Below are 57,671 nucleotides of genomic sequence, written 5' to 3' on the forward strand. Positions count from 1 at the left end.
AACATTGTTGTGACCAAGAGCACGAATGCGGATGGTTCAGACAACTATGTTGTTGCAACAGCCAAAGACGTGAAGTTCGACAAGACCACGGTAGGGAATGTTGTTACAGATAGTAAGACGAACAAGATTACGGGAGTAGAAGCAGGTACGGTAGCGGCTGATTCTAAAGATGTAATTAATGGTGGTCAGCTATTTGCTCAAGGTGAAGGTGTAAGAAATATTATTGGTGGGACAACGGTTTATAATCCTGTCACAGGTACATATACCAATAGTAATATTGGTGGTACTGGTAAAAATAATATTAATGATGCTATTGGCGCTGTTAATACGGCTGCAACCCAAGCAAAATCTACAGTTACTCAAGGTAGTAATATTGTTGTAACGCAAACTAAGAATGCGGATGGCTCTAACAATTATCAAGTGGCTACAGCTAAAGATGTGAACTTTGATAAGGTGAGCGTAGGTAATGTGGTTATTGATAGCAAAACTAATAAAATTACAGGAGTAGAGGCAGGTAAAGTAGCTGCTAATTCTAAAGATGTAATAAATGGTGGGCAGTTATATGCTCAAGGTGTAGGTGTAAAAGATATTATTGGAGGTAATACCACTTATGATCCAGCTACGGGTAAATACATCAATAATGATATTGGAGGCACCGGAGAAAATAACATTAATGATGCTATCGGGTCAGTTCGCTCTGCCGCAACGCAAGCGAAAACGACAGTAACTCAAGGTAGTAACATTGTTGTATCTCAAACTAAAAATGCGGATGGTTCTAACAATTATCAAGTGGCTACAGCTAAAGATGTGAACTTCGACAAAGTGAGCGTAGGTAATGTAGTGGTTGATAGTAAGGCTAATAAAATTACAGGTTTAGAGGCAGGTAAAGTGACTGCTACTTCTAAAGATGCTGTTAATGGTAGCCAATTACATACGACCAATAAAAAATTCACCGATGCTTTGGGTGGTGGCAGCCGCGTTGATGATCTGGGCAATATAACTGGACCATCTTATGAAATTGGAGGTAATTCATATAATAACGTTGGAGATGCACTTGGAGCGCTTCAAGACGCTTCTACCAGTAATTATAATACTTTAAATAATAAGATGGATCAGGGCTTTTATGAAGCGAATAAACGTATTGACGATGTGCAAAAACGTGCCAATGCAGGTATTGCTTCAGTATTAGCTTTAGAAAATGCTCCATTTGTTGCTGGTAAATATACTTATGGTGTAGGTACAGGGTTCTACGGTGGAGAGCAAGCCATTGGTGCGACTCTTCGCAAGACTGCTGATAATGGCCGTTGGAGTTTATCAGGCGGCGTTGCTGGGGGTACAACAGGTGGCGCTAGCATCCGTGTTGGTTTAAGTGGTGTAATCGATTAAGTCTAAATAGGGAGGAGTAGCCCTATAAGGACTACTCTTTCTTTAATATTAAATTAGGAGTAAAGAGATTTGAAAGCCTCAAAAATTATTATTGGATGCATGTTAGCTGTTTCAACCTCTGTAATGGCTGATTCATTGGTAGCCAATGCGACAAATATTAGCGTAGCTACAGAAAGTGAAGCCTCGCAATTCCCTGAACCAACAGCAACATATGTTAAAGCTGTACAACGTTATGATCTTAATCAAATAAAGAAATTAGATATAGGGTTAAATAAAAACCAAGTACGTTTCTTAATGGGTAATCCACACTTTTCAGAAGGTTTATGGGGAGTGCGTACGTGGGATTATTTAGTTGGTTTACAGAAAAAAAATAGTAATGAATATCAATTATGTCAACTACGAGTTGGTTTTGATAAAAATTACTTTGTAGATAGTTTGAAGTGGCGTGATCAAAGTTGCCAAGATTTGATTACACAAGAAGATATGAAAGCTGTAGCAGAACCCGCAGCGATGCAGCGTACTTATGCAACTAATGCAATTTTATTTAATTTTGATAAATCTTCAATTCATGATGTAGTAGGAGGTAATGAAGCCCTTGATCAAGTTAAAAATGATATCAAGAGTAATATACATAATATAAATCGTATAACAGTAACGGGTTATGCTGATGAAATGGGGAAAAATGATTATAACCAAAGATTATCTTATGCAAGAGCAGTAACTATTGCCAATGATTTGGTACAAAGCGGCTTAGCTCAAAGAGAAAATATTAATATTGACTCTAGAGGGGAGACAAAAGATTTTAAAAGTTGCCTTGGGATAGGAAAAAGAAATCAAGTTATTCAATGTTTAGAGCCAAATCGTCGTGTAGTTATTACTGCAAATGGAAGTTAATTAAATATTAATTAACTTTTAATTTAAAGACAGTCCTTATTTATTAAGTAAGGGCTGTTTTTTTATTTGTTTTTCTTTATTTGTATTAGCGATTGTTTTCTTATTTTTTATAATATTTATTTTGAAAATATATTTTTTAATTGTTTGGTGTTGTTGTATAATTAAAGAGCAAGCTTAAAATAAGTTAAGTTTGTATTTCAGGATTAAAGCTATTTTTGGCTTAAGAGCTCTATTGTTATTCACTAGAGCTTTTTTATTATTTGTTGTTTTAAATTTAAAGTCGTCTTATTAATTTTTAAAATTTAATTTATTAATTTGGAGTGTTGGTTTATGAGTTATCATGAGTTTTTTAAAAAAAAAGTTGTTTTCAAATTTCCTTATCGGAATAAAAACTGTTTTACTTTTTTTAGAGCTTTTGAGCTAATAGATATGGTACGCTTAGCTACAGCAGAAGAAATAAAAAGAGGAGAACGAATTGATGAAAATATTTATAAGAATGGTGAGTTAGTTTTAGATAAAGAAACAAAAAAAATGATTGATAGTGATATAAATTTTAAAAAAGAAGTTGAAGATATTTTAGAGTTAATAAAAAAACAAGAAGACGATTTGAAAGTTGTTAAAGAAAATTTGACCTCTATGATTATTGATTTTTTTGAAACAAGAGGTTTTAAGTAAAAAACTTTATAAGCAATATTGAAGACTTGTTGAAATTTGACAAATCTTCATATTGTTATAATTAAGTTGGATTTATTATATAAAAATAAATTATTATTAATAGTAATGTAGAGGTTGAGATAAATAGGTAGGTATTTAGTGTGTTGAAGCTTTTAATGAATTTTAGAAGGTTCATAAACTTAAATTTAGTTGGTTAAGTTGCGCATATTGTAATTTATTTGGAAATGTTTTTTCTTCAAAAAATCTCATGTTTTTATTTTTTGAGTTAAATTTTGTTTAATTTTTTTTAGATGTTGAATTTTAATTAATAAACAAAAGAATATTTAACTTAAATTAGCTCTTGGAGGGATATATTGTAGGTAAACATAAATTATTGATTTTTCCTAATTATATCTTGGAGTGCCATATAGTAGATTAAAATTGAGCTAAATTAATTTTAATAATAGATTTTATGATTGCTTTAAAAAAGTAAGACCTAAAGTTATACCGCGGGAGATAGATAGAGGCAATGTCATTAAGTTATTAGCAACTACAAGATCAACTGAACATAATTGTCTACAGACTGCTATAATAATGATCACCACAAAATTTAAACTAAGCTTGCCCCAAAGGCAGGCTTTTTGTATGTGCAAACAGATCTGCTAGGAAATATGAAACGTTATCTTAAACAAGTCCCAACAACCACTTCTCATTGGACGACAGAGCAAGATTGCTTCTTGATAGAAAATAATTCTCTTTCAATTTACGAACTTACAGTGCATCTCCCTTTTTCCGAAGATGAAATAAGAGTACGTAGAGCTGTTCTTGGTTTAGTCCGACGTGATAAGCAGATGAAAACATATTAATTTTACCAAATGGTAAAAATCAATATGAAAGAAAATATTTCAAAGTATCTCTATTCAAGCGTTTATTTTGTGGAGGAGTTATCAAAACCATAATTTTTTTCGGTGTTTTTTTGGTGCACTTTACATAAAGCTCTAACTACTTACAAACCAAGCTAATAAGGTTACCTTTACTTACATATCTTTAAGCATAATCAAAGTCATAAAACATTCATAGATCAGCACTTTATAACAATAGTACGGAGAGAGGTTAATGCCAAAGTATCTAGCTGTAGCCGAAAAGGTTTATAAAAATATAAAAAAAGATAGCTTATTCACTGATGACATTACTCAGAACCTTAACTGTTTAATTAGTCAGATTCGAAAAGCTATTAAAGGAACAGAGTTTAAGCTCAAATTCAACTATATAGACTTTGAAGAAAACTTAACCAAGCCGTTAAGTGAGTGCAAGGTTCAAATTGATCTGAGTGTTATGCCAAAGTTCGCAAATGAAGGGGAATATCTTCTTTGGTTAGCTGGTTTTATTGAGCGAATCACAGAAGGTGGAAAACCTAAATTACCGCCAATTTCACACTTTTTACCACCAGGTTTTAAGATGTCGAAAGATGCGTTTCCTATGACTGTTACTCCTCCAAAAGAAGAGCATGCAGACATGATTATCAATTATTTTAAATCTGAGGATTTTATTAAAAACAATAAAACTCCTTCATAAAGAATATAGAAGTGAATGTCCACCTTACTTCTATATACTGCTGGTTTTAACTCAGCGACCGCCTTCTGGGGCGGTTTTTTTTGCTTGTAAATAGCTATAACACAATTTATTACTTTCCCTAAAGCTATCTTTAAGTAAATGTTAAATGTATACAAATGTGCACATACTGATTAATTGTTTTTAAATTTCAAAATCTTAGTTATATCTTTTGGTAAAGAAAAATATACATTTTTCACATAAGCTATGTGCCAAGTAACGCAATGAAACATTTAGCTGTTCATAATCTTTAAAAAAGAGAGCATGAACGATATGAATGAAAACGCAGAGCTTATAAAATATATAGACGTTGCTGAGAACGTCTATGAACGTGTTTATGAGAATAATCAAGTTTCAAATAATTTGATTGTTAATCTCAACCGTATTATGGCGGAAATCAAAAAACAGGCTGAAGAAAAAGATCTGAAGTTAAAATATAATTCTATCGACTTTGAATATTGTCTGAGTTTGCCTGTAGCCGATAGAGATATAAAAATTGACCTCAGTTTAATTCCTCATTTTGAATACCGTGACGAATGCATTTTATGGCTAACCAATTTTATTGGGAAAATTAGTGTGCCTAAAAAGATGACGAGGCAGAAATTAAGTTTTCACTAAAAAATTAGAGTTTATAGAGATATATGAGTCATCACTAAAAGACTAACAGCTTTTACGCTTAAACAGTTATGCTTTATTGCAGATCGACATTTCATAATTAGAAAATGATATAGAGCACTTTAAAATGAAAAAGTTTGCAATAACCTTTGCTGTTTTGGTTCAGTTATCAACCTATGGTTTAGCCAATGATTCTACGGGTTACGTAGGTACAGGTGGGATTCAATATCTCAAAAATTCGCAGATTGCCATGCACAGCGAAGATCTATTTATCAGTAAAAAACTGGTTAAGGTCGAATACGCCTATAAAAATTTAAGCAATAAGGACGTAACAGAAACGATCTTATTTCCGCTACCGCGTATTGATAATTTCTTTGAGTCTGATTTTGCCCATACAGAACATCTTTTGAAAAGTTTTAAGATTGTGGTGGATGGTAAAATATAAAACCAGAGATACATGTGCGAACGTTTATTCAAAAAGATGAAAAATCACCTCTGATTGATACCACAGAAGAGTTTAAGCAGTGTGGGTTTAGTGAAAAAGATATGTTAAACCCATGGCTACGTAATACCTATGATTATGAATATTATGTAGATAAGTTAAAACAATGTAATAAGCCACAGATACAGAAAGTTTTAGCCAATTTTAAAAAGGATGATGTAATTCCTTGGTCATCTCAAGTGGTCTATAGCTGGAAACAAACCTTTAAAGCCAATAGTTTGACTAAAATTCACCATGAATATAAACCTTTGGTGGGCGGTTCTGTTGCTCTCTATCCAGATGAATATAACCAGCAATTTTGTATGGATAAACAATTTAAGCAAGGCTTAAAAAAAGCCAGTGCAGAAAATTCGCCGTTTAGTGCTTTGGGCTATATTTTGACGACGGGTGCAAATTGGGCAAAGCCAATTGAGAACTTTAAGCTCACCATTGAGCGAGATAAAGATGAACTTGTGTCATTTTGTTGGGATGGACCAGTCAAAAAGATTAGCCCAACTCAATTTCAAATGATCAAAACCAAGTTTGTGCCTAAAAAAGATTTGGATATTATTTTTGTGAGAGTGAAATAGGCCAAACTCAAATAAAACTGCATAAATGGGTAGCCTAATCACGCTAACAACTCCCATACTATAAAAGTAGGGAAGTTTTTTAAGACAGGATGACACGTGAATTTAAAGAATCTGGAAGCATTTTATTGGGTTGTGACTTTAAATAGCTTCAATAAAGCGGCGACTAAATTGCAAACCACCCAGCCTGCGGTCTCTCAAAAAATCACAGCTCTTGAAAATGAATTAGGTTTTAAAGTTTTAGATCGAAACTATCGGCAGTTTAAGCCTACTCATAAAGGCTTAACTTTATTTAAGTACGCCGAAAAATTTATGCGCCTAGAAACAGATCTGGTCGCAGAACTGACCGAAAACCAGCACCTGACGGGCACCATTCGTTTGGGAGTTTCCGAAACTATAGTTTATACATGGTTGGTCGAATATATCGAAAAGGTTCAACAAGAGTTCCCAAAAATTTCAGTCGAGATTGTGGTGGACCTTACACCTAACTTACAAGAAGGCGTTCGGACAGGCGACTTAGACATGGCATTCTTGCTTGGGCCAACTTTAGCTTTTGAATGTATTGAACAGACTTTGTGTGACTTTGAACTAAGTTTCTTGGCTTCACCGTCATTTAAAGGCGGAGTTGCTCAAATGTCTTTTAAAACTCTTATGTCACATACCATTTTAACTTATCCAAAAATTACCTATCCCTATAAAGAATTAAAAGCCCGAATGAAAGAACAAGGAATTGATGAACCACTTTCGATTACCAGTTATTCATTGGCGACTCTATTGCGTTTAGCCGAGCAGGGCTTAGGTATTGCTGTGGTGCCGACCTTAACGGCGTTAAAAGAAATTACCGATGGGCGACTAGAAATATTAAATACGCCTATTCAATTAAAAACCTTCCATTTCACCTCGATCTACATTCAAGGAAATGATGTGGCTTTAAAAGAGAAACTGACCGAAGTTGCAGTTAAGGTATCTGAATGTGCTATGAAAAGACTCAATGAGCAAATAAAAAAATAAGCTGTTTTATATGTAAAACAATAAAGGCAGCTTATTAACTTCAATAAGTAGAGCTTATCTTGATTTTTTAATAAGGACTAAACTATTTAAAATCAATAATTTAAATTTTTAACTTAATGTAAAAAGCCTTATTGTCCGTAAGGATGAGCTATGTTTTTATTTTAGCTACAAGATTTGATCGCCGATTGTGTCGATTGGGGAACAGGGAATCTTTGTCATTTTAAAGGATTAAAGAATATCGTTTAGGACAAAAATGGTGTTCTTAATTCAACTTGAAAATAGCGTTGTTAAGCTCAAATGGATGAGGAACGCATTAATATGTCTTTACTGAAATCTTCTTTTTTATCAGATCGCCAATGGGCCATTGTAGCCTCTATCTTTATGATGGCGACCTCTGCAATGGGGCCCGGATTTTTAACCCAAACTGCTGTATTTACAGTCAAGTTAGGGGCGGCATTTGGCTTTGCCATTTTAGTTTCCATTCTGATTGATTATGTGGTTCAACAAAATATTTGGCGAGTGGTCACACTGACCCAAATGCGTGCATCAGATATTGCCAATAAAGCATTACCAGGTAGTGGATATTTACTGGCGTTTTTGGTGATTTTAGGTGGTTTTTTCTTTAGTGTCGGTAACATTGCAGGTGCAGCTTTAGGCTTAAATGCACTTTTTGGTCTAGACACAAAGTGGGGCGGTATTTTAAGTGGTGCATTAGCCATTTTGATTTTTGCATCAAGAAAAGCAACGCTTGCCATGGATAAAAGCATGATTGTGTTGGGATTACTTAAAATCCTACTAATTATTATTGTGGCCGTTATTGTAATGCCTCCTGTGGGGCAAGCTGTACATCAAACCTTCGCTCCAGATCAAATCGACTTTGCCATTATTACTACCATTGTCGGCGGTACAGTGGGTGGCTATATCTGCTACGCGGGTGCACACCGTTTACTCGATAAAGGCGCGGTTGGCCCTGAAAATATTGATGAAGTTGCTAGAGCTGCGACCAAGGGTATTGTTGTGGTCGGCATCATGCGCTATGTGTTGTTCTTGGCTTTTCTAGGTGTGGTGGTGAGCGGTGCAACGATTGACTTAGCCAGCCATGATGCCAATCCGGCAGCTCAAGCATTCCAATATGCAGCGGGTACATTTGGCTTTAAATTATTTGGTTTAATTTTCTGGGCAGCAGGGATTAGTAGCACCATTGGCGCAGCATATACTTCAGTGTCATTCTTTACCGCGTTTAAAAAGAACCTAACCCCAAAGCAAACCAACTATACGACCATTACCTTTATTGCATTGGCTTTATTGCTGTATGTGGTATTGGGCGCGACTCCAGCAGGTCTACTCATTTTTGTAGGTGGTTTTAACGGTTTGGTGTTGCCAATTGGCCTTACAATTTTTGTGTATGTTGCTGCATGCCGTAAAGATTTAATGGGTAATTATAACTATCCAAAATGGTTGCTTATTTTGGGTGGATTAACATGTCTGTTGACGTGGTGGATGGGCTATATGTCGTTTACGACAGTGTTTAACTATTTGACCAAGCTTTAAGCCAGACTGCGTGAAGTGATAAAGGAATAATGCCATGTTTGTAGATTTAAATAGTGATTTGGGTGAAAGCTTTGGCTCATGGAAAATGGGTAATGATGACCAGATCTTACCTGTCGTGACCAGTGCCAATATTGCTTGTGGCTTCCATGCTGGCGACCCGCTCGGCATTTTAAAAACGGTTCGTAAAGCTGTTGAGTTGGGTGTGACTATTGGCGCTCACGTGTCTTATCCAGACCTTGTTGGTTTTGGCCGCCGTAATATGGATTTGTCGCGTGATGAACTCATTGCCGATGTGCTTTATCAAATTTCTGCACTCGATGGCTTGGCTAAAGTAGCAGGCTCAAAAGTGCAATACGTTAAACCGCATGGCGCACTTTATAACACCATTGCTCATGATCAAGCTCAGGCGGCAGCAGTAATTGATGCCATTAAAATGTATAACCCTGAACTGGTTTTAGTGGCTTTAGCTGGGTCGAACTTAGTCGAACAGGCACGTGCAGCTGGTTTAAAAGTTGTGTCAGAAGCTTTTGCAGACCGTGCTTATAACAGTGATGGTTCACTGGTGTCTCGTCGTCTCGAAGGTGCGGTTTTACATGACTCGGCATTTGTTGCGAGCCGTGTGGTTTCAATGCTTAAAAATGGTGGGGTTGAGTCAATTGAAGGTGTCTTTACCCCAATTCAAGCCGACACGATTTGCTTACATGGCGACACCGACGGTGCGCTAGAGATGTCGGCAGCCATTAAAGCCGAGCTTGTAAAAAACAATATTGAAATCCGCCCGTTTGTAAACAAAGCATAAGGATAAGCACCATGTATAAGGATATTAAAGTCGACCCAGCTCAGCTTAAAGCCGCATTAGATGCGCGTTTAAAAATCCGTGCAGGTTTTGATAAACCGACAGCAGGCATGGCGGCGGGTATGACGCAGGTCAACATGATTTCGGTGCCAAAAGAGTGGGCATATGACTTTTTACTATACGCACACCGTAACCCGCAAAGCTGTCCAGTACTTGATGTGCTTGAAGAAGGCATCTACGCAACTAAGCTTGCGGCAGATTCAGACATCCGAACTGACTTCCCGCGCTATCGCATTTGGAAAGATGGCGAAATGGTCGATGAAGTGACCGATGCAAGCGAGATTTATAACGCTCATCCTGATTTGGTGACTTTCTTAATTGGTTGCAGTTTTTCATTTGAAACCGCTTTGCAAGAAGCGGGGATTGAAGTTCGCCATATTCATGACGATACCAATGTGCCGATGTATTTAAGTAATATCAAGTGCCAACCAGCAGGGCGTATTTCAGGAAACATGGTGGTTTCTATGAGACCAATTCCATCGCATCAAATTAGTGAAGCGGTAAAAATTACCTCACGTATGCCAAGTGTGCATGGTGCACCTGTACATATTGGGCACCCTGAAAGCTTAGGCATTAAGGATGTAAATAAGCCTGACTTTGGTGATGCTTCTCGCATTGAAGCAGATGAAATTCCGGTATTTTGGGCATGCGGAGTAACACCGCAAGCAGCCGTCATGAACTCGAAAATTCCTTTTGCGATTAGTCATGCACCGGGTCACATGTTTATTACCGACATTCCTGACCGTGCTTGGATTGGCTAACTGGACTAAAGAAGAATTAAAAAGGATAAGCAAATGCGTTTTTTATCGGTAAACGCCGACTGTTTTCTGATTGAGCTTGCGAGCTTAGAGGAAACTTTGGCGTTGTACAATAAATTGCAAAATACGCAATTGAATGGAATTAAAGACTTAGTCCCCGCTGCAAAAACAATTTTGGTTTTTTTTAACGAGATCGAAACTAACTTTAAAACGCTGGTTGCTTCAATTCAGAGCCTCAAAGTTGATTCTGGATTTGAGCGTAGCAGCCAAGAAGTGATTGTGCCGATTCGTTATGATGGCGAAGACCTTGCGCAAGTTGCCGAGTTACAAGGTTTGTCTGTGGCTGATGTGATTAGAAAGCATCACCAAAGCGTGTGGAATGTGGCTTTTATTGGTTTTGCGCCGGGCTTTGCTTATATGAGCAGTCCCGATAAGCCTTTTACCGATATTCCACGCTTAACGGTTCCGCGTAAAAAAATACCGTCAGGCTCTCTGGGTTTGGCTGGAAAATACTCTGGTATTTACCCAAAAGACAGTCCAGGTGGTTGGCAGCTGATTGGGACTACATCGGAAAAAATGTGGGATTTAGAGCGTAAAAATCCAGCACTACTTTTACCGGGCATGACTGTACATTTTGAAGATGTCACGCATCGTCCAACTACGGTGACTGTACCACAGCAAATCACGCGTACAGTTGAGCCGAAACAATCTGTGCCGTTATTTACGATCACTGCACCAAGTCTACAGATGCTTATTCAAGATGAAGGGCGCCTAAACCAGACCAATATTGGGGTTGGTGTGGCAGGTGCAATGGATTTATCCGCCATGCACAGTGCTAACCGTATTGTGGGTAATCCAAGCGATACACCAGTCATTGAAGTTTTAAATGGTGGCTTAAAAGCCAAAATGCAGCATGCGGGTGTTATTGCGGTGGCTGGGGCTATTTCAAACATTCGTGTGAAATTTGCCGACGGGCAAACCGCAGACTTTGCAAGTTATCAACCGATTGATTTGGATGAAGGCGATGAATTTCAAATTCAACCACCAACAGCAGGCTTAAGAAACTATTTGGCCGTTCGTGGTGGTATAGACGTTGAACCTGTACTCGATAGTGCTTCGTTTGACAGCTTGGCAGTGCTAGGCCCAGAGCCTTTAAAGCTTGGAGATACTATTTATCAAGGGCAGGTCAAAGCAGCCAACATTAGCGTAAATGAAGTGGGCAAATGCGACTTGCCAAAAGCTGGCGAAGTCGTTGAGCTAGATATTGTGATGGGGCCGCGTACAGACTGGTTTGAACAAGACAGTATTGAACTACTGTGTCAGCAAGAGTGGCTGGTAACAAATGAAAGCAATCGCGTCGGGCTAAGACTTTCAGGTGCACAGCCTTTGACTCGCAAAATAACCCATGAACTAGAAAGTGAAGGTACATGCATTGGTGCTTTACAGATTCCACCGAGCGGCCAACCCGTTTTGTTTATGAATGATCACCCTTTAACGGGCGGATATCCGGTCATTGCTTCTGTTGCTAAACACCATTGGGACTTGGTGGCACAGATTCCGGCAGGTTGCCGCATCAAATTTAAAAAAATTGCCGAATTTACAGATTTTGAGAATGAATGATGAATACAGAAAAATTATTGATTGCTAACCGTGGTGAAATTGCCGTCCGTATTATTCATGCTTGCCGTGATATGGGCATTTCATCAGTCGCGTTATATGCAGATGATGACATCGGCAGCATGCATGTCGAACTTGCAGATGAAGCATGGGGCTTAGCTGGTGCGACTGCCAGTGAAACCTACCTAAATATTCCTGCCATTATCGAAATTGCAAAAAAATCGAAAGCAACCATGGTTCATCCGGGTTATGGCTTTTTATCTGAACGGGCTGAGTTTGCTCAAGCTGTGATTGATGCGGGCTTAAAATGGGTCGGGCCATCACCAAGTGCGATTGAAAAGCTAGGTGATAAAATCGAAGCACGTAAAATTGCCGCTTCTGTGGGTGCGCCGTTAGTTCAAGGTACGCAAGACCCACTCAACAATGCAGATGAAGCTTTAGCGTTTGCCAAACAGTTTGGTTTACCAATTGCCATTAAAGCTGCATTTGGTGGTGGTGGGCGTGGTTTAAAAGTCGCGTGGAAACTCGAAGAAGTTCAAGAGCTTTATGAGTCGGCAGTACGAGAGGCAAAAGCTGCCTTTGGTCGAGGTGAATGTTTTGTCGAGCAATATCTCGATAAACCGCGCCATGTAGAAGCGCAAGTGATTGCCGATCAGCATGGAAACATTGTGGTACTGGGTACACGTGATTGCTCGTTGCAACGCCGTAACCAAAAATTAGTCGAAGAAGCACCAGCGCCATTTATTAGCGATGAGATTTACCAGCAAATTTTAACCTCGGCAAAAAACATTTGTCAGGCCGCAAACTATGTGGGAGCGGGTACAGTTGAATATTTACTGAGTCGTGATGGCAAGCTTTCATTCTTAGAAGTAAATACCCGTTTGCAAGTTGAACACCCAGTGACCGAAGAAACCTCAAAAGTCGATTTGGTGGTGGAGCAAATTCGTGTTGCACAAGGTGAAGTGCTTTCTATTAAAGAAACACCAAAAGCACAAGGTCATGCCATTGAGTTTCGTATTAATGCCGAAGACCCAGCACGTGGTTTTATTCCGGCCTTTGGTGTGTTGAGTTTATTTGAAGCGCCGTTTGGTCATGGTGTACGGGTTGATACAGGTGTTCGGACTGGCTCTTTAGTGTCTAGCCACTTTGACTCACTCATGGCAAAAATGATTGTGACTGGTCCAACCCGTGAAGTTGCAATTGCTCGCGCCAAACGTGCATTAAAGCAATTTAAAATTGAAGGTGTGGCATCTGTTCTAGATTTCCACCGTGCAGTACTTAATGAACCTGACTTTACCGATGAATTTAATGTCCATACACGCTGGATCGAAAACGACTTTAAACAAGAGTTAAAGCCAACTAAACGGGGCATTCCAAACCATCAACAACCAATGCTACTCAGTTATATTGAAATTGATGGCAAGTTACACCGTTTAGGTTTACCTGCGGGTATGTTTGCACAAGGCCCAGCAACCGCAGTTCAAGCCCAAACAGCCGAGCCAGAAGTCAGTGCCGAACATTTACTTGCCCCAATTAATGGTGTGATTAGCAGTTGGAAAGTTGAAAATGGTGAGCAAGTCACCGAAGGGCAAGTGGTTGCCATTATGGAAGCCATGAAAATGGAAGTGCAGGTACTGGCGCACCGTAGTGGCGTTATTCAGATTAGTGCAGAGAAGGGCGCGACTTGTCATGCAGAAACTGTGATTGCTAGCATTAATTGAGATTTAAATAAGAGATTTGGCCTAATTGAGCGCGACTTTAATGTGGTCAAATCCAATGCTTATTTATTCACTTAGTTAATTGTTTTTCACAGTACTCGTTAACTATTTTCAACTTGAAAAATAGCGCCAATTATGAGATATTTGTCACAGTTTAGTGATACCAAAAATTAATCACTGTATTGAAAGCTCGCATATGCGGGCTTTAATTTTTAGCCCAGTTTAAGCATTTCTCACTTAATGAACTGGCAGCATAAAAATAATTTGAGAATTTGGCATCCACTCAAAGGCGAATTGAAGAAAGCGAATGAAAATTCTACCTTCATCTGAATATGATCAAATTCTAAAATACAGTGTCTATTGGCTCGTCATTTCGATTGTGATTGGAGTCGTAGCAGGGCTAGCCTCGACCTTAATTTTTGTTGCCTTTGATATTTCAAACAAAGTCAGAAGCCTACATCACTGGCTTATCTACTTTTTGCCTTTTGTGGGTTTTGGTATTGGTTACCTCATTAAAAAATATGGATCGCCGATTGAACGGGGAACTCATTTACTGATTGATGAAATTCACCAGCCTAAGTCGTTTATTCCAAAACGAATGAGTCCTATCATTTTTATCACCTCAATTTTAACGCAGTTGTTTGGTGGCTCAGCAGGACGTGAGGCGCCAGCAGTTCAGCTTTCGGGTGCATTAATTGACCACCTTAGTCATATATTAAAAATCTCGGAAGATAACCGAAAAATCTGCTTAATCGCCAGTATTGGCGCTGGTTTTGCAGGGGTGTTTGGCTTGCCTTTGGCGGGTGCGATCTATGGTTTAGAAATTACAGCTTTAGGTAATTTAAGATATTCAGCTATTTTTCCATGTTTTGTGTCAGCGCTTATTGCTTCGACCATTCCTGAACTATTCGATATTGTTCATCCGCATATTTTTTATGTGATTAGTGAGTTTCCAGCCATTCATTTTGGCACGCTCACGAACTTAATTGTGGCAGGTCTGATCTTTGGTTTAGCTGCACGTTTCTTTATTGCCGCCATTCATTTTGCCAGTGACGTCTTTTATAAATATATTCGCTATTTGCCATTAAGAACCATGGTCGGCGGTATTGTCATTATGCTACTTACTTTGTTCACTGCGCATCAGCAATACAATGGTTTGGGTACAGATAAAATTATTTCATCTTTTTATGTACCAATTGAGTTTTACGACTTTTTTAACAAGACCGTTTTTACCGCCATCACTTTAGGTTCAGGCTTTAAAGGTGGTGAAATTACGCCGTTGTTTTATGTGGGTGCGACATTAGGGAATGCTTTAGGGGCAGTTTTAAACCTACCAATTTCATTGCTTGCAGGCTTAGGTTTGGTGAGTCTGTTTTCAGGGGCGAGTAAGGCACCGTTAACGTCTATTATTTTAGCGATTGAACTATTTGGAATGAATGTTGCCACTTATGCCATTATTACTTGTTTATTGGCAGCGCTATTTTCTGGAAATTGTGGGTTGTATCGCCGTAAAAAGTTGATGGATTAGAAAATTTTTTTTATAAAAATAGCTTAAAAAATTAATTTAGTATGTAATTAAAAACTAAAATTTTATATTCTTAATTTGTAATCAATAATTGAAAAATTAATAAGTTTAAATAAATAGTTGGGAGTTATTATGAATTTTGATTTAAATATAAAGGATACTTTTGGTAAAGAGCTTCAATTTAATAATAGACAAGAAATAAGAAGTTTTCTTAATTTAGAAAAAGAATATTGGTTAGCTAAACGGAAAGAAATCGGTAAAAGTTTATCAGGAAATTTTCCTGCATTTCCTGAGCAAGCTGAACAATTTCTTGCACATTTTGATTTGTATGAAAAAGCAGTTCTTCTAGAGCCTCAGCCGGACAATTTAGCTCAGTTAAAGCACAATTATGAAGGTGCTAAGACGCAATTTATTCAATGGTGCGTCCAATATTGGATATATCGTGGAAATGCTCATACAGAGGCTTTATTGGATGCCTATAAATATTCTAATGAGTCAGGGGTTGCTTTTTGGAATGCAATTAAAAATCATCGTGTTGAAAATAACAGTCAACGATTTGATTCTTTTGCTGGAATAATGATGGCCTATGAGTTTCTATTCCAAAATGAGAGTTTTTTAAATAAAAGAAGATATACTGAAAAGCGTACATTTATAACTTTAAGGAATGAACTGGAAGATGAAAGAAATAAACAAATCTCAAATTTTGCGGAGTTTAATGAAGAATATTCTAAATGGTATGAGAATCTACAGGGAAATATAAATGACTGGTTTAAAGATTGCCGAGAGCGCTCAGATAATACAATCAATAATCATTCAACTTTTTTTAATCAGATGACTGAACATGCAATTGGACGCCATGAAGAACTTGAAAACTTATATGCTGAGAAATTGAGGTTGGAAAAACCTGCGAAATACTGGGAGGTACGAGCAAAGCAGCTTAAGATTCAAGGAGTTATTTGGTCAGTTTTATTAGTAGTAGTTTTATTAATTGGAATTGGTTATTTCACTTTATTATTTAAATATTGGCTTACGGGACAGCAAATCAGTATTTCATTACATAGTTTACAGGGAGCCGTATTACTTACAGTAATAATTTCAACTTTTATTTTTTCAATACGCGTTCTTTCTAGATTAGTATTTAGTTCATTTCACTTACAACGAGATGCAGAAGAAAGACAGCAATTAGCTTATGTATATTTAGCATTAAGTAACGAAACAAAGGTTGATGAAGAATCTAGAAAAATTATTTTACAGTCTTTATTTAGTCGCGCTGAAACTGGATTACTTGCTTCTGAGTCAGGCCCTACAATGCCAGCGATTGATGGTATTACAGGATTAGTTTCAAAAATAAATAAATAATAATTTTCTATGGTTTATTAAGTTGTTGTATTTTAAATATTTTTAGAGTTTGGCTAATGTTATCAAATAGTTTTTTTTCTCCATTAATTTCTATTTTTAAGATTCTTGTAAAATTTTTTTTTGGCAAAGATAAATCTCTAAATAAGCAATTAGAAGCTCGTTTAATAATGAGAGGTATTGTTGCAGAAATACCATTAGATTTGCCGTTGCATATAACTTATAAGAATGACGAGGAGCTTAAAGGTGTATATGTTATAGGTCTTTTAATCTGGAATAAAGGTAAACAAGCAATTGTTACTAATGACTTTCTTACGCCCTTACAAATTAAAGTTGCATCTGATGCTGATATTATTGATGTTAAGATATTATCTATTGAAGATCAGATGAAATATTCAAGAAATATAACTGATAAAAATACTATAAATATACAATTTGATTGTATGAATCCAAAAGAATATCTCATAGTGCCAATATTTATAACAGGAAACCCTATGGCTGAAGTGGAAATTTCTGGAAGAATTATTGGGCAAGAGATACCAATTGATCATACTGCGGAAGAGGTTAAAGCCTCTATTGGTGAAAGAATTTCTGCCTTATTGTTACTATTATTTATTATAAATATAGTTCCTGGATTTTTCATAGGTGGATGGTTAATTTGGAGAGACTATGGACTAAAAACTTTATTAAATAGTTGTAATGATATACCACAATATTTAAGTACACCTTTTATACTTGGTTTATTTGGAATAGGACTTTTTATTGTTTCAAGAATTAAAAATTGGAATGAGCGTAAAAAATATCCAGAGGGATATCCTTTGGACGCTGATTTGGAGCCGCCTTTTTTAAAAAATATTATAGGAATATTCAATACTGTTTTTATGGGTAAAAAGCAAAGAATTTCGGTTTCTATATTTAACTGGGGGAAACCTATTTTACTTACCAATAAAAAAGTTAGAAAACGTACAATTGATGATTGGATTTACTAATAATTTTATTGTAAGACAGATAGAATAATACGTATTCTATTAATAGAAGTGAGAGATTACTTGAATATATTTATTAATTATTATGAGATTTTACATGTATCTCAAGATGCTCCTGTTGAAATTATTAGATTGGCTTATAAAGGTTTAGCACAAAAATATCATCCTGATCGTTACCAAGGGAATGATGCAAATGGAAAAATGCAATTAATTAATGAAGCACTTGAAGTGTTAACTAATGAAAATAAACGTAAAGAGTTTGATTTGAAATTAAATTCTTTTAATCAACGAAAACAAAAAGAGAGAGATTTTCAAGAATATCAAAAAAGAAAGAAGTATGAAGATTTTCAGCAGCAAGAGAAAAATACTAGAAATTTTTCAAAAAATGATGATAAAGATCAGAAAGAAGCTAAAGATTTTAATGTCAATATCAATATAAATATTTCAAAAGGGCTTCATATTTTTAAGCCATTTTTAAATCTTTATAATATGATAAAAAGAAATAGCAAAAAAATTATTATATCTTTATCCATCTTAGGCGTAGCCATAATTTTAATTAGTACTATTCTATCAATATATGAGAATACAAGATACTCAGAAAATATTGTTACTGAAGGCCCTTTACAAGCTGATGAGACTGTGAATACTTTATATGCATCTACTTCTGAATCTGTCAGTACACCAGAATTAGTTAATACTACTAATGAACAGCCTAAAGTAATTCCATATCGACCAGATCTAATGAATAAAGCTGTCCAAAGTATTATTAATATTCAAGAAGAGAGTGGCATCATAGGTGTGGTCAAAGAAATTCATGACTGCTATATAGATAAAAAAGAGGAGAGGCTTTATTGTCTATTCTTAGACTTGACAGCTAGGATGCTTGATTTAGGTGCTTCTCAGACAATGGGTATTATTCGTGATGATTACTTAATGGATGAACGAGTATTAACTAGAATAAATAATAATTACTATATACCAAATAGTATTGACTCAAATACAGCAACTGAACATGTGCAAAGAATGAATGCCGAACTAGCAGAAATATTTAAAGAAAAATATCAAGAAAAAATAAAAAATATGCACTCTTCTGATAATCTTAATAAATCTGTTGAAGAGGAATTGTCAGATGTAAATAATGATGAAATGAAAGCAGATCAACCATCTAGTAATTTAATCTAAATTTATTAAATCTTTTGAGATAATAGATAAAATTCGCTTTTATTACTTGGAGACTTTAAATCTGATTTGTATAAGTTATTTTATTATTAATGTAAAAATTCAATATTTAAAAAACAATTGTTCTAATTTGATACGAATAGAATTCTATATTCTTGACGACAAGAAAAGTGAATAATATCCTTTCTTTCTGGTAGAACGGAAAGAGGACATCTCAGGATGTGCTGGTCTCTTTGGCACCAGTCTGCTAACTCTTTTTCGTTCTACTACCATAATTATTCCGCAGAGATTGATAGAATTATATTCATTTCTGAGCTTGTATTTAATTGTTATAACTAAACAAACAGATCCTACATATCAATATTCAATTAGTTTTTAAAATCTTCAAAACTTGAAAATAATTTAGAACCCAACCGCTCTACTTTAATACGATTGTTATTTTCTACGCTTGACGACAACACAACCGAATACTATCCTTTGCGGGCTAGCCTACATTGCTAGCGGGTTTTAGCAGACCCTATTTAACAAAGACGATATTCGAAACCTAGTTTTGTGTATCGTGAACTCGTTCGCCCCCTTTTTCTCTACGGTAGGGCGGAAGGGGGACACCTTCGGGTGTGCTGGTTTCTTTGTTGCCAGTCTGCTAACCCTCTTTCGTCCTGCCACCATCATTTAGCAGTGATCGGTAGGATTTCTTTTGTTAACAAAGGAGTCCGCTATGCGTACTAATTCTTCTAAATTTTTGGCCTTTGCCAAACTCTCTCTGCCCATAACGTCAAACTGGTCTTTAAAACGGTTTAATCGACTCTAGGTTTTCTACGACCTTAAATCGTTACGACTAAAAAATCATAGCAACAATAAAACCGAGATAGGTAAGCACAACTTTATTGTGTCGTTTTTGCATGCCTGTTTTTAGCACTCATTTTAAGAGTGACGGCATTTCTATCTCTTTTAGATACAACAAAAAATTATTTTAAGCGGTATATATGAACAATTTAGAATCTTCATTTAGAGCACTACGAGTGCTGCACACGGCAAAAGATTTATTTACTCAAGATGGGTTTAACACGGTGGGGGTTGACCGAATTATTGCTGAGGCCAAAATTCCCAAAGCGACTTTCTATAACATCTTTCATTCAAAAGCACGACTCATCGAGATGTGTTTAACCTTTCAAACGGATGCGCTCAAAGTAAAAGTCCTTTCAATTATCAATTCATACAGCGAACTTATGGTGTTCGATAAACTCAAGCAAATTTACTTTTTACATGCCAATTTAGAAGGGTTTTACCGTTTGCCATTTAAAGCAATTTTTGAAATTGAAAAATGCTATGCAACGGCTTATCGGGTGGTTGTTGATTATAGAAACTGGTTTATCAATGAGATTTATAAGCTACTTCTTACTGTCAAAACTAGCGCTTCAATAAAAGACGCACACATGTTTCTATTTGCAATTGATGGAGCAATGGTTCAGCTGTTAAGTGCTAATAGCGTAGATGAACGCGATAAATTACTAGATTACTTTTTATTTATGCTATCTGAGCATTCAACTTAAATCTTAAAAAAAGCCCGTAACTGGGCTTTTTGTTTTAGATGCAGTGATTAAAACTTAAGTTTCTTAAGCCCACGGCTCACGCCATTTTCTAAAGCTTTTTTAATAATAAGACCAATGAAGGGTACGCGGCCTTTAAAGCTAATGGTGTAATCTAAACGACTTCGATTATTTCCCAAGTCAGTAAATTTCATGACACCACGGTGAGCTTTAATTGGGCTAATGCCGCTCGTAATTGCATATTCGATCAGTTCATTTTCTTTATAGACTAAATTTGTTTCTACAAACGAAGGGGTCAATGGAATAGACATTTTGCGCGCAGAGCCAACACCATTGCGCGCATCCTTTCCGTTGCTAATACGAGTCACTTTAGCCGGCGCAAAAAGTTTACTTAGGTTTTCATGCTCACTTAAGGTTGCAAAGACTTTGTCTACAGGTGCATCAAATTCTTGTACGATGTTGATTTTTTGAGTTTTTAACATCTTATTTCCTCTAGAAATTATTTTGACATTGGTAATTGTCAGAATTTGGATGTTAGCACGCTTTGGGTAAAGGGGGAATTCTAATTCGTCGGAGTTATCTTAAGTCCGAAAAAAGCATTGCGATAAATCTACAATGCTTTTTGGCCTTTTCTTAATTTTTTAAAGTAAGGTTGAATCACAGACCAGTTTGTTGAAACCCAGCAAATAAATGAACCAGCCGTAACCATTGCCGTTCCTTGCCAAAAGCTCATTGAAAGTTGAGTTTGTAAAACAAACATTGCCAAAATAGACGAAATAATCGGGGTGAAATAAGAAGCCACCACAAGTATGGTAATGTTTCCATGAATGATGCCAATGTTCCAAGCAGCATAACCAAAACCCATGGCAGCAGATGCCACTAAAAGGGTGAGGAGAGCTGCAATATCCATTGAAGGAATGGCAAATTGCCCAGAGACGAGCAGCTTGAGCCATAGGGTGAGTGCGACACCAACAAAGAAAATGGAAATGGGATTTTGCCCATTGCTCATTTTTTTGGTGATTACACAGTAAAAAGCCCAGATGATGGCACCTGTAAATGCCAAAATATAGCTCAGTGGGTTGCTATGAAAATTATCGACAAGACTATTTAGACTAAAATCGCCATTTCCGGTCTGAATAAAAATAATGCCTGAGATTGAGATGAGTAAGCCGAGAATAATAAGAAAATTAAACTTTAATTCCTTAAAAATAACAAAAGCTAAAACCGTTAAACTCGGCCACAGATAGTTAACAATACTAATTTCAATTGCTTGTCGCGCTGTCTGAGAATAAGCAATCGCGAATGAAAAGCACACCTCATAAGCCACGAACAGAATGGTGCCAAATATTAAGTATTTTTTTGAGATCTGCTTAAAATCTGGAACCTTAAAAATGGCAAGCAACAGTAGCGCACTTAAAGAATAAATAAGCGTAACACCTAGCTCAGGACCAATGGCGGCACTGACTTGCTTCATCAGACCGACCAGAGATGCCCACATGAGAATGGCGCTTAAACCAATCAATGTTGCTAGATTTTTTGACATAAAATTCAGTAAATAACGGTTAAAAAAAGGTAAAAGATTAAGTTGTACTAATGAAAGGAATCAATTTTCAAGCTAAGGAATATAGGACAAATTATATAAAATATAAACAATTAAATTTATTGATTGGTTGAATCTGCTATGTTTATTTAAGCATTCATTTGAGTAAAGAAATTTCTTAATAAAACAACATTTTTACGAGGAAAATATGGAAGTCATTAAAACGGTTGGTGTTGTTGGAGCTGGTGTAATAGGTGCGAGTTGGACGGCCTTATTTTTACATAAAGGATTTAAAGTTAAGGTTTATGACCCATATCCGATCGATGAAGCGGTCTTTAAAAAAAGAATATCTGCAAATTTAAACGATTTATTGGCTTTAGACCAAAACGCTGAACACAGTTATTCTCCGCAAGGTGTGCTGCTTCATCTGGAAATTTTTAATCACTTAAAAGATGCGGTTTCAGATGTAGATTTTATTCAAGAAAATGCCCCTGAACGTCTCGATGTAAAACAACAGTTATATCAAGAAATCACAGCATATTGCCCTGAACATACCATTATTGCCTCAAGTTCATCGGGCTTAAAAGTGTCTGATTTTCAAAAAGAGGCGCGGCATCCTGAACGTGTTTTATTAGGTCATCCTTTTAATCCGCCTCATCTCTTACCCTTGGTCGAGATCGTTGGTGGTAATTTGACAAATCCTCAAATTTTGAAACAGGCTTCTGAGTTCTATAAACAACTGGGCAAAAATCCAATTGTTTTAAATAAAGAAGTAAAAGGGCATGTCGCAAACCGTTTACAGGCTGCACTATGGCGAGAAGCTTTTTCATTGGTTGAACAAGGCGTGTGCTCTGCCGATGATGTTGATGTCGCGATTACCAGTGGGCCGGGTTTAAGATGGGCGCTCTTTGGACCCTATATTAATATGCAGCTTGCAAACCAAAAAGGGTTTAAAGAGGCAATTCATCATTTAGGCCCACCAATGACAGAATGGTGGAATGATATGCACGCATTTCAACATTCAGACGAGACAACAGAGTTATTGGAAGCTGAAACCAACCAGCTTTTAAACCAATATAAAGATGTCGATTTATACCAAACCAGAGACAAAGGTCTGGTTGATATTTTAAAGCTCAGACAGCAACTTAAAATTGATTAATTCAAATTTTTAAGACAAAGCCAATCATTTTAGTGCATAGATGATTGGCTTTTTGCTGGGTCAAATAACAAAACACGCCTAATTGAAACAATCCTACATTCATTAAATGTTACTGAAATCTCTGTCGCGTTGCATTTGCACTATATGCCTTACGTGAAAGGTAAGAAACGTTGCAAACCGTAAAGAAAGCCTCCTCATAATCAAATGACATGATAGAAAATAGAGGAATAACAATATGCGCGCTCTTACTTACCACGGTGCAGAAGATGTTCGAGTAGAAACTGTAGCAGACCCTATTATTCAAGAACCAGATGACATTATTTTGCGAGTGACCGCCACAGCCATTTGTGGTTCAGACTTACATTTATATCGAGGCAAAATCCCTAGAACCGAGCAGGGCGATATCTTTGGGCACGAGTTTATGGGCGTGGTTGAAGAGGTCGGTCCCGCCGTCACCGCAGTGAAAAAGGGTGATCGAGTCATTGTTCCTTTTGTGATTGCCTGTGGTGAATGTTTCTTTTGCCAACTTGACCTGACCGCTGCATGTGAAACCACTAATACAGGGCGCGGCGCAATTATTAATAAAAAACAAATTCCACCAGGTGCAGCTTTATTTGGCTATAGTCATCTTTACGGCGGTATACCAGGTGGGCAAGCGGAATATGTGCGTGTACCAAAAGCCAATAAAGGCCCTTTTAAAGTGCCAACTTCATTATCAGATGAAAAAGTACTTTTCTTGACTGATATTCTACCGACTGCTTGGCAAGCCGTGACTAATGCCCAAGTGAAACGTGGCTCAACTGTTGCAATTTATGGTGCTGGTCCAGTCGGACTATTAAGTGCTGCTTGTGCCAAGATGCTTGGTGCAGAAAAAATATTTATGGTCGATCACAATGACTATCGATTGAACTATGCAGCGGCAACATACGGTGCTATTCCTGTTAATTTTGATGAAGTCGATGCGGCCGAATTTATTATTCAACATACCGATAATTACCGCGGTGTCGATGCTGTGATTGATGCGATTGGCTTCGAGGCAAAAGGCAGTGTGATTGAGACAGTACTCACCAATTTAAAACTAGAAGGTTCAAGTGGTGCAGCACTGCGTCAATGCATTGCTGCGGTTCGTCGTGGTGGAGTGGTGAGTGTACCGGGTGTATATGCAGGCCCGATTCATGGTTTCTTGTTTGGCGATGCTTTTGATAAAGGCTTAACTTTTAAAATGGGACAAACCCATGTGCATCAATATTTACCACAACTTTTAGAACTGATTGAGCGTGGTGATTTATCACCTGAAACCATCATTACCCACCGAATGAAATTAGAAGATGCCGCAGAGGGATATCGTATTTTTAATGAAAGAGAAGAGGACTGCCGTAAGGTGATTCTGCTTCCTTAAAATTCTTAGTCTTATCATTCCATTTCTAATCATCCAAAAGCCTCTTACTGTGAAGAGGCTTTTGAAAATTTGGTATCGATTTTTAATTGCCGAGTGGAACTAAAGTTTCATGTAAATAAACCCAATAACATTTTCCGCCTTCTACTTTAATGCAGGCTGTCGAGGTGCGTAATGTTTCAGTTTCACTCGTTTGCTGATGTTCTTGATATTGCACCCAACAATAATTTTCAAATTCGTATAAAGCTGCACTTTTAAGAATGCTAATTTTTAAAGAAGGTTTCTTGCCCATATTTTGGTTGAATAAACTCTTCACTTCAGTTAAACCAATGCTCTGACCTTGAACCGTTACCATCTTAAAATTTTGATCAAAGCTATCTAAAAGCGGGCTCAGATTTTGTTCTGCATTTTGGCCTGTAAATACATTTTCGATCAACACATGCAAGTCAATTACACTTTGAATGGCTTGATCCATTGGGTTAGACATGATTTTTCTCCTTTAAAATGGGAATTAATGAAATGATGCAGAGTAGAGCTGCAATTAAAAATGTATGTTGATAACCGATTATGCCGTTTGAAGAAGACATCAAGTTATATATTGAAATAAGAACAACCGTGCCGACACTAAATGAAACTTGCCGATTAATATTCCAGAGCACACTTCCTTGTAATAAATCTTTTCCAGTGAAATCAATCAATGAACTAATTTGGGCAATGTTGGCACTTAGTCCGCCTCCCATTCCCATCAATAAATAAGCGAAAATTAAGAGGCTGAATTGATTGCTATTGGAAATATAAACTAAAAAGAAAATACCAAGACTATGCAATATAATTCCAATGATAAGTAAATATTTTTTACCCAGTTTTTGGTAGAGCAGTCCGCCGTTGACCATCGCCGCCAATGCACCGGCTGCATAGAGCAACATAAATAAGCCGGTTTGTTTTGCATTAAAGCCAAAGTTGATCTGTAAATTAAAAATATTGAGTAAATTAACGCCTGTAAAAACACCGGGAACAGCGTAATAAATAATAAATGCATTGCGTAAATTTTTATTTTTTAATAATTGTAGGTTGAGAACTGGATGATCGGTTTTCTTTGCATGATGAAGATAAAAAGTAAGCATTCCGACCGAAATTAGAAAACTGCCTATAGCCAACGTGGCATTATGATAATCCCCATAAAACGAAAAGGAGAGTAATAAACATAAAAGGCTTATATTAAAAATAAGTAAGCCCCGAATATCAGTTTTTACGCTAGGTACATTCTCTGTTTTTTTAATCCATAACCATGCTAAAGCCGCAGCAATTAAAGAAAAGGGAAGATTTGAAAAAAATACCCATCGCCAGTTTAATGAATCAATAATCGCTCCACCAATCGCTGGTGAAAATGCAGGGGCAATAAGCGCAATTGCCATAATCATTGTAGAAATGCGTTGGCGTTCTTGGTTTGGGAATAAGGCATATACCAGTGCTTGACCGACTGGAATTAATAAACCACCTGCTATGCCTTGAATAAATCGCCAAAAAATTAAGCTATAAATCGATTCACTTGAGCCAATAAGCCAGATGCTTAAAGAAAATAGAAGCATTGAATAAGACAATAACTTTTGATTTCCTAACTTGCTGGCTAACCATAAGCTCATTGGCATGATTAGTATCAGACCTAGAATATAGGCATTTGTTACCCAAGCGACCATACTCTGGCTGATTGAAAATGACGCTGAAATATTGGGTAATGCGATTGCTGACATAAAAATATTAATGCAATCAATAAAGAACCCAAGTAAAAACACCGTTGCTATTTTATATCGATAAGACATACCTACCTCCGAGCAGGCAGGGTAAGATCCAGCACTTTTATTGTCGATGCAGGCGAAGTAAAATCATTGTTTAATAATTTCAAACAATCGGCTAAATTGTGCAAAAAAATCTTAAGCAAATTACCAGTTTTTTACAGGTCGTTGATTCTGGATCATTTACTAAGGCTGCTAAAATTTTAGGCTTAAGCCGATCAATGGTAAGTATTGATATAAAACAATTAGAAAAGCAGTTAAATACAAGCCTTTTAATTCGTAACACCCGCAACATTGCCTTGACAGAAATAGGTCAACAGTTTTATGAAGATTTTAAGCAAATTCAACTTCATATTGCTGAGGCTTTGGAACGTAGTCAGCATTTAGGAACAAGTATTACAGGCACTTTACGGTTTTCGTCAACTAATGAGTTTGGACAGCGTTTTATTCTCCCATTGCTTCCTGAGTTTTGTCGGCTTTATCCACATTTACGTTTACAGTACTCGTTTAATTCATCTCTCGATGATTTAGTGACTGAAAAATTAGACCTGGTTATTCGGCTAGGGAATTTAAAAAACTCCTCTCTAAAAACTCGAAAAATCGGAGAATATCCAATTTATCTTGTGGCTACTCCGCAGTTTATAAAAGACCATCCTATAGAAAATATATCCGATTTAGCGGCTGTTCCTTGGATTGGTCATACATTATTAAATTGGCAAGATTCACAATATATTTTGCAAAACAGTTTAGGGGAGCAATATTCATTACCATTTATTCGAAGTCAGTATGAATCAAACTCGGTTACTGCAATTCACCAAATGGTTCTATCTTCTTTAGGAGTTGCTATTTGTCCAGCATGGTTAGTTGATGAAGATATTCAACAAAATCGCTTAATTCGATTATTACCAGATTTTTCTTTACCATTACAAAATATTCAATTGCTTTACCCGAATACTTCTAACTTATCAGCCAAAACTCGTGCTTTTATAGATTTTTTAGTAAGCCATCTTTCTTTTTAGATAAACTAAAAAATATGTAAGTTATGGAAGCTAAACTATTTTATATAAATAGACAATTCTGTCTGTTTTTTATAAAATAACGGCGATTATGACTCAGTTTTTATAATAATGATGTCCCATAAAATATTTCAAATTTTAGATAGTTTAGGTTTAGTTGCACAGAACCGCGCTCTTCATGTGCAATTCTCCAACGCATCATTAAATAACCAAGTTTTCTTACAGCGCATTGAGGGCGAACATACGCTCAACCAAGGTAGCGTTGCTGAGTTACTGTGTCTGTCGACGAACGCACATATTGCATTAAAACAATTTATTGGCTGTCAGGTTGCTGTTGATCAGGTCACAGACACAGGCCAGTTTTTTAGAACCACGGGCATTATTACCGAAGCGAGCCAAGGCCAAAGTGACGGCTCACTCACTATTTATAATTTAAGCTTAAAAGACCCAACTGCACTTTGGCATAAACGTCGTAATAGCCGCGTGTTTATGAACAAAAGCGTGCGCGATATTAGCGAAATTCTGTTTAAAGAATGGCAGGGTAAAAGCCCGTTATTTGCCTCAAGTTTAACGCTCGACACGGCAGGGTTAAGCAAAGACTACGATGTGCGTCCATTTGTGATGCAATCAAACGAAAGCGATTATGACTTTTTAACCCGTTTATGGCGTAGCGAAGGCATTAACTGGTTGGTCGATGAATCACAACTTTTTGTCGCTGACCCAAATGCGTCTATTCAGCCACAAGTCTTGCGCTTAATTGACGATAACCAGCACTATCAAGCCCTTGACCGTCGTAGCCTACGCTACCAACGCAGCAGTGCCACAGAACAGTTCGATACCATTACTCAAGTTAAAGCTGAGCGCCGCTTACAGCCGACGTCTGTACATGTGCAACGCTGGCAAGCCGATGCCCTACAACAAGAAGAGGGTAGTGGCAGCGTACAAGGCACGCAGAAACACAGCGAACACTATGACAATGCTAGTCTAAACCTTGAAGATGCATGGCATGTTAGCCCAGCGTGGATGCAGGACTTAAATGGTGAAGATCAAGCTACAGCTTCAGGCAATAGCCAGATTGAACAGCTTAACCAGCATATTAATGCTTATCATCACTTGAGTTCGAAACAGTTTACGGTTTCAGGTAACGTCCGTGATGCACAGGTGGGTTACTGGTTTGAACTCAATGACCATCCAGAACTTGACCAACACGACAGTGCTGATAAAGAGTTCTTAATCTTAAGCAAGCATTACTATAACCAGAATAATTTACCAAAAGAATTACAACAGCAACTTGAGCGCCTATTACCCAAAGACAAGCTTAAGGCTGCCCAACTCGACACGCAAAATCCTGAGCAGCGCCACTTTGCTGAGCTCAATGTCGTTCGACGCAACATTAAAACTGTCCCTGAATATAACCCACTAGAGCACCGTCCAGCGGCTTACCCGCAGCGCGCTAGAGTGGTGGGGCTGGAAGGTGAAAGTATTCATGTCGACCAGTGGGGGCGCATTAAAGTCCGTTTCCTGTTTACCCGAGCTGACGACCATAGCCATGACGGTGGCGCAGGTAGTAACGACAATGACACTGACTCGGCTTGGGTTGATGTACTCACCCCGTGGGCAGGTGCAGGTTATGGCGCACGCTTCTTACCACGTGTTGGTGAGATCGTGGTGATCGACTTTTTTGACGGCAATATTGACCGCCCATTTGTGGTGGGACGTATTCACGAAGCTGAACGCCACCCAACCCAGTTTGACCAGAAAGGCCAATTACCTGACACTAAAAAACTCAGTGGCATCCGCTCCGAAGAAGTCGATGGTAAAGGCTTTAACCAGCTCCGTTTTGACGACACCACAGGCCAAATCAGTGCCCAGCTACAAAGTAGTCATGCGGCAAGTCAGCTCAACTTGGGTAACTTAAGCCATCCAAAAGATAAGGCGGAAAGTGACGGTCGAGGTGAAGGTTTCGAACTCAGAACAGACCAGTGGGGTGCAGTAAGAGCTGGCAGTGGCTTACTCCTTAGTACTCATAAACAAGACCAAGCCCAAGGTGTACACCTAGAGGCAGCTGAGGCCAAACAACAAATTGAAGGAGGCCTTAGCAATGCCAAGGCACTCAGTGAAGTTGCTAAAAATCAGCAAACTGATCCATTGGAAGTGCTTGAGAACTTAAAAACCTTCATAGAGCAAATTGAAGAAAAAGATCAAGACAAAGCTGCTGCTTTTAAGCAAGCCTTGATGATATTGACCGCACCTAACAGTATTGCTCTAGCCAGTAATGAAGACATTCACCTCAGCGCAGATGCTGAGTTAAGTCAAACTGCTGGTGATAGCATTAACCTGACCACTCAAAAGAACCTGATTGCGCATGCCCAAAATAAAATCAGCCTTTTTGCAGCTCAAGAAGGGGCAAGACTCTATGCAGGCAAAGGCAAAGTCGAGATACAAGCGCAAGGAGATGGAGCAGACTTAATTGCCCGTAAAGCTGTTCAAATTATTTCAACAGAAGACAAAATTGAAATTAGTGCTTCTAAAGAAATCGTTATCACGGCAGGTGGGTCTCAAATCAAGATTAATGGCTCGGGAATTTTCCCTGTCACTGGCGGTAAGTTTGAGGTGAAAGCTGGGCAGCATGTGTTTATGGGAGGAGGTAGTGCGTCTGCTACCTTGCCTGCTTTACCTAATTTGAATATGCCAGCTAAGGAGCTTGAACTGAAATATGTGTATGGCGATTTAAAGCCAGTCGCTCAAGCACCCTATAAGCTGATATTTCAGGATGGCACAACACAAGAAGGTATTCTGGATGGCAATGGTTTTGCTAAAGTTCAGATTCCTGCTGATAAAATCCAGCCAAAGGTCTATTACGGTTTTAGCAATATGGAGGCTAAACCTGATCAGTCCAAACAGCAGAATAGCTTTAAAGATAAAAAAGTAATAAGCGTCATGGCAGCAGAACAATTGATCGAGCAATATAACAAGCAAGAGCTAGATCACTTATTAGATGAATATTTCCCTGATGAAATACAAGCCATGATCGATGGGCAGGGTGTTGAGTACGATGACCATATCAATGATTACGTGGAAAAAGATTTAGAGCAACAAAATAATCCAGATGATGCTATTGCTGACCATGCAGAGGAAATTCCATTGAATGAACAATCAACTCCACATTTTGATCTTGGGGAGGGTTTATGAGTACAGCCGTTGCAAAATCATCTGCTAAAACCATTCGAGTCACCAAAAAAGGGGAGCAATCGGCAGCCGACTGGATAAAAGGTGTATTAGACGGGAGTGGATCAAGCCCGGCACAAATTATCGTAGCGGTTGTGATTGGCTGTATTCCTTTCGTGGGGCAAGGGGTTGATGTCGGAAATGTTATTGTTTCAATTGTCAAAATTGCAGAAAACCCAAATAACAAAGATAACTGGTTTGATCTAGTCTTTAATTTAATTGCATTTGTTCCTGTTGCTGGAGATGGTCTTAAAATTGTATTTAAGCAATTGCGCTCGGGCAAAGCGATGGGAGCAATATTAGATGCAATTCCCAGTAAAACCATGCGTGGCAACGTTGAAAAATGGTTTCGTAACTTAAACTGGAATGCTTATACCAAAGAGTTGCAAACAACCAGTAATAAAATAATTGATAGTCTAATTGATGTTTTTGATAGCTGGATGACACGAGCTGTCTTGGGACAAGCCCGGTTAAAAACTCTTGTGGTACAACTCAGACAAATGAAAAAAGTTGCGAACAAGCAAATTGAAATGGTGATGAAAGACCTGCAACTAGTTCATAAAAAAGCTTTGGCAACACCTTATCCAAATACCACAGCGAAAGCCCCAATCCATACGTCAGGTTCAAAGAAACCTAATTCTACGTCTGCCCCTCGTACACAGCAAAATGGTCAGGTTCTTAAAAATACCAGTGGTAATTCAGCGACGACAGGAAGCAAGAATACATCGACTAAAAGAGAAGCAAAAAAGCGTAGTAATCAGGAACTAGGTTCGGGTGGTGAACACATCACGGATTATTATTTTGTGAAACGGAAAAAGAACCGCAGCAAAATCAATAATAATGGTGTGCTATATGAGTATCATGATACTGGGCACAATGGTATTGACCATGTCTGGCATAGCAATAGTATTGGACATGGATACCGAATTACAGACAGTAAATCGACGAATTTAGCCAGCCATAAAAAACTGATGACCCCTAAAGCTGCAATGGCTGCTTTAAGAATGGGTTTAGATGTTTACATGAAATCTGATCAGGAAAGTAAAGCAAAACGGTCAGTAGGTACAACGGTGGCTGATGGTGTGCAAATGTCACATCTTTGGATTGCGAATAAAATTGATGAGGCAAAGCTTACTCTTGAACATAGACGAAATTTAATTACGCAGATAGAGGCTTGGCGTAGGGTTAAGTTTAAAGCAAGCGCTGAAAAAAGAATGGGTAAAACAGTAGCGGTGCGTTGTCCTTATGATCGGAGCTTAGTTACGATTACGGGAAATCTATTTGATCATCATAGTCAATGTAAAGGACTGGATAAACCGAAATGTACCCGTACAGTAACTGCACATGCGATTACTTTAGAATTTGTAATGCCAAATGAAATGCTGGAGCGTTAAGAATGTCGATAACAGTCAATGATCAAGAAATAGATTGGCAAAGATGGCAAGAATTGGAGATACAGGATACGCATTTATATCGAGATACTTTGCTGCCTGAAGATATATATCATGAAAGGTTTGACATATTTCTTAATGGATTGTATTCGGTTACAGATGGTTTTAGTAATTATAAAAAAGAAAAGAAGTTTGGTGGATATATTGCCGCAGGTCATCAGCGTTTAAAAGATGCACTGAATTTAATGTCTTTGCAGTATTCTGCTGGTGGGGATATTAGCTTTATTAAAGAGCTTTATCCTTACTTACTGCACTGGACTGAAGAATATGCTGAAACCAGTCATTTATATAATTTAAGCCCTGATGCTGATGGGCGTTATGTTTGGCATATCAGTTTAGGTACAGAGGACTACTGGTATGTTGCTTTACGTTTGATCTGTTTTGGTTTGTTAACGGGCTATGCAGACCAAATGTACCGGATTATGCCGATTATTGACTATGTTGAAGCTACACCAGAAGGGCAAGAGAAAGATGGCTTAATCGAACGTCTGGTTGCTCCCTTTGTATCAGGCCGTGGAACTCCACCAGATGAAGCCAGAAGACATTTACCTTATCGAAAGTTAATCAAGGTGTTTAATGCTGCACCTGAGCAACGCCCAGCGTTAATGCTGCAATATTTAGAAAGCTGGTATGAAGCAAGCCGTAGAGAACCTTATTATGATCAACATCCACAAACGGATATAAATGACGGTTTCACATATTACGGATATTGGTCATGGGAAGCCGCAGCAGTAACATGGCTGTTAGAAATAGATGATGCTTTATACCGTGATCATGAGTTCTATCCAAAAGAATTAGTGGATTTTGCACGTTCACAATCAAATGTGGCTCCAAATGAGGAACAGTCGGAGCGTATAAAAGTAAAAGGTGGCGAAGCTTGTATTAAAACAGGTCATTGGATTACTCCAGCTAAACCTGATACGCGACTTTATTTTACGCAAGGTGCCATATTACCGATCCTTTCAGAAACGGACTGGGGTGAAGTGTATTGGTACTGGGATGGTGAGAGTTAATTGAATGCTCGAAAGGGCATTTTTATAAAGCGCAATGGAAATGTTCAGTTTTGAACTAGCTTTTTAGAATTTTTAGCTTGTCGTGATACTCTACGAATAATACTTGATATCAGGGAAATTTGTGGATGAGCAATGCCGAGGTTGGGATGCTTAAAGCCCGTTAGGGCCTTCCATTATTCTATTTTGTATTTTCTAAAGATATACATGCAAAATTGGAAAGGTGTAAAAAAAGAGTGAATTGTTAATAGATGAAGATTTTGATTATTTTTATTATGGAAAATCAATAATATTTTAATCCGTTATGTATGAGGCCTATCCAATTGATAGGCTTTTTTATGTGAGGGAATTTCTAAGGTGAATTAAATAATCGAACTACGATCAGACGGACAGAAAATAGATTGGCTCACTTATTAAAAGGTCAAGATCCTTATCTAGAATATTATTTTGATAAGGAAAATTTTTGAAGTAAAAGGTTGCTTAATGAAGCTTAGATTGTTTGTCATTACCTTAATATTAGTCACATCTGCATGCAGTCAACAGAAAGAAGAATACACTCACGGAGGTTTGACTAAAGATTATAAAGATGTGTCTGAATATAAGTCTAAACATGAACTAGAAAAGGCTGCAAAAGCAAATGATGCTGAGGCTATTTTTGTATTGGCATCTATGTATGCCACAGGCGAAGGTGAAAAATTTGATCCAAAAAAAGTATTAGAACTATTTGAGAAATCTGCACAACTAGACTCCTCAAATGCCATGCTTCAATTAGGACTGATTTATCGAAATGGCAATCAAGTTGTAAAAAAGGATGATCAAAAAGCTTTAATGTGGTTTGAAGAAGGAGCTAAAAAGGGAAACCCTTCCGCAATTCACAATGTTGGGCTGGCATATTACAAAGGTTTAAATGTAAAACAGGATAGAGCAAAAGCGTTTACATATTTTATTCGATCTGCTGAGTTAGGACTCATACAGTCCCAGACAGTAGTTGCTGCTCAATTATATGGTGGAGATGGCGTTAAAAAGGATATCAAAGCATCTTTTAAATGGTTATTAAAAGCTGCTGAACAGGGAGATCTTAGTCACAAAACAATGTAGGTTTGGCTTATGAGCGAGGTGAGGGGGGTAGAGCAAGATCTACTTAAAGCACTTGTTTGGTTTAAGCGTGCGGCTGATCATGCACATGCGTTAGCGCAATATAATACTGCTCTTAAATATTATAATGGTGCAGGTATGAAACAAAATTTAGATGAGTCAATACGATATGCAGAAATAGCTGTACGCAATGGAAATAAGGCTAGAATAGAGTTGTTATTTAATATTTATTCGGATGATAGTAGTTCAAAATATAATCCCGAAAAAGCTAATTATTGGAAGTCTAAAATATAAATTTATACTTAAATAAAAGACTCTTTTGAATAGACGAGCTTTTCTAAACTTAAAAAATCGTAATATTCTTTAAAAATATAAAACCAAATAGTTTAATTTTCTTGATGTCAAATATGATTTTGAGTTGTGCAAGAGCTTGGCTCTAAAGGAAAGATGGTTATTTGCAAATCTACGGGCTTTATTAGTTCTACTTTCTCTCACAAACTGAAATAAAAAATATACCAAATAGACAGATTAGTCTTGACAAGTCGATTTTTATTTATACCGAGTTTCTAGTTTCATAAATTTGAAATGTATCTTTTACAATCATTTAATCTATTTATCTTTTTTATTAGATAAAATCTTTTTAAGAAAATGTTTCGTAAATCTTAACTAAGTGATATTTATGATAATTTTAAGTTTAGTTTTAATTTTTATTTAATCTATAAAAAACAGCAACTTATTTTTAATTACAAAAAATAACAATATTATATTTTTATAAGAATAACTTTATTAAGCTATATTTTATAAGCATCTTAACTATTTACTTTTAGTTTAAGTTGATATGATTTTTATATAAAATATGTTTGTTTATATGATAAACTGCGTCTAAATTTTTTGAATATAAGGTTTTTAGACTGATTTTTTAATGTTTTAAGAATATTAACTTTTCGGTAAAGCCTTGAATAAATAAGAAAACAGAGGAATGAAAGTTGTGTTGAAACGAAGTATTTTGATACTTTTTTTGACTGGAAACATTATCGGTCTATCATATGCTCAAGCAGCAGAACTAGAGCCTGTAAAACTTAAAAAAAGTTGTATTAAGAAGAACCCTTTAGCTGAAGGTCAAAATGATCCTGAGTTATTGAATATTTTTAAACAAGTTTGTGATAGCGATAATACAACTCAAAAAAATGATTTATTAGCTAAAGCTGCTATGCGGTTTTATCAGACCAATCAACCAGTTAAAGCATTGAATTTAGCAAGTCAATTGCAAAGTCAAAATATACGCGGTTCATTAATAACAGATGTCTTGTTTTTATCTGGTGTGAGCATTGCAAATAATTCTTTGCAGCAAATGCGTACTCAGGAATTGAGATATTTAAGCAATGATGTGACTTATCCTCCTGCAAAGCAGTTAATTGAGAATATTCACACTGCGATGCCTGCTCCTGATCCATCGAGCTTTAAAGCGAGTTCTGATAGTAGCTCAGATGATAATGAAAAGAGAAGTTATAAAAAACAGTATGTAACGCGTAATAAAGCGAGTACTTCTAGAACTTCAAATAAACGAGTATCAAGCCCAGCAAAGACGACTACAGTAAAACCTAAAACTGCACCTGCAGCCACTGTGAATAAATCAAAAAGTTCGCCTTTTGACCCTTTAATTAAATAATCCGGAATAGAATCTTATGGCTAAGAGAGAGAGCGTACAAAAGAAGCTTCAGCGAATTCGACCTCCACGTGTTCAGCTTACATATGATGTCGAAATTGGTGATGCAAAAGAAGCGAAAGAACTACCATTTGTTGTAGGTGTGATGGGTGATTTTTCGGCTGCATCTGAGCTTGAGCGTACAAAATTAAAAGATAAAAAATTTATTAATGTTGATTTAGATAACATTGATGAAGTTATGGAGTCTTTGTCTCCAAGAGCTGCTTTCCAAGTAGATAATACGTTGACAGAAGAGGGTGGTAAAATCGCTGTTGATTTAACATTTAAGTCAATGGAAGATTTTCGTCCTGAAAATGTGGTTCAACAGGTTGATCCATTAAAAAAACTTGTTGAAGCACGTGAGCGTTTAACTGATTTAAGAAACAAAATTTCTAACAGTGAACGTTTGGAAGATTTACTTGATGAAGTTCTTAAAAATACAGATCAGATTCGTAAATTGAGTGCGGAGGCTGATCATGAATAATACCCAATCTGCAGCAATGCCACTTGTTGAAAATGAACAAGCTACGCTTTTAGACTCGATTGTTGAAGAAAGCCGTATTGCCCGAAATGAAGAAGAACATTCGCGTGCAAAAAGCTTAATTGGTGAACTTGCTAAAGAAGTAATGGCAGGGACAATTACAGTTTCTGAAAATATGACTTTATCAATTGATAAGCGTATTGCGGAAATTGATGCTCTGATTTCAAATCAATTAAGTCAGATCATGCACAATGAGCAATTCCAAAAGATTGAATCAACTTGGCGTGGTCTCTATTACTTCTGTCAAGAGACTCCATCTAACCCTCTTATTAAAATTCGTATGTTGAATACGACTAAGAAAGAGTTAGTAAAAGATTTCCAAGGTGCTACAGACTTCGATCAAAGCACTTTGTTTAAGAAAATCTATGAAGAAGAATATGGTTCTTTTGGTGGTGCGCCATACTCAGCATTAATCGGCGATTTTGAATTTGACCGTACGCCTTCTGATATGTATTTGCTTGAGCAAATCTCTCATGTTGCTGCAGCAGCCCATGCGCCATTTATTTCGGCCGCTAGCCCAAGCATTCTTGGCCTTGAGTCATTTACAGATATTGACCGTCCTCGAGATGTGTCAAAAATCTTTGAAACAGCTGAATACGTTCAATGGCGTTCATTCCGAGATAGTGAGGATGCTCGTTATGTTGCTTTAACCTTGCCACATGTACTAGGTCGTCTTCCTTATCATCCAAAGGAAGGAACAGCTACAGAAGGGTTTAACTTTGCTGAAGATGTTTCGGGCGCAAACCACAATGAATATTTGTGGATGAATGCTGCCTACGCTTTCGGTACTCGTTTAACTAATGCATTTGATATGCATGGTTGGTGTGCTGCAATTCGTGGTGTTGAAGGTGGTGGTTTAGTTGAAGGCTTGCCAGTACATACATTTAAAACACAAGATGGTGAAGTGGTATTTAAGTGCCCAACAGAGATTGCGATCACTGATCGCCGTGAAAAAGAATTAAGCGATTTAGGCTTTATTCCTTTGGTTCATTGTAAAAACACTGATTACGCTGCTTTCTTTGGTGCGCAGTCAACTCAAAAACCTAAAAAATATGACAATGATACAGCAAATGCTAACTCTGCTTTATCAAGTCAAATTCAGTACATCATGGCCGTTTCACGTATTGCTCATTATTTAAAAGCAATGATGAGAGACAAAGTAGGTAGTTTTGCTTCTGCTGGAAATGTTGAAGCATTTTTAAATGAGTGGTTGTCACAGTATGTATTACTTGACGATGGTGCTTCTCAAGAAGCAAAAGCTCAATACCCTTTGCGTGAAGCGTCTGTAAAAGTTGTAGAAGACCCTGCTCAACCAGGTCACTACAAATCTGTGGTTTTCTTGCGACCACACTTCCAGCTGGATGAGTTGTCAGTTTCTTTACGACTTGTCACTGAGTTACCTCAGTCCTCAAATTAATAAAGGTCAGCGAAAGAATAACTTTAAATTAAAAATAGGAAAGTTCTAAATGAAAGATATATACGTTGAGTTTCGTGGTAAGTATAAAGTTGACGGAGAGTCTCGTGACGCTGAGCACAAAGGCTGGTTAGAAGTTAACTCTTGGTCTCACAACATTCGTCAACCTAAATCTGCTACTTCAAGTAGTGTTGGTGGTCATACTGCTGAACGTGTTGAACATTCAGATATGGTTTTTGTTAAAGACCTAGATGCAACTAGCCCGAAATTATGGGAAGCATGTTCAGCAGGTTATACATTTGATGAAGTACAAATCGACTTCTACCGTGCAAATGGTGATAAGCGCATCAAGTACTTACAAATTAAATTGAAACATGTTCTAGTTTCTAGTGTAACTCCAACAGTTAATGAAGAAGGTGTTCCAACAGAAGCGTTTGGCTTGAAATACGCAGCTGTTGAGTGGACTTACAATCAACAAGATATTAACGGTACTGCTAAAGGTGCTGTTACTAAGAAATGGTCACTTTCTAACAATACTGCTTCTTACGCGGCGTAATAGTTTAAGTGAATATTTGGTGGAGGCTGACATAAAGTTAGCCTCTGCTGTCTTTAAGCATGCTTGTTGTGAACTCGAATGAATTTAGATCGGCTTTATCCCTATGGATTTCGTTCAACTTTGTTTGACCGCTTAATTCCTGAAAGTGAAGATTATGCAAAAGGTCTTTCTATTCAGCAATTAAGAGAATCGGTAGCAAAAGATTTAGAAGACTTGCTTAACAGTCGAGTCGCTAAGTTGGATCATGTAGTCGATGATTATCCACTAGTTAAAAAATCTATACTTCAGTTCGGTATTATTGATTTTGTGGGGCTTTCTACAGCTAATCCGCTAGATCGAGACAAGATTTGCCAATCAATTGAACAATCAATTGCAGCTCATGAACCCAGATTAAGACAAATACGGGTAGAGATGTTGTTGGATGGGCACAATATGGGGGCATTGTGTTTAAGCATTCAAGCATATCTAAATATTCATCCACTGTATGAACCTGTCGTTTTTGATGCATTGTTAAAACCAACAACGCAGCAATATGTAATTTCAGCGAGAACCTAAGCATAGTGGGTGTGTTGTGATAGAAGAGCTTTTACCTTTTTACGAAAAACAACTACAGGAATTTGGTCAGCAATCTCGTGAATTTGCCCAAAAATATCCGAAAATTGCTCAGCGTCTATCTTTAAATCAAGAGCAGATCGATGATCCGCATATTGAACGTCTTATACAGGCTTTTTCATTAATTTCGGCTCGTATTGATAAAAAGCTTGCTGATAGTTATGACGTATTTACACGTTCCTTATTTGAGGTGATGTTCCCTCAATACTTACGTCATTTTCCGGCTTGTTCTGTAATAAGTTTTGAAGATATAAATAAAATAAAGCAGCTCACAGAAGCACATATTGTTCCTGCACACACAGTTTTGAAGTCTCGCAGTTTTAAAGGCGTTCAGTGTGAGTTTAATACCACGCAAGAAGTCAAATTACTCCCGATAAGCTTGCAAGCGCTAGAGTTCAAAAGTACACCTAGTGCCCATATGTATTTAAGTCAAAATGCGACTTTAACTTTTAAATTTGAAATTTTTAATCGTGCTCATGCGTGTTTAATAAACGAAAAATTACCTATTTATTTAGATGCAATTTCTAATTTTCCACTTCAAGTACTAGATAGTATTTTTAAAAAGAGCACAACTTTTGCTGTTAAAATAGGACAGAAAATTGTTGAATTGGACAAAAATCCATTTGAGTTAACAGGTTTTTCAGAGCAAGAAAGTCTATTGCCACTCGATCAACATACTCATCATGCTTATCGTTTACTGATGGAATATTTTTGTTTTCCTGAAAAATTTAATTATCTGAAACTCGATTTAGGTTTTTTAAAGCGCTTATCTTTAGAAGAAAGTAATTTTGAACTGTTGATACATTTTAAATTAAATTTAAATGATCAAGCCGTAGTTCGAAATTATTCTGAATTAAATGTCGCTAATTTTAAGTTGTTCACTACACCAGTCATTAATTTATTTGAAAAATATGCTGAACCGCAAAAAATTGTACATAAACAATTAGAATACCCACTGATTACAGATGCTCATCATCCTGAGTTTTATCAGGTGTATTCAATTACTGAAATGAATATGGTTCGCGAAAAAACGAGTCAAGAAGAAAGTTATGTTCCAGTACTGCCTTTTTTTGCGATGAGCCACTATCATTCTGACACGGCACGTTTTTTCTATTCGGTGAATTATCAAAAACTACAACCCAATTTCGTCGAAATGGGTTATTCAATTATTTCAAAAAACTTAAATCCTTCTTCAACACGTTCAGATTTTATTAGTACTAAACTATTATGCTCAAATCGTGACTTACCACATGAAGCATTAGGACAGTCCAATAATATATTAAATCTAAATGATAGTAGTTTGGCTCGCCGTGCCATTGTTTTAAAAAGACCTACAAAACCTTATCAATTTGGTCAAAGCCAGAGTGAGCAGTGGCGTGTTATTTCGCATCTTTCATTAAATAGTTTAGCTTTAATGAAAGGTGATGCGGTATCTCATATTAAAGAGTTACTTGCGTTGTACAACTTACCTTTATCAAAAGAAAATTATCTAATTATTGAGTCAATCAAACATCTCGAATTTTCACTCACTCACAAGCTTGTAGATGGAAAACCATTCCCAATGTTTGTAAGAGGGGTAAAAGCAGAATTACAGATTGATTCATCGGTATTTAGAGGACATAGCCTATACATTTTTAGTCAATTGCTAAGTCGTGTTTTTAATTTAAAGGTTCAAATTAATAGTTTTGTTGATTTGGTTGTTAAGGATTATTCATCTCAGCAGGAGTTATACCAATGCAGTCAGAACGTTGGTGGCAAGACTCTTCTGTAACAGCTGAGCTCTTTACTAAGCCCAAGTCTTTTGAATTTATTCAAGCCACACGACTATTAAGACACGATTCAAGTCGTGCAATGTGTTCATCTTGGAGTGATTATTTTAAGTTTGAGACATCCTTTAATTTAAATTTTCCTGCTACAGAGATTGAAAATTTAGAATTAACGGACGAGCGAATTTATATTACGAATTTAATCGTTGGTCTTACGGGCATACAAGGTGCTTTGCCTTATACATATACGAATAAAATTAAACAGGCTCCACGTCAGCAACGAGCTGAAACTAAAGAGTTTTTAAGCTTATTTAATCATAAGCTTACTGCTCAATATGTAGAGTCTAGTATTACCTATAATCTGCCGATTAGATATGAGATAGAACATAAAAACGATTATTTAGATATTCTGCATGCTTTGAATGGCTATGTGCGATCACAGCATCAACAAGCTGATTTGGATGAATATTTTGCAGAATTTTCAGGATTAATGCAGGGACAAAATAATACAGTCCATGCATTAAAAACGATGCTGTCATGTATTTTTAAACATGACATTACGATTAAAGAATTCGTACAAGAATCTTTTAAGTTGGTAAGTGATCAATTAACAACATTGGGTGGAAATCAGCCGAGTTTACTTGGTGTTAATACCTTTTGTGGGGAAACCATTCAGCAGATTGATGGAAAAATTGAAATTCAAATTGGGCCATTAAAACGTCAGCAATATCTAAATTTCTTACCAAATCAAGAGTTAAGTTTAAAGCTTAAAAAGCTCGTGGAAACTTGGTGTAGCCCAACTTTATCGATAGATCTGCGGCTTATCTTGGATGAGTCAGAAATACAACCCATTTGCTTAACTCACAATAACGAGAGTGGTTTAGGGCAGGGTTCTTTTCTCATATCACGACAACCAAAAGTACATAACCATGAAACGTGCTATAGCCTTATTGGAGAGAAAATATGATTAAAAAAATATTACTCTCATTCATTGCTATTTTTTCATTGGTTAGTGGAATTATTATTTTCTACTGGCGTGATGTTCAATATAATCCAGATAAAGGAGATTTTTTCCTTTATTTCTTGATGCTACCCGCAGTTATTACCTTGGTGATCTTATCGCCATGGTTAGTTTATAGCGCTTATAAGACTTATAAAGACAAGAAAGAACAAGCTATAAATCAAGATAAAGATGATGATGCTAGTCAAAAACAAAACGCAGTAGTTGATCAACCATTAGAACAGCTAGATTTTAATATTTACTCTGCTTTTGCTTTACATGCGTTAGGTGAGAATGAAAGTATTATTGAGCAGCTACAAAACTTTAAAAGTCCAGAGTTGGATGATCAACTGTTAAATTCTTACGGATTGCCTCTTTTATCTTACAGAATTAAAGATTTGGATGAAGAGGAACGTGAGGAGAGCGAATATGCGTCTCCACGACAAGTTCGTATGATGTCATTGATAAGACAGCAACTAGAACAAAATATAGAAAATTTATATCTTCTAGCCGAACATTTAAAACGTTCAACTTTATTTTATGAGTCGCAACAGGCCCGTGAATATCAGATGCATCCGGCATGGGTGGATCCTGAGTCTGAATATGATGATGTTCAAATGCCGATTGTAGAAGTTTATCGTTTAAATCGCTTAAATCTACACATCCTTCTTTCGGAGGATTTATTACATATCTGGAATGATGACCAAAGTAATGAATTAATTTTAGAATTCTTTGCTGAGATTGGTATTCCTGCTCAAAAGCTCCATATTGAATATCATTTTTTTGGAGAGCAACTCGCTTACCAAGAGTTGATACACCTATTAAAAGGTATTCATAAAAGAGAACATGAGATTTTCTTGTTGGTCGTAACTGATTCTGAAATTGATCAGGATCTGGTCGATGAAAAATCTTGGATGATTAAAGATTATATTCCTGCTGAATTTGCGGCAAGCTGTTTACTGGCCGATCCTCTAGTAAAAATTCAGGAATTAGAACCTTCTAAGGCACTGAAAGTTGTTGTGGGCCAACAAGATACAGCAAAGCTTTTTAATAATTTTAAATTTAATGATTTGCCTCAGCATGAAGGTGAGGAGCCTTATGTACTGATATTGTCAGATCAGACCGATATAAAAGTTTCGAAAAAATTGCAGCAGCACTTTCTTCAAACGCCTGTAGAACCGCATCACTATATTTATGTGAAATCTTCATTAGGGCATACCCAGCATTTAGCTGATATTTATGGCTTTATGCTGAGTATGCATTTTCCTGAACATATCATTCCTTTTGTCTTTGGAGAAAATACAGTGTCAGCACACACATTTGTGCAATCTGTCACTGAAAATTCAGAAGATGATGCGATGGTGTTGAATAACTAATTTAAACTTTGGACTTAGAACGAGAATAGAATGCATACAATTTTAGGCTACTTGTGGCAGTACATCACGAATCCTAAAGCAATTATCGCCGTGTCATTGTTCGTGGCATTGATGTCTTCATATACTTCAATTCCTCGTCATATATTCTGGGCTTTAGCAACTGCCTATGCTTTAGGTCTTATTGTTTATGGTATCTATTGGCTTATTCAAAGAAGAAAGCATGCTGCTCAAGGTGAAGAGCTAGCTGAAGCAATTGAAAAAGATAACCAAGCTGAATATGGCAAAAATAAAGATAAAGAAGAACTTCAGCTTATTAATCAACAAATGAAAGAATCAATTCAATTGATTCGTAAATCTAAGTTGGGTGATAAAAAAGGTAATGCTGCACTATATGAGCTTCCTTGGTACATGGTTATTGGTAACCCGGCAGCAGGTAAAAGTTCGGCTATTTATAACTCTGGTTTAAAGTTTCCATTTGAAGAAACGCATCAGAAAATGGTATCTGCTGGCTTAAGTGGTACTCGAAATTGTGACTGGTTCTTCTCTACAGAAGGTATTTTGCTCGATACAGCAGGTCGTTATTCTGTTTATAGTGAAGATCATTCTGAGTGGTTAGGTTTCTTAAATATTTTGAAGAAGAACCGTTCCAAAGCGCCAGTCAATGGTTTGATTTTAATTGTTAGTATTGCTGAGCTCATTAGTCAAAGTCCTGAAAACTCATTAAAGCTTGCTAAAAACTTACGTGCACGTATTCAAGATCTCACTGAACGTTTAGAAGTTGTTGTGCCTGTTTATTTAGTCTTTTCAAAGATGGACTTAATTGCAGGTTTTACTGAATTCTTTGAGTTTTACGAAGCTCAAGAATACAACCAAGCTTGGGGAGCAACGCTTCCATATGAACAGAGTTCATCACATAATGCTGTAGAATTATTCGAAAAACATTACAACATTCTTTACGATGGTCTAAAAGGAGTAAGTTCGACTCATTTAAGCCGCCGTCATTCGCAAAATATTTCACCAAGTGTAATGACTTTCCCATTAGAGTTTAAAACACTAAAACCAGCTTTAAAAAGCTTTATTGGTACACTTTTTGAAGATAATCCATATCAATTTCAACCTGTTTTCCGTGGGTTTTACTTCACCAGTGCTTTGCAGGAAGGTGTAATTGAAAGTCCAATGACTGAACAAATTGCCCAAGAATTTCAGCTGACTCAAATTGCTCAAAGTGATTTAAAAGATTATTCAAAAAATACACCTAATCATGGCTATTTCTTAAATGGTCTATTTTCAGATGTTATTTTAAAAGATAAAGATTTAGTTAAGCAGCATGTAAATACGGGCAGAAAACGTCAGCGCTATATTGCATTTATTGGTGCTTTAGCGGGTGTTTCAATTATTTTAGGTGTATGGGTTTGGTCTTATCGTAACAACCAACAATTAATTGGTGAAGTGCAAGCTGACTTAAATAAGGTAGTTCAATTAGAAAGAGCTTCTGGTCAGCAACTATCTACTCAATTAGAAGCTTTGCTAATTCTTCAAAGACGTCTACAGCAGTTAGACGAGTTTGATGAAAATAGACCACTTAAATTTAGTTTTGGTTTATATCAGGGCAATGAGCTTCGTGAAAAGCTAAAAGCCGAATATTTAAAAGGTGTTAAGCAAATTGTATTAACGCCGACACAGCAAAACATTGCTCAATATTTGCAACGTGTAAAAAATAATGAAGCAACATTAAAAGCGAATCATACGAATGTTGAGATTAAGCAGACTGCGCAGTCTCAACAATATTTGGAGCCTTCGGATACCAATCCTCAAGATGCTTATAACGCATTAAAAGCTTATTTAATGATGAGTAATCCACAATATATGGATGCAAGTCATCTCAGCGATCAGGTTACGCGTTTCTGGCGCTCTTGGTTAGATGCAAATAAAGGCCAAATGCCACGTGCAGACATGATTCAAGAAGCTGAACAGATCTTGTCTTACGCAATGACTTTAGCAAATGATAAGCAATTCCCAGTTTTAGAAGCTGACTCTCAAATTGTAGATCAAACACGTCAAGTATTGCTTTCGGTTGTTCGAGGAATGCCTGCACGTGATCGTGTTTATAATGAAATAAAAATGCGTGCAGCCGTACGTTTCCCTGCGTTGACTGTAAGTCAGATTGTAGGTGAAGCCAATAAAAATGTTGTATTAGGAAGTTATGCATTGCCTGGTGTATTTACTCAAAAGGCATGGAATGACTATGTAGAAAAAGCAATTGAAGAGGCTGCGGATAAGCCAACAGATAGTAAAGATTGGGTGCTAAATAGTCGTCAATCGGATGATCTAACTTTCTCAGGTAGCCCAGAGCAAATTAGAAAGCAGCTGACAGCTCTCTATAAGCAAGAATATATTGCGGAATGGAGAAAATTCTTAAGTGGTATTCACTATGCTAAAGCTGGTCAATTTGCTCAGCAAGTTAAAAATATTGATGTCTTAGGTGAACCGCAAAATTCTCCAATTAGAACATTAATTGAGAGAGTAGCAGTCGAAACAAACTGGGATAATCCGGTTGTTCAAGCTGAGCTCGCAGCTCCACAAAAAGGATTTATTGCATGGTTTAAGCGTAAAGTTTTAAATCATGATGATAAGCAAGTTGCTAATCAAGTGGCAAATAATGCTCAAGGCGCTATTTCTCAAGAATACCAAATGTTCTATCAGTTGGTTCGCAAACGTGATGACCAACAAGGTAAGTCATTGCTTGATGAATATATGATAAATTTAGCTCTAGTTCGTAGTAAGTTTAACGAGCTTAAGAATGCGGGTGAAATTGGACCTAATGCGATGACATTAGTCAAGCAAACCCTTAATGAGCAAACGTCTGTATTTAACCAAACTCAAAAAATTGTCGATGAAAAAATGGCGGTTGGTTTCAATGAAATTGATCAGCGATTACTACAAAAATTGGTAGTTAGTCCACTTACGCAAGCTTTTGAAAGTTTAATTACACCGACCCAAGACGAAATTAACAAATTATGGGTAATGCAAGCTTATCAGCCATTTACAGCAAATCTTGCTAAGAAATATCCATTTAACTCATCAGCTTCTTTGCAGGCGACAAGTAGTGAAATTGGTCAAATCTTGGGTGAGAACGGTAGTATTTCTCGCTTTGTCAAAGAAAGCCTAGATCCATTTGTGATTCGTCGTGGTTATACATTAACGTCTAAAACTTGGAAAGATTTAGGAATTAGTTTAAACCCTCAATTCGTCATGAATTTCCAAAGATATGTTTCACCAGCCAATGGTATGGCAACAGGTGAGTTGAATGCTCAAGCTCCTGCGGCACCAGCAACCAACCAATCGAACTTCCAGTTCTACCCAATTCCAAACCCACAGTTACTTTCATATACCGTTGATATCGATGGTCAGCGTATGACTTATGAAAATGGTGTTCAGCAGTGGGTTAACTTCATTTGGCCAAACCAAGGAAGTATTCCGGGCGCTCGTATTACTGCAGTAGATTTACAAGGCCAAACGCATACGATTTTTGATGAGCCGGGTGAGTATGGTATTAACCGTTTAATTGATAGTGCTCAGCGTAAAGAACAAAATGGCGGATTTGAAATGCTTTGGCGTAGTAAAACTGATCCATCTTTATTTGTAAAAATGAATTTCCGTCTCATTAGCAGCAATTCAGGCAGTATCGGTTCAAGCCGTGGTTATGCAGGTATGCAACTGGTTGACAAAGTCACTGCTGATAAAGCAGCTCGTGTGGTATCTGCTCAGCAAGCACCAGCTCAAGCTGCTCCAGCAAGAACTGAAAATCCTGTTTCAGCACTCGCTCAGCCTTCTGCGGGAGTTAAACCATGACTTGGAAAATAACCTCACTGCGAAAGGAGGAGCAATAATGCAAACATTAAAGACCACTCCTTTGTATTACGGCAAAAGTCCTGCACGAGGTGACTTTTTAAAAACAAAAGGTCAGAATGCGCTAATACAATTACTTGATCAGTGGATTACTGAAGCATTGGAATATGCAATGCAATCGGGTAGCTTTAAAGAAGCTTATAACACATTGCCTTCACTGGATTTCTTTATTGCAAATCCAAAAGAAAATATGTTTTTAGCGGCGAACCTACTGGCAAGTGAAGATAGTTCAGGTCGATCTTTTCCAATGGTACTGAGCCATTTATTAGAAATTGATTTGCCATATGATAATTTGTTATATGCGCCATATAGCTATAAACATGTACTCGTTGATTTATTCCAAAACAATCGGGCTTTAAAAGGAATCAAAGATTCGGATCTATTACTTGGGAAATTAGGTCACTTACAAAATCAGATTCAGGTTTTAACTGAACGCGAGTGTGTAGGTTTCTATGAAAATCATACGATGCATTCATTTGCTCAACTCATGAAGTTAAGTATTTATGAATTGGCGCAAAGTATGATTGGGCTGGGATTATTACTACAACCAATTTTACAAAATGGAACGAGTCGCTTAAATAAAGTTTTAATTTTGCCTATTAATAATCCTGCTTACAGTTATGAAATAGCAGCATTTTGGGTCAGCATTATTTGTCGCTTTTTAAAAGAACATAATACTGAGGTATTGATAGGTTTATTACATCGAGATCAACCCGTATTATTCTTCGGTTTTCAAGGGGCTGATATTTTAGCCCTTAGCGATATTTTTACTCAGAATATGGATAGTAAGCATTGGGTTTCTCTAATTGAAGCTCAGTGGATTGATACTTACTTGGAGCAGAATGCTGGTTTAGCTACGCTGGAACAATCATTATGCCAACGCCAATTAAGTTTAAACCAAGGCTTAAAACTATTTAGACAGACTTTTTTGGGTGAATAATAATGAATCAACGATATCAAACTAAACTTTTACAGCTCGTAAAAGGCTGTTTTATCTATGCTATTGCTAATTATGCTTTGGCTCAGCCGATTGTTGTAGAAGGTGTAGTTCCTAACGAAGCCAGTAAACAGGCCATCTTATTAAAAATGCAGTCTGTTTATGGTGCCGATCAGGTTGTAGATAAAATACAAGTAAGACCTGTAGCCGCTCCAAATGGGTGGAGTGACTCGGTGACGCGAGTGATTACCCCTGATCTTAAAAAGGTTTCGCAAGGGAAATTAAGCGTAAATGGTACTCGATTTGAGCTAAGTGGAAAAATGCTGAATCCAGCAGATATCCAGCCTACAATTCAATCTTTTCAAGGGTTAGTGCAGCCACCATATCAACTGTATTCACAGTTATCAGTCAATCAGGCTGAGCAAAAAATCATTGATGACGCACTTAAAAATCGAATTATTGAGTTTGAGTCTGGTAGTGCAGTTTTAACTGATGCAGGTCAAAAAATTCTCGACGAGATGGCTGTTGCTTTAAATAAAGTAGGCGGTAAAAAAGTCAAAATTATTGGTCATACTGATAGTTCCGGTGATGCGACTAAAAACTTAAAACTTAGCCAAGATCGAGCATTAGCAGTGAAAAACTATTTGATTAGTAAAAGTATTCCTGCCGATCATTTATCTACAGAAGGTTTAGGTTCATCTAAGCCAGTTGCAGATAACACTTCTCCAGAAGGCAGAAAGAAAAACCGTCGAATTGAGTTTACTGTTCTATAAATAGAAGGAGAAGAACATGGCTAGCCCTTACATTACGATTGGATGCCCAACCACTGGTGGAGGGCAAGTCATTTCAGGGAACAGTACATTTTTAATTGATGGAATTGCAATTGCCTGTGTAGGAGATAAGGCAACTTGTCCGTTACACAAAACGGTTTCTACGATTGTATCGGGAGATCCAAATATGCTTGTTATGGGAAAATCCGCAGCACGTGTAAATGATTCCTTATCATGTGGCTGTAAATTATTGCCAAAACAGAGTTTAGTTAATCAAGGATAAGGGTAGAGATATTTTTATATAGATATAAATATCTACTAAAACATATTAACGCTTGAAATGATGAGTAGTTTGTCTGATAAAGCTGAATTTTGTTAATATACAGGCATTATGATTTTAAGCATTAAATTATTTAAAAATATTGAGAGTAATGATGAGTAATTTAAAAATTTTAATTACAAAACTTTCTACAGTTGCACGAACTGCTTTAGAAAAATCGGCTAATGCTTGTGTTATTCAACAAAATTACGAAATTGAAATTGAGCATTTATTTTTAGAATTACTTAATCAATCTTTAGAGAATGATTTAAAAATTTTATTAAAGAAGTATAAAATTTCATCTGAAGCTTTAGCTGATGATTTAAAAGAAACAATTTCTCAATTACCAAAAGGTAATACTCGAACTCCTATTTTTGCTAAATCTATTGTTCGTTTGTTTGAGCAAGCTTGGTTATTGGCCTCGGCTGAACAAAATCCAGTTATTCGTAGCGGTCATTTATTAGTTGCACTGTTAACTGCGCCTGATTTATATCAAATTGCAACGAGAGCTTCGAGTTTATTTGATCTTTTACCAATTGATTCAATGAAACATAAGTTTCTTGAAATTTGTGAGAAGAGTGTTGAACAACAAGATGAGACAAAAACGCTTTCGGATGAAGCGGAACCAACAGACGCAACTGTAACAAATACCAAAACAGCTAAAACACCTGCGCTTGATCAATATACGATTAATCTCACTGAAAAAGCGAAAAAAGGCGGTATAGATCCAGTTATTGGGCGTGAATATGAAATTCGCTTAATGCTCGATATTTTAATGCGTCGACGCCAAAACAATCCGATCTTAACTGGTGAGCCAGGCGTTGGTAAAACTGCCGTGGTTGAAGGTCTAGCTTTAAAAATTGCTCAAGGTTTAGTACCAAATGCCCTTAAAAATGTTCATTTGCATGTGCTGGATATGGGACTATTACAGGCAGGTGCAAGCGTTAAAGGCGAATTTGAAAATCGTCTAAAGCAAGTGATTCAAGAAGTTCAAGCTTCTACTCATCCTATTATCTTATTTATTGATGAAGCGCATACTTTAATTGGTGCTGGTGGACAAGCAGGGCAAAATGATGCTGCAAATCTTTTAAAGCCAGCGCTTGCACGTGGTGAATTACGCACGATTGCTGCGACTACTTGGGCAGAATATAAACAGTATTTTGAAAAAGATGCGGCACTGAGCCGACGTTTTCAGGTGGTGAAAGTAGAAGAGCCAACCGAAGAAGTTGCGGTAGATATGTTGCGTGCGATGATTCCAGTCATGCAGCAGCATTTTAAATTACAAATTGATGATGAGGCGATCGTTACAGCGGTTCACTCTTCACATCGATATATTAGTGGCCGTCAACTTCCGGATAAAGCAGTTAGTGTTCTTGATACGGCAGCAGCACGTGTTGCGTTGACCCAAAATGCTCAACCAGTAAAGCTTGACCAGTTAAAGGCCCAAGAACATAACTTAAAACTTGAACAGCAAATTTTAGAAAATGAGCATCGTCAGATTCCAATTCATCATGAACGATTGGAAGCTTTAAAAGCTAATTTAGAATCTTTGCAAAAAGAAATTCAGGAAACCGAAGAGCAGTGGCAAAAGGAATTAGAACTTGTTCATAAAATTCAGGTTTTAGAAGCACAAAATCATGCTAATGAGTCTGAAGCTTATGATCAGATCAATCTACTGCGTAAGGAACTTGCTGAAATTCAAGGCCAGCAACCATTAGTATTTGAAAGAGTAAACTCTCAAATTATTAATGAAATTATTTCTGATTGGACTGGTATTCCTGTTGGAAAAATGGTCAATGATGAAATTAAACAGATATTAACGCTTGAAGATAAATTGGGCGAGCGTGTAATGGGGCAAGATTATGCACTCACACAATTAGTTCAAGGTATTAAAACTTCAAAAGCAAAGCTTGAAGATCCTAATAAGCCACAAGGGGTATTCCTTTTGGTTGGCCCAAGTGGTGTGGGTAAAACTGAAACTGCATTAACTTTGGCAAATGAATTATATGGTGGTGAGCAGCATTTAATCACTATTAATATGTCTGAATATCAAGAAGCGCATACGGTATCTTCATTAAAAGGTGCGCCTCCAGGGTATGTCGGATATGGTCAAGGGGGTGTTTTAACAGAAGCTGTTCGCCGTAATCCTTACAGTGTTGTGTTGCTTGATGAGATTGAAAAAGCTCATAGTGATGTTCAGGAACTGTTCTATCAAGTATTTGACAAAGGTACTTTAGAAGATGGTGAAGGACGAGTAATTGACTTTAAGAACACCACTATCTTGCTGACTTCAAATGTTGGTTCAAGTGCCATTATGCAAGCTTGTTTAAATAGACCTGTAGAAGAATGGCCTACAGCTGAAGAGTTGATTGAGCACCTAAAACCAAGTTTATATAAACAATTTAAGCCCGCATTTTTAGGCCGAATGAGAGTGGTGCCATATTTCCCATTGCATGATGATCTCCTTGTACGAATCATTAAGCATAAGTTAGGCAAGATCACCGCAAGAATTGAGAAACAATATGGAACACAAGTCCAGTATTCTGATGATTTGGTAGAGCTACTCTTAAGCCGTTGCACAGAAGTCGATAGCGGTGCACGTAACGTTGATAATATTTTAAATTCTACAGTGTTACCTGCATTGGCTACAGAAATTTTGGTGGCTTTAGCAGAGCAAAAACTACCAAAAATTATCATGATTGATGCTAAAGATGACGAAATTCAATATGTACTAGACCCGGTTGCAAAAGCTGCTAAAAAAAGGACTAGTAAAAAATTGAAGTCAGAAGTTTAAAATTGAATAGAGCTAAAATTAGATGAATATTGATATTTCTGAACTACTTGAACCCATTAGTGATAGTTTGCCTTGTGGTGACGACTTTTCATTTTCTAATGAATTTCATGAAATAAAAAAAGCGAAGACACAAGATGATCTATTGCTAGATCAAGGTGATTGGGTTGCTGAGCGCAAACAAGCCGATTGGGACTTTGTAGCAAAGAACACAAGTGTTTTGTTAAAAGATAAAACGAAAGATATTCGTCTATTAACTTGGCTCTTAGAAGCTTGGACTCATCTTTATGGTTTTGAAGGTATGGCGAAAAGTTTAACTTTAAGCCATTCCATGCTAAATCAATACTGGCAGGAAATTCATCCTATTATTGAAGATGATGATTTAGATCAACGCATTGGTTTATTACAGGGTTTAATTAATCAACTTCCGATGTTGTTAAAGAAAGTTTCTTTAACCAATACGGCTCCTTATTATAATTTGCTTGATTACGATAATTTTCTTTATCACGAAAATGTTCGCCGTAAACAAACTGAAGAGTATGACAGCCAGTCGGGGCCATCGGAACTAGAACAATTCGACCAAGCTATTTTTAATACGTCTAAAACTTTTCAATATTCTAACTATCAAGATTTTAGTTCAGTGTTAACTGAATGGGATGTTTTAAAGCAAACTCTCGATCATTTAATGGGACTAGATTCGCCAAGTTTTGCTGCGATTGATTCAGCATTTGAGACTATTCACAGCACATTACGCAAGATTTATAAAGCAGAAGCTTTTGGTGCAGGACTTGCACCAATCCAAGAACAGGCTACTGTCATCACGAGTTCATCTATGGAAAATCAAGCGCCTGTACAAGTTGTTTCAGCTCAGCCTGCTTTTCAGCCTCAAGCACAAACGCACTTGGCTAACCGAGAGCAAGCAATGAAAGTGCTGCAAGAGATTGCAGATTACTTCCAAGCAAATGAACCTCATAGCCCTGTGAGTTATATGCTTCAAAAAACGATTAAATGGAGTCAAATGCCATTACATGAATGGTTAGCGCAAGTCATTAAAGATGAGCATCCATTACAAATGGTTCAGGAAATGTTAGGTGTGCAGCCTAAAAATGAATATGAATAAAGATTGGTAAAGACATATGTTTAAAGCTGAAAAAGTCCTGTGGGGCGAAGGTTTATTTTTAAGACCGCAACATTTCCAAATTCAAGATACCTATCATGAACAACGCCTAAATCATACGGTTCGTGCGGTTGTGCCTTTTTCGTATGGTATTCAGAAGTTAAGTTTCGATGAGGCTCAATTGAGTACGCATATTCTTGCTCTTGAGTCTGTAGAGATGATCTGGCAAGACGGTGAAATTTATCAGGCGCCTGCATATGATTTATTGCCTGAACCAATTTTATTAGATGATCTTAATTTACGTGGTGAGATGCTAATCTATTTGGCATTGCCGCTTTTACAAGCCAATAAGCAAAATCTCATTGATCAAAATCAAGCGCAAAAGGGCAGATATCAATCTCACCTTGTCGAAACGCATGATCTATTTACGAATGCTACCGAAGCGGATATTAGTTTGCTACGCCGCCGTGCTGTTTTTAAATTATTAGATATTCATAGTAATCCAGACCATAATTTAGATGGTTTTTTATATCTGCCGATTGGAAAAATTAAGCGTCAAAGCTCTGGTGCTTTTGAAATTGACCGAAAGTTTATTCCACCAATTTTGCACGTGGATGCCTCTGAAACACTCATTTCAAATTTAAAAAGAACTCTAAATGTTATTAAGGCAAAAATTAAGACGATTCAAACCAATAACCGAGAAAATGAACAGAAATTAATTGAATTCCGTTCAGGCGATATCGTTTCTTTCTGGTTAGTGAATGCCTTAAATACAGCTCACGCTGGTTTAAATCACTTTGTGCAATATCCACAAATCCATCCAGAACGGTTGTTTTTCGAATTATTGCGTTTAGCAGGTTCATTATTAACTTTCTCGACAGCCTATGATGTTGATCAGCTGCCTGCTTATAAACACCATAATTTACAAGAAAGTTTTACTCAGTTAGACACGATTCTACGTGATTTACTCGATACGATTATTTCAAGTCGTTATATCAGTATTGCGCTTAAAGAGATCCGGCCTTCATATTGGGTGGGAAGTCTTGAAACCGATAAGATTACTCGAGACACTCGACTTTATATTGCAGTATCAAGTAGTGCTATGCAGACTCATGAGTTAATCCAGATCGTACCTTTACGATTTAAGATTGGTAGCACTTTAGATGTAGAGCAACGTGTAGTTGCTGCATTACCTGCGATTCCATTACATCATTTGATTCAGGTTCCAACTGCGATACCGGTACGTTCTGGGGTGAGTTATTTTGAAATTGAACCGCATCACGAGCTATATCAGCGCATGTTAGATTCAGAGACGATCTGTATTTATGTTCCAGCTGGTTTCCAAGATATCAGTATTGAATTGATTGCGGTCATGAACGCTTAACGGTAAAGGAGAGAAAAATGTCACAATCTACAGGCGCTCCTTCTTTATTTGACGATGGGCAAATCGGGACGGGTGGAAATAACAATAGTCAGTCGCAGGCAAAACTACAGGCAATTAATCTTATTGATTTATTGCATGATGGCTTTTATTTGATTTTTTTAATTCGAAATCAATATGTGCCGGCAGATGCGCAGCAATTCCGTGAAAAAACCTTAAATTTGCTTAATCAATTTGAGCAACAAGCTAAAAAACTACAATTTTCAGCTGATGATATTCATGATGCTAAATATGCATTTTGTGCATTAATTGATGAAACCATCGTAACGCAACAAGATCCAAGCTATTTTAATTTACAAAATGCTTGGCTGATTAGCCCATTGCAATTGAGCTTGTTTGGTTCTCAGTTAGCGGGCTATCGCTTTTTTGAAATTTTGGAGCAATTGCGAAGCCGTGGAAAAGAACGACTAGCTGCTCTTGAAGTATTTCATTACTGCCTTTTACTTGGTTTTCAAGGTAAGTACCGCATTGAGTCTATTGAAAGTCTTAACCACTTAGTATCACGAGTGGGTGATGAGATCGACTATTTAAAAGGGAAAAAAGTTGCATTTTCGCCGTTCTCTGCAATTCCCGATCAAATACGGAATATTATTCATCGCGAAGTTCCTTTCTTTTGGATTTTGATCTTTTTATTGATTTTTGCATTACTTACTTTTGCAGGCTTAAGATTTATGCTGAACAATCAAAATGATAAAGCATTATCTAATTATCAAAATGTGATTTCTGCTCCTCAAGAGCAAGCGCATATTACAATTTATTTACCTTGATGATGGTACGAAATGGCTCAGGAAAAACCAACTTCTATTCGAGTTTTACAATCGAATAAAAAAAAGCCGAAATCACCACTACTTTATATTGTGATTGGTGTAATTGCAGGGGTGTTTGTCAGCATCTCGCTATTCCTGTTCTTGTCTCAACCGAATTCGCCGGAATCAGCAGCAATTGAGAGTAAATCAACAGAAGAGCAAATTTTAAATCAAGATGCTGCTCATTCTTCTGATGAACAAAATCAGGTTGCTGTAAGCCAAGACAACGACACAGACTCAATGAGCCGTGATGGCTTTGAACAGCCAAAAGATAATGAATTAAGTAATATCTTTAAACCTGTTCCGCATAAAACTGTTGCTGCGAATGAACAGCGAGTTTCACCATTTGATGAGCAGCTAACAGGTGAGAAGAAAGTTCAAGTTGTGCCTCAATTACAGACAAGCGTAGCTAAAACGACTCAACCTAAAGTACAGCCAGCTCAGCAAAAAACAGTGGGTAAGCCGCAGCAGCAAGTGGTACAGGCTAAACCCGTAGTTGAGAGTAAAGCTCCAGCCGAACCAGAACCTGAGGTCGAACCACCTAAAGCATCGGTAGATATTAAAATTACACGTAGTCCTTTTGCCGTGAATTAATGAACTGATGATGATCTTTCTCATTTTCTTTTGCTTTACGTGCTTGGCAATTGGTTTAGCATTTTTAATGTCTTATGAACTAAGGAGTAGAAGCAAAGATTTCGTCTTGTCGTTACTGCCACAAGGCCGTAAACAGCTGAATCAGGTGAAGCAATTTGCTCAAACGATGAATCAGGCAGCTGCTCCTGAAAAATTACAATCTCATTGGTATTTACAGCAATGGTGGATTGTAATTGCTGGCTTTTTTTTGTTTGCCAGTATATTAATTTTTGCTTTTACTCGTCCCATTAGTTCAACTCGAATTGAAGCTGAATATCTGAAAAAAACTGACCCTCAAATCTATGCACTTTTAAATGGTGAAATATTATCACCACCGCCAGAAGTGGATGAAAGCTTAATTGAGGCCGCAATTGTTGAGGCTACGCAGTTAGAGCAGCAATATTCGTCTCAAAATAGTGGAGCTATTAATTCTTCACCGATTGATAATGCAAGTTTCGATGGTCGAGCTATTCTGGACACGACTTTGGTTGATCGTAAATGGGACAAAATGAACCCACGTTATAAACAGCGTTTACTCATGGTCTTTAAAATCATGAAAGAACAGTATGGTTATGAGTTGGTTCTATTAGAAGGTTATCGTAGCCCAGCACGTCAGAATATGCTGGCGGGCAATCCTAACACGACTAGAGCGAGGGGGTATCAAAGCTATCATCAATTTGGTTTAGCTGCTGATGTAGCATTTAAACGAAATGGGAAAGTGGTTATTTCTGAACGGGATCCATGGGCGATGCAAGGCTATCGGTTATATGGACAAGTTGCCGAATCTGTTGGTTTGACTTGGGGTGGACGTTGGAAATCTATCCAAGATTATGGGCATACCGAATTCCGTATGCCGGGCTTAAGAAAAACTCAAGAAATGGCGGAAAAACTTATCGCTGAAAGTTCGAATGATATAAGTTAAACATTGATTGAGGATTGAAAACGTTTTTGTAAAACAGACGTCATTTTATCTACAAGCTGGGAAATGATCCCAGCTTTTTCCCACGTGTAAATTGAAACGACCATAGGTGGCACAGCACCTAATGAATCATATCGACGTACTCTACGTCCATTGGTCGTAGCTACAGGCAATAAAGATAACCCTAATCCTGTTTCAACACTGACTAACACGCTTTCTAGGCTACTACCAGTAAAAGCAATATACCAACGTCGCCGCTCACGTTCTAAGGTTGCGAACATTTCGTCCCTATAAAGTCCTCCTTGAGGAAAAGTGACTAAACTCACGGGGTCAGCCCATGTAGTCTTTGAGTTTTCACTTGCAAACCATGCCATTTCTTCTGGGAATGTAGCGTGGTGATCAGCACTGGCCGCGGGTTCTTTGACAATAATAATATCGAATTCACCATTCCGATAACGCTCTGTTAGGTTCCGGCTTAAGCCAGAGGTTACGTCTAAACGAATGGAACGATGCTCTTTGGCAAATATACCGAAAACTTCAGCCATTGCAGAACTCATCATATCTTCTGGTAAACCAATACGAATAGGAATACTTCCTGCCGGATCTTTAAGTAGGGCCTCAGCTTCTTGTTGAAGAGTCAAAATCCTTTGTGCATAACCAATCAGATATTCTCCCGAAACGGTCAATTTGAAAGGTCTTGCTGTTCGATCTATAAGCGCATGACCCACTGATTCTTCAAGCCGTGCTAACTGCTGACTAATCGTTGATTGAGTCAGGTGTAATCGATCAGCAGCTGCGGTAAAACTGCCCGTTTCAAAAATAGTGACAAAAGCACGTAAAAGGCGAGGATCAAACATATTATGCACCGCTAGGTTTAAAAGCAGATTAGATAAGTATTTATAATCTTAATAGTATCGATTAAATAATTTAATTTCCAAATACTTTTGGTGATGTTTATTCTATTTGCAAAATGTTTTGCCATAAATTTCTATTGGGAGACCAGCATGCGTAAGTCACTAATATGGGTGAATCTGAT

At 37.2% G+C, this 57,671-nt stretch carries 48 protein-coding genes and 2 pseudogenes (1 of these 50 running past the window's edge); 44 read left to right on the forward strand and 6 right to left on the reverse strand.

Annotated features, from left to right (window positions below):
• The 3 genes from KTI78_RS10400 to KTI78_RS10410 all read left to right on the forward strand — a co-directional run.
• Positions 1-1,386 (forward strand): YadA-like family protein (locus KTI78_RS10400; protein ID WP_262446043.1); only part of this gene is annotated, 1,386 nt, incomplete at its 5' end.
• A 69-nt stretch (positions 1,387-1,455) separates the two neighbouring features.
• Positions 1,456-2,280, forward strand: coding sequence for an OmpA family protein (locus KTI78_RS10405; RefSeq protein WP_262446044.1), 825 nt, complete (start codon positions 1,456-1,458; stop codon positions 2,278-2,280).
• Between the two features lie 330 nt (positions 2,281-2,610).
• Complete coding sequence (locus KTI78_RS10410) at positions 2,611-2,955, forward strand: hypothetical protein (protein ID WP_262446045.1); 345 nt, start codon at positions 2,611-2,613, stop codon at positions 2,953-2,955.
• A gap of 61 nt (positions 2,956-3,016) precedes the next feature.
• On the opposite strand, the gene KTI78_RS10415 is transcribed toward KTI78_RS10410, so the two are convergent.
• Complete coding sequence (locus tag KTI78_RS10415; protein ID WP_262446046.1) at positions 3,017-3,130, reverse strand: hypothetical protein; 114 nt, start codon at positions 3,128-3,130, stop codon at positions 3,017-3,019.
• A 475-nt stretch (positions 3,131-3,605) separates the two neighbouring features.
• Here KTI78_RS10415 and KTI78_RS10420 point away from each other — a divergent pair, with 475 nt between their 5' ends.
• The 15 genes and pseudogenes from KTI78_RS10420 to KTI78_RS10490 all read left to right on the forward strand — a co-directional run bounded on the left by KTI78_RS10420 (position 3,606) and on the right by KTI78_RS10490 (position 20,338).
• A complete protein-coding gene (locus tag KTI78_RS10420) occupies positions 3,606-3,800 on the forward strand; it encodes a hypothetical protein (RefSeq protein ID WP_224992585.1) in 195 nt (64 codons plus the stop codon).
• A gap of 250 nt (positions 3,801-4,050) precedes the next feature.
• Positions 4,051-4,509, forward strand: coding sequence for a hypothetical protein (locus tag KTI78_RS10425; RefSeq protein ID WP_262446047.1), 459 nt, complete (start codon positions 4,051-4,053; stop codon positions 4,507-4,509).
• 309 nt (positions 4,510-4,818) lie between these two features.
• Positions 4,819-5,163, forward strand: coding sequence for a hypothetical protein (locus KTI78_RS10430; RefSeq protein ID WP_032055899.1), 345 nt, complete (start codon positions 4,819-4,821; stop codon positions 5,161-5,163).
• A 124-nt stretch (positions 5,164-5,287) separates the two neighbouring features.
• A pseudogene (locus tag KTI78_RS10435) lies at positions 5,288-6,231 on the forward strand (DUF4424 family protein).
• 96 nt (positions 6,232-6,327) lie between these two features.
• Positions 6,328-7,239 (forward strand): LysR family transcriptional regulator MumR, encoded by a 912-nt coding sequence (gene mumR, locus KTI78_RS10440; RefSeq protein WP_016141501.1) that lies wholly within the window; start codon positions 6,328-6,330, stop codon positions 7,237-7,239.
• A gap of 297 nt (positions 7,240-7,536) precedes the next feature.
• Positions 7,537-8,790, forward strand: a complete 1,254-nt coding sequence (locus tag KTI78_RS10445) for an NRAMP family divalent metal transporter (RefSeq protein ID WP_224992589.1) — start codon at positions 7,537-7,539, stop codon at positions 8,788-8,790.
• A 34-nt stretch (positions 8,791-8,824) separates the two neighbouring features.
• On the forward strand, positions 8,825-9,589 hold the full coding sequence (locus tag KTI78_RS10450; protein WP_262446048.1) for a LamB/YcsF family protein: 765 nt from the start codon (positions 8,825-8,827) through the stop codon (positions 9,587-9,589).
• Between the two features lie 2 nt (positions 9,590-9,591).
• Complete coding sequence (locus tag KTI78_RS10455) at positions 9,592-10,407, forward strand: putative hydro-lyase (RefSeq protein ID WP_262446151.1); 816 nt, start codon at positions 9,592-9,594, stop codon at positions 10,405-10,407.
• 33 nt (positions 10,408-10,440) lie between these two features.
• Positions 10,441-12,024, forward strand: coding sequence for an urea amidolyase family protein (locus KTI78_RS10460; RefSeq protein ID WP_262446049.1), 1,584 nt, complete (start codon positions 10,441-10,443; stop codon positions 12,022-12,024).
• On the forward strand, positions 12,024-13,742 hold the full coding sequence (locus KTI78_RS10465; RefSeq protein WP_262446152.1) for an acetyl/propionyl/methylcrotonyl-CoA carboxylase subunit alpha: 1,719 nt from the start codon (positions 12,024-12,026) through the stop codon (positions 13,740-13,742). The genes KTI78_RS10460 and KTI78_RS10465 overlap by 1 nt, the downstream gene beginning before the upstream one ends.
• Before the next feature lie 304 nt (positions 13,743-14,046).
• Positions 14,047-15,267: a chloride channel protein gene (locus KTI78_RS10470; RefSeq protein ID WP_262446050.1), complete on the forward strand. Its 1,221-nt coding sequence runs from the start codon at positions 14,047-14,049 to the stop codon at positions 15,265-15,267.
• A gap of 129 nt (positions 15,268-15,396) precedes the next feature.
• Complete coding sequence (locus KTI78_RS10475) at positions 15,397-16,623, forward strand: DUF6161 domain-containing protein (RefSeq protein WP_262446051.1); 1,227 nt, start codon at positions 15,397-15,399, stop codon at positions 16,621-16,623.
• A 56-nt stretch (positions 16,624-16,679) separates the two neighbouring features.
• Complete coding sequence (locus KTI78_RS10480) at positions 16,680-17,609, forward strand: hypothetical protein (protein WP_262446053.1); 930 nt, start codon at positions 16,680-16,682, stop codon at positions 17,607-17,609.
• Between the two features lie 60 nt (positions 17,610-17,669).
• Positions 17,670-18,788 (forward strand): J domain-containing protein, encoded by a 1,119-nt coding sequence (locus KTI78_RS10485; protein ID WP_262446054.1) that lies wholly within the window; start codon positions 17,670-17,672, stop codon positions 18,786-18,788.
• 983 nt (positions 18,789-19,771) lie between these two features.
• Positions 19,772-20,338 carry a TetR/AcrR family transcriptional regulator gene (locus tag KTI78_RS10490; protein WP_262446056.1) on the forward strand — a complete coding sequence of 189 codons (567 nt, stop codon included), beginning with the start codon at positions 19,772-19,774 and terminating at the stop codon, positions 20,336-20,338.
• A 47-nt stretch (positions 20,339-20,385) separates the two neighbouring features.
• On the opposite strand, the gene KTI78_RS10495 is transcribed toward KTI78_RS10490, so the two are convergent.
• Together KTI78_RS10495 and yddG are read right to left on the reverse strand one after the other, a co-directional pair.
• Positions 20,386-20,817, reverse strand: a complete 432-nt coding sequence (locus KTI78_RS10495) for an SRPBCC family protein (RefSeq protein WP_216969070.1) — start codon at positions 20,815-20,817, stop codon at positions 20,386-20,388.
• A gap of 128 nt (positions 20,818-20,945) precedes the next feature.
• Positions 20,946-21,878: an aromatic amino acid DMT transporter YddG gene (gene yddG / locus KTI78_RS10500; protein WP_262446057.1), complete on the reverse strand. Its 933-nt coding sequence runs from the start codon at positions 21,876-21,878 to the stop codon at positions 20,946-20,948.
• A 205-nt stretch (positions 21,879-22,083) separates the two neighbouring features.
• On the opposite strand from yddG, the gene KTI78_RS10505 reads away from it, so the two are divergent.
• A complete protein-coding gene (locus tag KTI78_RS10505) occupies positions 22,084-23,034 on the forward strand; it encodes a 3-hydroxyacyl-CoA dehydrogenase NAD-binding domain-containing protein (RefSeq protein ID WP_262446058.1) in 951 nt (316 codons plus the stop codon).
• Between the two features lie 235 nt (positions 23,035-23,269).
• Positions 23,270-24,433, forward strand: a complete 1,164-nt coding sequence (locus KTI78_RS10510) for a zinc-dependent alcohol dehydrogenase (RefSeq protein ID WP_239976442.1) — start codon at positions 23,270-23,272, stop codon at positions 24,431-24,433.
• An 82-nt stretch (positions 24,434-24,515) separates the two neighbouring features.
• Here the strand turns inward: KTI78_RS10510 and KTI78_RS10515 are convergent, their stop codons facing one another.
• Positions 24,516-24,917 (reverse strand): hypothetical protein, encoded by a 402-nt coding sequence (locus KTI78_RS10515; RefSeq protein ID WP_262446059.1) that lies wholly within the window; start codon positions 24,915-24,917, stop codon positions 24,516-24,518.
• Positions 24,910-26,250, reverse strand: a complete 1,341-nt coding sequence (locus tag KTI78_RS10520; protein WP_262446060.1) for an MFS transporter — start codon at positions 26,248-26,250, stop codon at positions 24,910-24,912. Before KTI78_RS10520 ends, KTI78_RS10515 begins: the two co-directional genes overlap by 8 nt.
• A 98-nt stretch (positions 26,251-26,348) precedes the next feature.
• On the opposite strand from KTI78_RS10520, the gene KTI78_RS10525 reads away from it, so the two are divergent.
• The 23 genes and pseudogenes from KTI78_RS10525 to KTI78_RS10640 all read left to right on the forward strand — a co-directional run bounded on the left by KTI78_RS10525 (position 26,349) and on the right by KTI78_RS10640 (position 56,638).
• Positions 26,349-27,242: a LysR family transcriptional regulator gene (locus KTI78_RS10525; protein ID WP_262446061.1), complete on the forward strand. Its 894-nt coding sequence runs from the start codon at positions 26,349-26,351 to the stop codon at positions 27,240-27,242.
• 108 nt (positions 27,243-27,350) lie between these two features.
• Positions 27,351-30,431, forward strand: coding sequence for a DUF2345 domain-containing protein (locus KTI78_RS10530; RefSeq protein ID WP_262446062.1), 3,081 nt, complete (start codon positions 27,351-27,353; stop codon positions 30,429-30,431).
• Positions 30,428-31,861 (forward strand): hypothetical protein, encoded by a 1,434-nt coding sequence (locus KTI78_RS10535; RefSeq protein ID WP_224991580.1) that lies wholly within the window; start codon positions 30,428-30,430, stop codon positions 31,859-31,861. The genes KTI78_RS10530 and KTI78_RS10535 overlap by 4 nt, the downstream gene beginning before the upstream one ends.
• Positions 31,862-31,863: 2 nt before the next feature.
• Positions 31,864-32,931: a PoNe immunity protein domain-containing protein gene (locus tag KTI78_RS10540; protein ID WP_224991581.1), complete on the forward strand. Its 1,068-nt coding sequence runs from the start codon at positions 31,864-31,866 to the stop codon at positions 32,929-32,931.
• A 480-nt stretch (positions 32,932-33,411) separates the two neighbouring features.
• Positions 33,412-34,317, forward strand: a pseudogene (locus tag KTI78_RS10545) (tetratricopeptide repeat protein).
• A gap of 685 nt (positions 34,318-35,002) precedes the next feature.
• Entirely contained in the window at positions 35,003-35,692 is a 690-nt protein-coding gene (locus tag KTI78_RS10550; protein WP_025470336.1) for a hypothetical protein, read from the forward strand.
• Positions 35,693-35,708: 16 nt separating this feature from the next.
• A complete protein-coding gene (gene tssB, locus KTI78_RS10555; RefSeq protein WP_005041656.1) occupies positions 35,709-36,212 on the forward strand; it encodes a type VI secretion system contractile sheath small subunit in 504 nt (167 codons plus the stop codon).
• Positions 36,205-37,686: a type VI secretion system contractile sheath large subunit gene (gene tssC, locus KTI78_RS10560; RefSeq protein WP_016141470.1), complete on the forward strand. Its 1,482-nt coding sequence runs from the start codon at positions 36,205-36,207 to the stop codon at positions 37,684-37,686. Before tssB ends, tssC begins: the two co-directional genes overlap by 8 nt.
• Positions 37,687-37,735: 49 nt before the next feature.
• Positions 37,736-38,239, forward strand: coding sequence for an Hcp family type VI secretion system effector (locus KTI78_RS10565; protein ID WP_016141469.1), 504 nt, complete (start codon positions 37,736-37,738; stop codon positions 38,237-38,239).
• 78 nt (positions 38,240-38,317) lie between these two features.
• Positions 38,318-38,794: a type VI secretion system baseplate subunit TssE gene (gene tssE / locus KTI78_RS10570; RefSeq protein ID WP_002048404.1), complete on the forward strand. Its 477-nt coding sequence runs from the start codon at positions 38,318-38,320 to the stop codon at positions 38,792-38,794.
• A gap of 16 nt (positions 38,795-38,810) precedes the next feature.
• Positions 38,811-40,622: a type VI secretion system baseplate subunit TssF gene (tssF, locus tag KTI78_RS10575; protein WP_262446063.1), complete on the forward strand. Its 1,812-nt coding sequence runs from the start codon at positions 38,811-38,813 to the stop codon at positions 40,620-40,622.
• Positions 40,586-41,584, forward strand: coding sequence for a type VI secretion system baseplate subunit TssG (gene tssG, locus KTI78_RS10580; RefSeq protein WP_262446064.1), 999 nt, complete (start codon positions 40,586-40,588; stop codon positions 41,582-41,584). Before tssF ends, tssG begins: the two co-directional genes overlap by 37 nt.
• Positions 41,581-42,993: a hypothetical protein gene (locus KTI78_RS10585; RefSeq protein WP_262446065.1), complete on the forward strand. Its 1,413-nt coding sequence runs from the start codon at positions 41,581-41,583 to the stop codon at positions 42,991-42,993. Before tssG ends, KTI78_RS10585 begins: the two co-directional genes overlap by 4 nt.
• Before the next feature lie 30 nt (positions 42,994-43,023).
• The gene (gene tssM, locus KTI78_RS10590) at positions 43,024-46,845 is read left to right on the forward strand and encodes a type VI secretion system membrane subunit TssM (protein WP_262446066.1); all 3,822 of its coding nucleotides are present in this window, start codon (positions 43,024-43,026) and stop codon (positions 46,843-46,845) included.
• A 37-nt stretch (positions 46,846-46,882) separates the two neighbouring features.
• Positions 46,883-47,842, forward strand: a complete 960-nt coding sequence (gene tagF, locus KTI78_RS10595) for a type VI secretion system-associated protein TagF (protein WP_016141464.1) — start codon at positions 46,883-46,885, stop codon at positions 47,840-47,842.
• Between the two features lie 2 nt (positions 47,843-47,844).
• The gene (locus KTI78_RS10600) at positions 47,845-48,612 is read left to right on the forward strand and encodes an OmpA family protein (protein WP_262446067.1); all 768 of its coding nucleotides are present in this window, start codon (positions 47,845-47,847) and stop codon (positions 48,610-48,612) included.
• Positions 48,613-48,628: 16 nt separating this feature from the next.
• On the forward strand, positions 48,629-48,892 hold the full coding sequence (locus KTI78_RS10610; protein ID WP_004793184.1) for a PAAR domain-containing protein: 264 nt from the start codon (positions 48,629-48,631) through the stop codon (positions 48,890-48,892).
• Positions 48,893-49,040: 148 nt separating this feature from the next.
• A complete protein-coding gene (gene tssH, locus KTI78_RS10615; protein ID WP_262446069.1) occupies positions 49,041-51,722 on the forward strand; it encodes a type VI secretion system ATPase TssH in 2,682 nt (893 codons plus the stop codon).
• Between the two features lie 22 nt (positions 51,723-51,744).
• On the forward strand, positions 51,745-52,839 hold the full coding sequence (gene tssA / locus KTI78_RS10620) for a type VI secretion system protein TssA (RefSeq protein ID WP_262446071.1): 1,095 nt from the start codon (positions 51,745-51,747) through the stop codon (positions 52,837-52,839).
• A gap of 16 nt (positions 52,840-52,855) precedes the next feature.
• Complete coding sequence (tssK, locus tag KTI78_RS10625; RefSeq protein WP_016141459.1) at positions 52,856-54,220, forward strand: type VI secretion system baseplate subunit TssK; 1,365 nt, start codon at positions 52,856-52,858, stop codon at positions 54,218-54,220.
• A 17-nt stretch (positions 54,221-54,237) separates the two neighbouring features.
• A complete protein-coding gene (gene icmH, locus KTI78_RS10630) occupies positions 54,238-55,044 on the forward strand; it encodes a type IVB secretion system protein IcmH/DotU (protein WP_016141458.1) in 807 nt (268 codons plus the stop codon).
• Positions 55,045-55,056: 12 nt separating this feature from the next.
• On the forward strand, positions 55,057-55,677 hold the full coding sequence (locus KTI78_RS10635; RefSeq protein ID WP_262446072.1) for a hypothetical protein: 621 nt from the start codon (positions 55,057-55,059) through the stop codon (positions 55,675-55,677).
• A gap of 7 nt (positions 55,678-55,684) precedes the next feature.
• A complete protein-coding gene (locus tag KTI78_RS10640) occupies positions 55,685-56,638 on the forward strand; it encodes a M15 family metallopeptidase (protein ID WP_262446074.1) in 954 nt (317 codons plus the stop codon).
• Here KTI78_RS10640 and KTI78_RS10645 read toward each other — a convergent pair.
• Positions 56,635-57,492 carry a LysR family transcriptional regulator gene (locus KTI78_RS10645; RefSeq protein ID WP_262446075.1) on the reverse strand — a complete coding sequence of 286 codons (858 nt, stop codon included), beginning with the start codon at positions 57,490-57,492 and terminating at the stop codon, positions 56,635-56,637. The genes KTI78_RS10640 and KTI78_RS10645 overlap by 4 nt on opposite strands.
• A gap of 147 nt (positions 57,493-57,639) precedes the next feature.
• Here KTI78_RS10645 and KTI78_RS10650 point away from each other — a divergent pair, with 147 nt between their 5' ends.
• Positions 57,640-57,671: the beginning of an ankyrin repeat domain-containing protein gene (locus KTI78_RS10650; RefSeq protein ID WP_262446076.1), read on the forward strand. Its footprint extends 637 nt past the window's final position; 32 of the gene's 669 nt are visible here — the first part of the coding sequence; it begins with the start codon at positions 57,640-57,642; its stop codon lies beyond the right edge, outside the window.

This window comes from Acinetobacter sp. WU_MDCI_Abxe161, from assembly GCF_025514355.1.
Classification (GTDB): domain Bacteria; phylum Pseudomonadota; class Gammaproteobacteria; order Pseudomonadales; family Moraxellaceae; genus Acinetobacter; species Acinetobacter pittii_E.

Coding starts and splice junctions, on each gene's coding strand:
- KTI78_RS10410 (WP_262446045.1), top strand. CDS start 2,611: ATGAGTTATCATGAGTTTTTTAAAAAAAAAGTTGTTTTCAAATTTCCT.
- KTI78_RS10415 (WP_262446046.1), bottom strand. CDS start 3,130: ATGAACCTTCTAAAATTCATTAAAAGCTTCAACACACTAAATACCTAC.
- KTI78_RS10420 (WP_224992585.1), top strand. CDS start 3,606: ATGAAACGTTATCTTAAACAAGTCCCAACAACCACTTCTCATTGGACG.
- KTI78_RS10425 (WP_262446047.1), top strand. CDS start 4,051: ATGCCAAAGTATCTAGCTGTAGCCGAAAAGGTTTATAAAAATATAAAA.
- KTI78_RS10430 (WP_032055899.1), top strand. CDS start 4,819: ATGAATGAAAACGCAGAGCTTATAAAATATATAGACGTTGCTGAGAAC.
- KTI78_RS10445 (WP_224992589.1), top strand. CDS start 7,537: ATGGATGAGGAACGCATTAATATGTCTTTACTGAAATCTTCTTTTTTA.
- KTI78_RS10450 (WP_262446048.1), top strand. CDS start 8,825: ATGTTTGTAGATTTAAATAGTGATTTGGGTGAAAGCTTTGGCTCATGG.
- KTI78_RS10460 (WP_262446049.1), top strand. CDS start 10,441: ATGCGTTTTTTATCGGTAAACGCCGACTGTTTTCTGATTGAGCTTGCG.
- KTI78_RS10465 (WP_262446152.1), top strand. CDS start 12,024: ATGAATACAGAAAAATTATTGATTGCTAACCGTGGTGAAATTGCCGTC.
- KTI78_RS10470 (WP_262446050.1), top strand. CDS start 14,047: ATGAAAATTCTACCTTCATCTGAATATGATCAAATTCTAAAATACAGT.
- KTI78_RS10475 (WP_262446051.1), top strand. CDS start 15,397: ATGAATTTTGATTTAAATATAAAGGATACTTTTGGTAAAGAGCTTCAA.
- KTI78_RS10480 (WP_262446053.1), top strand. CDS start 16,680: ATGTTATCAAATAGTTTTTTTTCTCCATTAATTTCTATTTTTAAGATT.
- KTI78_RS10490 (WP_262446056.1), top strand. CDS start 19,772: ATGAACAATTTAGAATCTTCATTTAGAGCACTACGAGTGCTGCACACG.
- KTI78_RS10495 (WP_216969070.1), bottom strand. CDS start 20,817: ATGTTAAAAACTCAAAAAATCAACATCGTACAAGAATTTGATGCACCT.
- yddG (WP_262446057.1), bottom strand. CDS start 21,878: ATGTCAAAAAATCTAGCAACATTGATTGGTTTAAGCGCCATTCTCATG.
- KTI78_RS10505 (WP_262446058.1), top strand. CDS start 22,084: ATGGAAGTCATTAAAACGGTTGGTGTTGTTGGAGCTGGTGTAATAGGT.
- KTI78_RS10510 (WP_239976442.1), top strand. CDS start 23,270: ATGCGCGCTCTTACTTACCACGGTGCAGAAGATGTTCGAGTAGAAACT.
- KTI78_RS10515 (WP_262446059.1), bottom strand. CDS start 24,917: ATGTCTAACCCAATGGATCAAGCCATTCAAAGTGTAATTGACTTGCAT.
- KTI78_RS10520 (WP_262446060.1), bottom strand. CDS start 26,250: ATGTCTTATCGATATAAAATAGCAACGGTGTTTTTACTTGGGTTCTTT.
- KTI78_RS10530 (WP_262446062.1), top strand. CDS start 27,351: ATGATGTCCCATAAAATATTTCAAATTTTAGATAGTTTAGGTTTAGTT.
- KTI78_RS10535 (WP_224991580.1), top strand. CDS start 30,428: ATGAGTACAGCCGTTGCAAAATCATCTGCTAAAACCATTCGAGTCACC.
- KTI78_RS10540 (WP_224991581.1), top strand. CDS start 31,864: ATGTCGATAACAGTCAATGATCAAGAAATAGATTGGCAAAGATGGCAA.
- KTI78_RS10550 (WP_025470336.1), top strand. CDS start 35,003: ATGAAAGTTGTGTTGAAACGAAGTATTTTGATACTTTTTTTGACTGGA.
- tssB (WP_005041656.1), top strand. CDS start 35,709: ATGGCTAAGAGAGAGAGCGTACAAAAGAAGCTTCAGCGAATTCGACCT.
- tssC (WP_016141470.1), top strand. CDS start 36,205: ATGAATAATACCCAATCTGCAGCAATGCCACTTGTTGAAAATGAACAA.
- KTI78_RS10565 (WP_016141469.1), top strand. CDS start 37,736: ATGAAAGATATATACGTTGAGTTTCGTGGTAAGTATAAAGTTGACGGA.
- tssE (WP_002048404.1), top strand. CDS start 38,318: ATGAATTTAGATCGGCTTTATCCCTATGGATTTCGTTCAACTTTGTTT.
- tssG (WP_262446064.1), top strand. CDS start 40,586: ATGCAGTCAGAACGTTGGTGGCAAGACTCTTCTGTAACAGCTGAGCTC.
- KTI78_RS10585 (WP_262446065.1), top strand. CDS start 41,581: ATGATTAAAAAAATATTACTCTCATTCATTGCTATTTTTTCATTGGTT.
- tssM (WP_262446066.1), top strand. CDS start 43,024: ATGCATACAATTTTAGGCTACTTGTGGCAGTACATCACGAATCCTAAA.
- tagF (WP_016141464.1), top strand. CDS start 46,883: ATGCAAACATTAAAGACCACTCCTTTGTATTACGGCAAAAGTCCTGCA.
- KTI78_RS10600 (WP_262446067.1), top strand. CDS start 47,845: ATGAATCAACGATATCAAACTAAACTTTTACAGCTCGTAAAAGGCTGT.
- KTI78_RS10610 (WP_004793184.1), top strand. CDS start 48,629: ATGGCTAGCCCTTACATTACGATTGGATGCCCAACCACTGGTGGAGGG.
- tssH (WP_262446069.1), top strand. CDS start 49,041: ATGATGAGTAATTTAAAAATTTTAATTACAAAACTTTCTACAGTTGCA.
- tssA (WP_262446071.1), top strand. CDS start 51,745: ATGAATATTGATATTTCTGAACTACTTGAACCCATTAGTGATAGTTTG.
- tssK (WP_016141459.1), top strand. CDS start 52,856: ATGTTTAAAGCTGAAAAAGTCCTGTGGGGCGAAGGTTTATTTTTAAGA.
- icmH (WP_016141458.1), top strand. CDS start 54,238: ATGTCACAATCTACAGGCGCTCCTTCTTTATTTGACGATGGGCAAATC.
- KTI78_RS10635 (WP_262446072.1), top strand. CDS start 55,057: ATGGCTCAGGAAAAACCAACTTCTATTCGAGTTTTACAATCGAATAAA.
- KTI78_RS10640 (WP_262446074.1), top strand. CDS start 55,685: ATGATGATCTTTCTCATTTTCTTTTGCTTTACGTGCTTGGCAATTGGT.
- KTI78_RS10645 (WP_262446075.1), bottom strand. CDS start 57,492: ATGTTTGATCCTCGCCTTTTACGTGCTTTTGTCACTATTTTTGAAACG.